Consider the following 57,671-nt stretch of genomic DNA (forward strand, 5'->3'; position numbering starts at 1 on the left):
CACCAGACAGGACCAGACCATCGTCTGGCGCTGGGACACGGCCGAAGCGTTTGGCGGCACGGCGCCGAACCAGAACCCCAGTGGGCTGGGCGCCTTCACCTTCAACCAGAGGTTCCCGGGGCAGGTGTTTGACGCGGAGACCGGGCTGTTCCAGAATTGGAATCGGGAGTACAACGCCCGATTGGGGCGGTATATTCAGTCTGATCCCATCGGACTCCAAGGGGGCATCAATACCTTTGCCTATGTGGGAGGAAGTCCACTCAGATACTCGGATCCAAAGGGCTTGTTGCTGGCACAAACGCTCCCAGTCGGGGCACTTGGTTTAGCCTTCTGCCAAGCTGATCCGAACTGCCGCCAGAAGTTGCAACAACTGGCTCAGCAGTGTGTGGATGCCGTTGATGCAATCAAAAATAGAATCAAAGACTGGATGCGTAATGAGGGGGCAACCACGCCAGTTCCTCCCGTTCCAAGTGATCTTGTTGGCGATCAAAGTAGTGATAACGCAGGTTTAACCAAGAATGGAAAGCGGCATACAAGTGGCCCTTTGACACCTGAGAATGGTGGGACGGGCGATGCCTCTAAGGATTTTGAGCATCTGACGGGGGGTAACAGTCAACCAGCAGGAGGCACTTACCCTCCTGGCACGTCGGTTGGTCCGAATGGAGTCGTACTGCGACCAGGTCAAAAAGGGAGTGGTCCAAGAATTGATATCCCGGGTAATGGGAATAAGCCTCCAGAGACCCTTCACTATTAAATCAGAGGTAAAAAATGGCGCTGCACCTTAAATTCGATCTCGAGGGTATTGACTCGGTTCAAAGCATGATTTTTCGAGGCATAGCTGGCTATGCCTTGGATTCACTTGTGCCGCATGGTATGTCAACTATTTGGTTGTTTCTTGGCGATGGCGCAATACTAAAAATCAACACAAGAATGACAGACACGGTCGGTTGGAATGAAGTTGGAACACTTGTCTTTCGACCTGTAGTTGAAGGCGATGATGTACCACGAATGATGCCACTGCCGCAAGGATGGCGAAATGTAGTGACAGTCGAAAAACTACTAGTTACCGATGATGATTTTTCGGCCGAAAGTGGTTTGCAGATTACCAATGATTTAGGTGAAGTACTCACCATTGTTTGTTCTGAAAATGTTTACCAAATTGAAATTGCGGCGCCTTTCTTTGTCGGTAGGTTCTTGCCTGAATATGAGTTGACTCATTACAAGCGTGTTCCGATATAAGGGTGGCAGTGGGTGCAGATTCCAATTTCGGGCGACCGGCAACGCCGCCGGCGCCTTGTGGCCAGGATCCTACGGTTAACCTTTGTTGGGTCAGTAAAAGTGTGGGCGTACCGCCGCATCTTAGGTCGCCTTTGGAAGCTGTCCACGAGTTATGAAGGCTGTGGCTGGGCGTTGAGGCGCACCCTTGCGATAAGTACCTGTTTTAGCAAGTGGAGAAATGGAGCCCGCAATGCCCGGCGCAGGGCAGGGGGCTGTTTAAGCCGCGGCGCAGGGCCTGGCGCCCGAAGGAGCTAGAGGATGGCAATGCCGTTATCTGCAGTTTTCGATTGTTGATCGGGCTAGTAGCGACACGGTCTTCGCACTGTCCCTTGGAGCACCATCTGCGGATGTCTGCTCTTAAAAGTGAGTGACCGCTACAGATCGACAAACCTCGGACGGCCAGACGCGTGGTGCTGCGTACCCGCTGAAGACTGACTGCGGCTCTTCAACTATCCAATCCGCTTGCTCAATACCGGTCACTCAGGGTTACAAGTAGACCGTCTGCAATGTTGTGATGAATTCACAATCCGCTTCACCCGCTGTCGGCCAGGAGCGGACGTCGGCAACAGGCTGCTTTCGGAAAGGCTACCTGCGTACGCGTCTCGTATGAGTCACGCGCGTCAGAAGCATCGGAGCGCCTGGTAGGTTCGTCGGATGTGTGGGTTAAGCCATGAGGGGTGCAAAGGTGCCGAGGTACGGCTTGATGGCGGCAACGACAGCGATGCGCGCATCAGTTCGCGCAAGGCGAACCACGAGTTCGACGAGCTCTCCTGCCTTCAGCCCCAATGCGTTTCCGATCTGATTCGGCAGAGACTTGCGGTTGTAGAGGCGCAGCAATCCTCGGTAGTCTGCCGCATTGATCACCGTCTGAAATTCCCCGTCGAACTGAGCGTACAGGGCGGGAATGTTGATGTCCTGGGTGAGTTGTTGCAAAGCGGTGGAGAGGGCGGGCACTCCACGGGCCGATGCATCGAAGCAATTGAGTTTGAACTTTACCTCCGCGATGACCCGCAAAGAGACCTGGGTGTCAAGTTCGGTTTTCAACTGCTTGAAGACCTGGGTGACGGCCTGATTGAAATCGGCTGCGGTGTCGCGAGCCAAGCGGGCGCTGACGAGTGCCAGAACCTCCTGTGTGCAGAAGAGGTTCTCGACCTCCGCAACGTCCAACGTGTAGATGTTGTCCGTCTGCAGCGCTGCGATTTCTGGCGCCGTGCGCCGGTCACGATCGATGAGGCCGTAGACCTGCAGGTGGTGGAGCTGAGTATTCGAACGCAAAGCTCGAACAGCTTGGATGACCTGGTCGCAGCTGCCGCGAGGGATGACCAAGAATCCTGTGAGTATCTCGCGGTAGAGCGAGACGTCGTGACTGCCGTTCGCACCCTCGACGAAGACAACAGGCTTCCGACTGCCGAGCACTTCAATCAAGAGGTCATCCGGGAGGTCGTCCTTGTCCTCGATGAGCTCCCAGTCCCAAGATGTTCCATCGAAAGACTTGAGCCAGACGCGCTGTGCGCCTTCTTGGGCCACGGCAAAGTCGACATCGTGAGTGAGGTACACGAACAGGCAATCGGGGCGAAGTCTCTCAATCTCGGCCCACAGAGGGGCTTGCACTGACTTGTGTAGGTGCAACTCGGGCTCGTCGATGACGACGATGCCGTCCTTGGGTGCGGCAAGACACTGTCCGATGAGATAGAAGATGACGCGTTCGCCATCGCTCATTTCAGACGAGTTGTAAATTTTGCTTGCGTCACCGCGAACTTGGGTCTGGATTCGTAACCCGCCGATCACGAGTTCGCGGTGAGGAAGAATCCGCTCCCATGCTTGCTTCACCTTGTCCATTCTAGTCAGTGGCGGCTCGAGCTTGCCGACTGATTGGCGCTGGGCGACTTTGAATTTGGCGTTTTCCTCCGTCTCGTCCGAGAACAGAAAAACCATCAGCTTCGCGAAGTCGTTTAGGGAAAACGTGGCAGGCTTGTTCTGCCACCGGTGGACCTTGTTGTTTCCCGCCTCTACATAGCCAAAGACCAAGTCCTGCTCCGCCAGATCGATAGACGTCGGTGTCGTTGTATCAGGCATAGACAGCGATTTCTGCGCGGAGATTCTGAACACGCGGGCTTGGTCAGGCGAGTTCATGTCTAGCCAGGTTCCAAGGCGAGTTTTGCCTGAGCCATTGGCGCCAACAAAAAGCAGATTCCGATCGGTTGTAATTTTCTGATCGGCTGCGCCGCGGCGCGGAAGCGTAATGGATCGCGTGATTGGAATGGTTGACATCGAATGTGCCGCGTTTAGGTTGATCGTCTAGAGCCGGCCAGCGCGAAGAGACCGCGGTGCGGTTCGCCGTTCGCGACACAATGCCTTCCTCGAGCGTAACCTATGCCCAGGGAGAATGGCCCCGAGCCTTCCGATGGCTAGGCCTCAACCGGCTCGGGTAGCGCAATTAGCGGCTACTTTCGAGCAGCATGTTTCCTGAGGCAAGGGACTGCAATGGGCCCTGAGCTGACATGTCGCTTTCCCGAAAGCAGTCGCTCTCAGACGTCCGGAAGCAATTGGCCAACGCACCAATTCCTCAGTGAATGGACGAATGCTGTACGTGTCACAGCAACCCTGGGGTTGACGGCGTTGCTTCAGCTCTCCGGCGATTGCAAGCTCGTGGTGATGCCATAAAGCGAAAGCAGGCCAAGCATATGCCCAATCGCAACGCCCGGCTCTCCGGACTCGATGCGGGCAATTGTCTGAACGTGAACGCCTAGGCGGGTCGCCGCAGCGGCTTGCCCATCGCCTGCAGCCATGCGGGCGCGTTTCGCCGCGGCACCCATGTCCTTGATGGCCTGCACTGCATCGCTACCAATGTCCGAAGATATTCGCTTGCCTTGAGTCATTCTTGGATTGTCTCCGCAAAGTGACTTGTGGAGCGCACACATTCGATAGCGCCGGGCTCATCGTTTCCATCGCGAATGGGTCGTGGTCGTAGGGACGAAAGACTGCTTTTGACCCGCAAACCGTCATTTGCTGATTATCGACAATGTTCGATTATCAATAGTTAGCACTATTGGCGGCAATTACTGCCGGTCGAGACAGTGACGAATAAAAAGGCTTGGCGGGACCTCCTCGTAACTCTGGAAGTGCTTCGTCAGTACCTCTAGCTACTGTCATCGGAGGCACCCTCTGCCGATCAAGGCACGTAGTAAATTTTCGAGAGCAAGTCCTGGATGACGGGTAGCTTGAGTTCGCTCTTGCGCTCCAGAAGGAACCGAAGGAATTCGTCGTCCTGCGGTTTGGGAAAATAGTACGAAGGCTGCAAGTCAAACTTCCACGCCTCGTGCCCTACCAGTTTCAACGCGACATAAATCCGTTGGGCAGCGTTGTTGGGCGCATGCCCCCAGCCCGTGGAAAAGAACATAGCTGATTGCGCGGCTGGCCGGGTGCACAAAAGGCGTTCAGGCGCCAGCTTCTCATCTTCAAAAAGATCATGGGCGGTGAAGCCACCGAGGCCATAGATGATGGGCGACGCAGCGGAAGTCGCGCGCGTGACCGTGGTGACTCCCTCGACACTCGTCTTAAAGGTGTGTAGAGCAAAAAACAAGGCTACATCGATGTCGTGCGTGACGTCCAAGCCTACGCTAGGAAGGCCGTAGTGCTGCGCGGTCGCAAAGCCCCGCATCCGATAGCGATAGGAATTGACAAAGTTCAGTAGCTCCCGCTGCATCCCCCGTTCTCCCGCTCGCTCGTGAACATACAGATCCAGTAATGCGGACCATGCACCGAAGCTGGCCGGGAAGTACAAGTTACTTCGCGCCGCCGAAGGCAACAATGAGGGCTCATCGACGTCCTCTTCCGCTCCATACAGCCGGAGCAGTTCATCCTTCGTGCGCCCCGCTTTCTCTGTCGTGTAGTGGCTGGACTGCCCGCGCCATACACCACTGAAGTTTGGGTCACCTGATTTCACTCTCCCCGCGATGGTCCGAACTTCCTCAATGGAACTGACCTCAATAACAGGCACTCGGCGGAACGGTACTCGTAAGAATGCTCCATTGGCCAGCTCGTCCAGGGGGCCAACAGGCAGATCGTTCGTGCGCCCGTAGACAGCAGCGCCGTGGGCTGGAGTCCAGCTCCAACAGTTTCCGTAAAGTGGATCTACGTACCCCGGTGTTCCCGCGCTCTTGTTGACTTGTCCGATATCACAGGCAGGGGAGACTCGATCTGCAATCGGATTGACGTTATGCAAGTGGGCAAAGAGCTGACTAACGGAGCGCATCGAGCATCCTCTGGCTAGCTTGAATTGCGACTTTCACTATGGCCGGGTCTACTGGAGGGAGCGTTTGAACATTGACGGCCCGGTAAGCGTTGTCGATGTTGGCCTGGCCCGGCGATGCAAATCGTGTTCCAACCTCCAAGCCCAGTGCATAGAAACACGCTGCTTCAATAAAGCTGGGCAGGAAAGCGTCGGCATAGGGTCTATGAAAAATCGTGGGGCGTCCCCCCGTTTTCTCTTCAGCAAGGGCAACCATGTCGCGCAAAGACTTGGCGTATTCGTACTTATCCAAATAGAGACCCATGAGGCAGTTCAAGGGCGCTCGTATAAGCTCAATCGCGGCGGGCTGGTCCTGGATGATGAATGCCCGCTTGTCGTGCATTTCGGGCTTCCTGCCTACCTGAACGGTGGGCCTGAAACGCAGAGACTGCAAGGCAGTTCCAGTTGCCTCAGTGATCAGTGGATCCAGGGCGCGACAAACGGCAACCTTCTGAGAAGGCACCACGTATCCATCCATCAAGTACCCAAGCAGGATTGCGAAGATCTGCTCGAATGCAGGCTCTGCATGTTCAAGAGGCATCAGCAGCAGGCTCTCGGGTTGGTCGCCCGGAACGGTTCGCCCCTCAAGGATACGCGACGCGACCATGATGTCAGATACGGACGTCCAGGCAGAGAGCTCGCCCAATATCTCGGCGCTCCTAGCTAGTGGAAAAAGCTCCTCGCTCATAGCACTCCCTACCGCTTGTTCGCAGTCACTTGGAAAACTCTGGTTCTGTGTGCAGATTTTACTTGCAGGCCCAGCCACACAACGTCGATCAGTCTTGAGCCGACGGTCGCAACCGCAAGGCGAACGTCAGCTCATGGCCGAATCAGGCAGTTCGAGCTGGCGAACTCACCGTCCGCTGTCGCTAGCGTAGCCGCCGGCCGCTGGCCGCGTGCCGCGTGCCAGCAAGGAAGGGCGTGCGCCAGGATGGCCTGTTAGTGCCAACAACTAAAAGCGTGCAGGCAATTTGCTACATTTTTAATTGCATCTTGCGCCCGATAGATAAGGGCTAGAGCCAATTCTTGTTCTTAAACGACCCCGATAGCACAACTGTGTTGCCTAACGCGCCGCGCCAAACACCTGCACCCAGTAAATGCCCGCGCTGCTTCTGTTGTTCACCGCAAAGGCGGCACCCATTTCGGTATAAGTCGGCGACATGATGTTGGCGCAGTGGCCGGGGCTGTTGAGCCAGCCCTGCACGGCCGCGTCGGCCCGCATCTGGCCTGCGGCGATGTTCTCGCCGATGGCGCGCCATGGGTAGCCGGCGCGGCTGGCGCGGCCGTCCAAGTGGCTGCCGTCGCGGCCGGTGTGGCTGAAGTAGCTGTAGCGCGCCATGTCTGCGGCGTGGGCATCGGCCACGCCGTGCAGTGTGGTGCTGAGCCGCAGTGGGCGGGCCGACGCGAAGGAATCGTTGCCGCAGCGGCGGGGCTTGGCGCGCGCCTCGTTCACCAGGGCAAGCACCCGCGCCTGCACGCCGCCGGCCCGCGCCGTGCTGGGCGGCAAGAACGGAGCGGCCAGCACGATCCAGGTTTGCGTGCCGCGCTGGTGAAAGCCGGCCTCGGCCAGTTCGCCCTGGGTGACCGTGCTGCAGGAATGGCCCACCGCGCCCTGCGTCAGCGCGGCGGCCCCGCTATAACCCTGCAGCGTGATCTGCGCCGCCCGCACGGCGCGGTAGTCGGCTGCTTGCAGCGGGTCACCGAGCTTGCTGCCGCCCGCGATGAGCGCAGCGGCGCCCGACAGGCGGGTGTTTTCGCGCAGTGGGGCGGCTGGGCCGGGGCGCCCTTCGCAGCCTTGCTGCCGCGCCGCGTTCACTGCGCGCAGTAGTGACAGGTGTGGTGGCTGGTGGTCGGGCGCGCTCGCCTGTGCCTGTGCCGGCCCGGTGGCGGCCAGCATGGCCAACGCCAGACACCCCGCGGCGCTCCGCCACGCGCCGTGAGGTTTCATCACCGTGCCGAGAAATTTCATTGGGCCATGATAACGACGCACTGTTGCCGAACTCAGATGCTCCTGTTTTGATAGCTATCTGCGCCTATAGCTATTGGGTTAGAGGTCGCTTTTTCAAAGAAAATGACCGGATGGTTGCCCTAGGGCGGCTTGGGTCTTCTAGAATGGCGCCCCTGCCATTGCCTATCTGCTTGCCACCCCATGAACATCACGGTTAACGAAGAACTGCTTGCCTATATTGATCCGCTGACGCCCGAAGAACACGGCGCCCTGGAGCGTAGCCTCTTGACCGAGGGCTGCCGCGACGCCCTGGTGCTGTGGGGCGAGGTGCTGGTGGACGGGCATAACCGCTATGGCATTTGCAGCAAGCACGGCATCCCCTTCAATACCGTGCAAAACAGCCGGTTCAAGTCCATCGACGACGTCCACCTGTGGATGATTGACCAGCACCTGGGGCGCCGCAGCGTGTCTGATTTTCAGCGCGGCGTGCTGGCCCTGCGCAAGAAGGACATTCTGGCCTCGCGCGTGCAGCCAGCGTCTGGCGAGCCGCCAGTTTCGGGGCCCCTGACGCCCGAACCCATGATCACCCGGGACGCCATCGCCAAGGCGGCGCGCATCAGCAGCAACACCATCAGTCAGATTCAAAAGATCCAGAAGTCGGCAACGCCCGAACTGGTGGCGGCCGTGAAGTCGGGCACGATTTCCATCAACGCGGCGGCCACCGTGGCCTCGCTGCCCGTTGAAGAGCAAGTGGCCGCGGTGGCCGGTGGCAAGAAAGAGCTGCAGCAGGCCGCCCGGCAGGTGCGTGAAACCAAGGGCGTGGCGCGCGCAGAGCCCGAATCGCCTGAGGCTGTGATTGCCCGGCTCAAGCAAACCATCGCGGAGCTCAGCGCGGAGAATGCGGCGCTCAAAGCGAAGTTGGCCGAGCTGACTTCCTGATTGCGCCGGGGCTGAAATCCTGGGGGCCTGAACGCTGGTGTGGCTTCACCAGTACATTTCCAGGTTAAAAGGATGGGTGGCTGAAGGTTCAGCATGAGGCTGGCCGCAATGCCCATTAAGGTCGTCATGATCGGCCACCAACACTACGGCTATCGCCAAGGTACGGCGGCTGAATCTGAAAAACGGCAATAGCACAGGTCGTGCGAATAGGCCGTGGGCAATGTGGTTTCCCCTGTGTGTCTGCAAAGGCCGACAAAGTTGCCTGTCAATGATGGACAGTGTTAGGCAACATCCGGCCAACTCCGGTCATCCGAGCGTTTGCATCAAGGGGCAGGTCAAGAATGGAAGGAGTCATTCGATGACGGCGCCTGCTTGACGGCACACGCCCCTCAGCCGTCGGTTGTGGTCGGTGCAAGCGGTCATTCGTGAGCGTGTCAGACCGACCCGCAGCGGGCCGTCCAGGGTCATGCTTGACCGCTATGCGCGGCACTCACGTGGACTGCCGCCGCTTGGCGATTTCCTGGCCACCCTAGTTGATTCGTCAGCTCGGGCACGTGCATCAAGGGCGAATGCCCGCACTTCAACCGGGCCCGTCTCGTTGTTGATCACACCAGCGGCTGTCGCACGCACATGGTCCATCACGCGCGCGAAGGTCCACACCTCACCGTCTTTTCTCCATTTCTTTTCGGTGTGCAAGGAGACCACGAGGATGCCATGTCGTCGCTTCTTCGTGCGGAGGTAGTCTCGCGCGAGCTGCCCGCTGAGCGTTCCTTCGAGTTCGTTGATGGTCCATCCCTTGTTCCCATTCTTCACCTCAATCGCCAGCTCAACGTTCGCCGATGTTGAAGAGACAACGATGTCGGGCTCATTTTTCTTCGCAACTTTCGGTTCTCTGTGCACGTGGAAACGACCCCGTGATCGCTCGTTGAGCCGCTCAGTTAGCCAGTTTTGCACCTGGTCTTCGTCCTGTGCAAGCTCAAGCACAGATCGGCTGCTTGCATCGGCTTGGTCGAACGACCCCGCGATGTCCGAGAGTACGGCCATGACCACTCGCAGCAGGTCTGCGCCAGTTTTTACCGGGCCGGTGCCAGCCTTCTCAAACGCGACGACTTCCGACTCGGCCCACGCAACCAAGTCTCCATCTGATTCGGCCTTGGCGTGGGCGAGCTCCCGCATCCGCAGGCTGCTCCCCATAAAGGTTGGATCCGCCGCAAGCTCTTGCAGTGCGTGGAACGCATAGGCTCCCGAGCGTGAGAGTAAAGCGTTCAGAACGACGCGGCGGGCGTCTTCCGCCGTGTCGCGTGCCGTCCGCGTATCGTCGTTCTCTGGGTCTCGGTCCACTTGTGGTGGGACGCTGCTGTAGAGCAGCTTCACCAGCGCCAGAAGTGCTGGAACGGACATCTCGGTTAGCGCGGTGGAACCATCGCGATGGCCATGTCCAAAGAGATCTCCCAGCCATTCCTGTGTACGGGCATGCCACGCAGCTTCATCTTCCGTGTCCCCTCGCGTCATCAACGCAAGCAGCTGCTGTACTGCATCGTCTGGCACTAGGAGCAGGCGTAAGGCAAGGTACTTCCGCGCGCGCTTTTGTTCGGCGGCGTCTAAGTGCTCCTGCAGCCTCCGTTCGACAAGATGCTGCAAGGGTTTCGACGGCAGATCGGCGCGGCTTACCGTCAAGAGTTGCAACACTCGGTCCAAGGTGGCTTCATCGGCAGGCTCAGCCTTTCGTAGAAGCTGGAAGACGCGCGCAGCCACTACGGGTCGCGCGACAGTTTGGCCGTACGCGCTGCGGCTCAATAAGTCGGTGCGCGCGCCTTCCGAGGCGTATTCGACAGCTGCCGACCGTTGAACGACTTCGATTGCCTCAGTCGGTCGGGTTTCAACCAACTGTTGGAACCAATCGGCGCTGCTGTCGCCGACGAAGCACGCGTGCTTGGTTGCCAGCCGAACTTCATCTGCCGTGAGCATCTTCGTCCAGGTGGGGTCCTCCGCGCTTTCGATGGCAAGGCCGTGAAGTGCCAGGATGCTGATGTGTTTCGTCGTGTAGCTCCCGTTCCCGTGGTAGGCAGGCCTCTCCGCCTTGATATGCCGCCACGCCAATCGCATCCCGTTGCTGTAGCGTTCCGCCACGGCTTGACCGAAAACAGGTTTCAGCGCGCGCCAGGATCTCGCGCTCTCGGACGCCTCCTCCCTACCGACCTTCGCTTTGATCCAACTGGTCAAGTGGTGCAGACGGAAGAGGCCCGCCTTCCAGCTTATGAGGTTCGCCGGGTTGTCGAGGATTTCCGGATTTGCGCTTAGTTCATCGCGGAAGTCCTTCCAGGATTGCTTCGCAACGGTCTCCTGCTCTTTGCGCTTGCGCTTGTCCTCTTCACGCTGAGCGGCATGCGGATCCTCCGGAAGTGGCGCTTCTATCTGCTTGAGATCCTCTTGGAGGATCGGCTTGGCGGCTGCCAGAGATTCGACCCGGTGTCGCTGGTCGGTGAGCATTCCGGCGCTGGCGAGGGCGCTATAGACGCCACTGAATGCCACTCGCCGCTCGTTTTCCTCAAGGCGGCCGTTCGCATCCTCAAGAAGCCAGTCGATATCGCCCGCCCCAACGTCCCAGAGCCGCCGACCTGAAAACGGCCCGATCTGCCAAACGCGGATTGGCGGGTTCTCACGCGGCCCTCCCATCCACCCGACCTGGGCGTCCGACCACATCAGGGCTCGATTCAACTTCGGGTCGATCTGAACTCGCTTGGAGATCGATGCAAGCACCGCTTCCCCGTCGTGATCGTCGGTTGCACGCTCAACTGCCATGAGCAGACGTACCAAGCCCGGCTCAACATCGCCGAGTCTCCGCGCGTCGAGCTCCAGTTGCGCGACCGCGGCAAGGCCCTTACCGAGTTCTGCATGACGCTTCGAGATCGCCTCCAGGTTGTCATCTTGCGGCGGTCGCAGGCAAAGCTCTGCCAAACCAAAAGCAAGCTGCCGCGCGGAAGCTCGGTCCGGTGCCGCTCGGAACAACGCGGCGAGGTGTGATGCAAAACCTTCTACCTGGAAACGTTGCGCCGGGTTCGATCTGTCGATGACATCGAGAAGGTCGCCGGTGGTGAGGTAGTTCGGATACAGCACAAGAGCGAATTCGGGCGCCAACCGTGCATTCAGTTTGTCTGGCGCTGAGCGAACGTCGCGTGCAAGGCGCTCCAAGCCAATTCCGTCAGCGCAGGCTTGCAGCGCCTGCGCCGCGACCATGCGGGAGTATTGATTCTCAGCTTGGTCGAGGGCGATGCTGCGAGCCAGATCGACGCAAGCTGGTACCGGTGCCTCCCCGATAAAGCGCAGCAGCTGCAAGCGAAAGTCATGCCGGTCGTTGGCATTCCACGCCTGACGAATCGCACCAGCCAGGTCGGGATCCGAAAACAGCCAGACGGCCCGATAGTCGATCATTTCGGGGTTGAGCTCGCCCTTTGCATCCAACGCGGCATATACCTGTAGTAGCTTTTCGCGAGCAGGGATCGGAAGTGATTTCGGGTCGCCGTGAGCTATGAGCGACACCGGTTCCCTGCGAGTGATCTCGTTGAGGATTACCGGATCGCTCTGCGCGAGCCACGCTGCAACCGTCCGCAACGTGGGACGAACGGTTTCAACACCATAGAGCTCAACGAACAGCAGCCGACGCACCTCCTCAAGAGGGCAGTTCGCGCTCAGCAGTCGCTTGAGCCAGGACGCAGCAAGGAACTCTTGGCTCGAGCGCTGGTGAAAGCGCACGCGACCGTATGTGGCGGGTGCGAACAAACCTCGTCGAAGTAGCGCGCTGACCTGCGCTGGTGTGAAGTCGGGCAGGATATTCAATGGCTCAATCGCGCCTCGGGAAAGGTCGGCGTCAGGTTCTTGTCCAGGAGCGCGAAGCGTGAACGTCTTACCTAAGACAAGTGCGGCTGCCAGCCGCTCGGCACCTTCACGCGCCAGCTGCGGTGTGAGTTGACCAGCGTCCGAACGATCCGCATCCTCCTCCGTTAGCTTGCGTTGAATCCCCTCTTCGGTCATCTCTTTCAGCGAGCCAAACCGAGAGTGCTCTTTCCAATAGCCGATCAGGTCGATGAGATCCCCCGGCCGTTCGGTCATTCCCACCAGACCTGAACGATCCACTGCCCGCAGGAACTCGTCGCTGTCGGGGACATTGGCCGCTTGCGCGAGCCGCTTCTTCTGCTCGAAGGTCAGCGGCACGAGCTGCACCACCAGAAGGTCAGTCGGTTGCTCAGGCTTCGCCGATGGCTCACGGCGGGTCTTTTCCGAGGGGCTGAAGATCGGAGCAAGAAGTGCTTCATCGGGATCCAGCATTGGGGCCTGACCCAAGTAGACGACGTACGGGAGTTGTTCTCTGATGAGCTCTCGGTCACCCTTGCCATGCCAGTCGCTTGCGCGACAAGTAATGATCACGTGCGCGCGCCCCAGGTTGTCGCGTCCGAGCTCTTTCGCGAAGCGCCGCAGGGCGAATCCGAAGTTCTTCTTGTTCAACCTTGCTTCATCAACCGAATCGAGAAAGAACCATGCCGGAGCTTGCGAACTTGCTTTCCATTCTTCGAAGCCCATCGACTCCGTCTGTTCCAGGCCAGTTTGGAAGCCGCTGTCTGCAAGCTCCTCGATCCGTACAAAGTAGGCGTGCTTGCCGTGCTGCCGAAGTCGCTTGGTCTGAAACAGCAGCTCACGGGTCTTCCCACTGAGCGCCTCTGCGAGGAGGACGACTCGCTGGCGCTCGAGCAGTTCGTCCCAGTTGAGCCATCCACCGTACTTCCTGCCGGCGGCGGCGCCCCACTCGAGAGATGCCTCTTTATCCTTGGACAGCGGCGCAAACAATCGGTCGAGATCAACAAAGTCCATCGGTTCTTTGTGCGAATTGCGTTCGGGGGTCGACGACCTAGGGTCGCTGATTCGGCTTCAGCACCCATCGCTCCGCCTCGCGGCGAGTCATTGGCACCAAAGTTCATCATTCTCCACTAAACGAGCGTGCCGCGCGACCACGCGGTCCCATGGGGAACACCTGGACGGGCACTACTGCGAGAATCAAGTCTTCGATCGGCAGGCTGGTTGGTACGTGCCGCACCTATTCGAGAGGATCTGATGGCTGAGGAATCGCTGGGCAAGTCGATGCAACTTATTGAGTGGCTCGCACGCCAAGTGGGCGGCGTGCGTCTCGGCGGCGACCTACGCACCCGCGTGGCGGCCATCTGCTTCGGGGTCGCACAAGAGCACCATGCCGCGATCGTCACGCTGCTCGCGCTCGCGACGCCCCTAACCTCGAGCGCCTTCTTTCACTGGGCCGCCCGCAGTTTGAGGCCTACGTGCGCGGGATATGGCTGGCCCATTGCGGAACCAATGAGCAGGTCGAGGGCTACCTGCAGGACAAGATCCCCGATATGTCCAGCCTGATTACGGCCCTCGAGAAGCTGCAGGGCGATGGTGAGGTCAGCAGCCTCCGGACGATCTACCGGCGTAGCTGGCGCGCCATGAGCGGGATGACCCACACTGGCGCAGAACACTTCGAGCGATGGAGCGACGGTGAAGTGCTCGAGCCCGCCTTCACGTCCGACGACATCGGTCGAATTCTCGACTTCGCGGCGCGCATTGGGGTGCTCAGCACCGCAGGAATAGCCCAACTTTCCCACGACCCTGATCTTTGGCAGCGTCTGCTCGCCGAGTCTCGAGCGCTGATGCCCCCGCGCTTCGACGCGTCACCGGAGTGAACGTCTGCGACAGCATGGGCACGGCGCTGGCCTGATCGGTCGGCATGACAACTACGTCAGGGGCGGGCCACCGGCGTGACCTCAGAAACTAGTCATAGCCGAACCGGTGACCTGCGGCAGACAATCGACTCGCGCCCCCGGGTCCTTGGCTTAGCGGAGCCGCAGCCGGATCCTTTCACTATTTGTGTCAGCAGTTTTTCACTTACTTGCCACAGATTTCACTCTCTCCGTCACCCGACAGGTGCGTTCCCTGCCGGCGTCGCGCCGAAGGTGGTCGAACGACCGCCTTGGGACATCAGGGCGAATGACGACTCATGGCCCGGTCCGGCAGGTCGGGCAGCCAATGTCACCGTCTGCTTACGCTGGAGGCTGTGTGAAAACGTCCTGGAAATTGTCGATTACATACGTGTCGCAAAAGTCGACCTCGTAGAACGGCCCACAAGCGACGATCGTATGGTCGGGAATGGTTTTGGTACACCCAATTTCTTGATCCTGGCGCCTGTTTTCGAGTTTTCACACAACCTCGCTGCAGTCCCGCCGTTCGAAACCCAATTCTCAGTGACCGTAAAGGGGCGGCTGTTGATCTACAGATAATTCTCTCAAAACAGTCATCATCAGCATCGCTAGTCAGTTAGAGCCAGAATGATGGCAGGCGATTTCCAGCGTCAGCATTCTTTCTCTAGCCACGGCTTTGCTGCTCATCAATGCGGTTTACAGCCGCTCGCGTAAAAAAAGTTAACTGTATCCATCGCTGATTGCAAACTGTACGGGCATAAAGTTGCGTGCCGCTATAGGCGGCAGGGTAGAGGTCATAAACAAAAGCTGTGCATAACTTTGTTAGCAACAGGCGTTGAAGTTGGCGCAACCCGCGCCTATCTTGCTCCGTTACAGTTAGCTGAAAATATAAGCACCAGTCCCCCGTCAGCGCATCTATGCTACCTTGTTCACATCAAATTTGTGGGATACAAGGCAGCGCGCAGCGCAGTCTCTTTTCTGCCGTACCACCCAAACTGCTAACGAGGCGACCACCGCAGGCCCTGGTTGTGTACCCGCACCGCTGCGGTATGAATAATCTCCTTGCGGTGTTGAATAAGATGCATCGACACGTCCGATTGGATTTGCCGCCGCAGCGATGCTAGGTGTCTGCCGCGTGCAGTAGCACCAAACTGCTGGTTAAGCCAAGCCAGAAATTGAATAGCTTTTGCGAGGGACACATCCGATGCCCGCCGGTTGTTGATGCCACTGTGTTGAGTGATCGCAAAAGTTAGTCCGTCCGGCGCTACCGCACCGCTTAATGTGGCGTCTTGGGCGCGTTCATCAACCTCAAACTCGATGAGCGTATCTTCGCCGGTTCGAAGGCATTTCAATCGAACATAAAATGCCCGCACCACCAGCGCGTTGGTGATGAACGAAGGGTCGTCGGCACAGTTGCAAAGCTCCTCAGCCGTGAGCTCGAAGCTGGCCCGCGAAACTAACGGCGAAAATAGCCATGCGTCGTCATTCCACGCGTCGAGCTCTATGGCCGTAATGAATTCGGGTGCTTGACCAGGCGCCGCAGTAAAGCCAAAGGTCTGAGCTGTGCTGGCAACCAATGTTGGCAAAACCTTGTGTAACGCTGTATACCGCTGCAACGACACCAGCAGCGCATACCGCCAATGTTCGATATACCCGATTCTTTTGCTCACGGACAGCCGGCACAGCTTGAGGTGAGTCGCGCTCCGGACCTCATAGGGCAAACCGAGCAGCCACTCCTGAAAGAAGTCATCCGCGCTCAGCCCGGCGACCTGGAATTCAAAATCATCCTGCTCATCAAGTGCGGGCCAGCCCTGGTCGCCCTGCGCATCTTCAGCACTATCCTCCAAGTCCGGGTCTTCAGCCCATGCCCGGTCGGCTTTCGGGTCGAAAATTCCCCGGGTAGATCCGTCTACCGCAGCACGATGATGCTCAATCACGTAGCGCCGCCATGTCCGCTGCGCCGCCTGGCGGTGCTGCAGCGTAGTGACCGGCCCCAGCGCCTTGCACAAACGTTCGGGAAAAAGAAACGCAAGGCCGTCACGCATGCGCCGGTGGTGTGTCATGGCCAACGCCGTAGCGCCTCTGAAGCTGCTCGGGCGAACTTCTGGCGGCAGCGACGCGATATGTCGCGTCAAGGTTTGGAAAACCTCAACACTGACCTCCCTGGCGCCAATGACGCGGTTCAGATATCGGACTTCCGCGTGGTTCAAGCCAAACACTTGTCGAATGACAATGCGAAGTGGGGCTTGCTGATCAGCCGCCCTAAGCAATTGATCGGTGCAAGCACTGCGGTGGCTTATGGCGTGGGTCAACAGGGCGGGCTCAAGCTTCAAGGCTGCATGCCTAATCGTCCTTAAAGGCTCTGCAACACACAGCCAGTTGTATACGGCCGTTGACCGGGAACGGGCAGAGCGCATTAGGCTGACGGTGCTCATATCGGCGTGGGCGCCTAGCGCGGCAAGCAGGCACGCCCTGATGAAGTGAACCCCCTGCTCTTGCCAGCAGGTCAGTAGGGCTTTAAGGCGCCGGGCGCTGCCGGCCACCTCGATGGCACGTGCCCATTGGTGGTCTAAATGTTGACGCAGCTGTTGCAGGTCGGCGCTGCACAGCGGCTTGGCGTCCTGGGTCATTTCGTGGGTTAATCGTGCCCAGTCTGGCGCCTGGTAGGCGTCAACTGTGCCAGTGCATGTGAGGCGCAAAAACTCGCCGGTTTCCTTGAGTCCGACATGGACCTCGATAATGTCGCTCACCGGAAATGACGCAATAGTTTTGAACACTCCATGACCGACAGACGACAAATGGACCAGGGGCTGATGGATAGAGCGCCACTGCTTGGCGCCGAAGTGTTTGAGTGAGCTGGTGGGCGAGAAGTGATTAACCGCGCTGGCGATGGTGAAAACAAGCGGAGCTTGGGCCGCGCCCTCAGTCACGTTGAGACATTCAGCATTCAAAACATTCGGTGCGGATTGCATGGGTTAATCCTTTCTGGCGAATCGGCGTCGCCAAGTTCGCATTTCTCAACGGTTGGAGTCACGGGTGTGCAGACGCCCATGCCCGTGGTGTTCAGGGTGGGGCGGTAGGTGTAAGCGCTTGTGGCTTACAGAACAGACTTCAATGCGTTCTGTTCGAACGGCTGGAGGTCTCTGATGTAGCGCTGGACCATGAACTCGGATCGATGACCCGTTTGGCGCTGAATGGCCCAGTTGGGCACACCGGCTTTGGCCGCACTGGTCACCAGGCCGGCCCGTAGGCTGTGCGCCGAGAAACCCTTGGCATGGAGGCCCTTGGCTTGCATACGCTGGTTCAATATCCAGCCTATGGCTGCATCACACAGCCCTCCGCCCGCGTTGCCATAACGGTCGATCCGGCGAAACAGCGGTGGATTGCTGAGCTCCCCGCAGGCGGGCAGGCGAGCAGTCGCCTTCAGCCAGTCCTTCAGCGCGCGCACAGGGCATAGAGGCGTTTCGCCAAACGGCACGGCCACATTGCGGCCTGTGCCATTCGGATCAGTCTTGCTGGCCCCCAGCCGTATCACCGCCCCGCGCCGGGTAAAGCTGACACTGCCCACCGTCAGGCCGGCCAGCTCGGAGCGCCGAAACCCGCCAGCGAAGCCAGTCAGCAGCAAAGCGCGATCACGCAGGTTTCGCATTGCGGAGAAGGCGGCAACAGGCCTGACCAGCTTGCGCAGCATCTGCACGGTGATCGGCTTGGCCTGTTTCTGTGCCGTGCCATGGACCCGGCGAATGCCACGCAGTGTGGCCTTGACGATGGGAGAGGCGACCGGGGATTCGAATCCGGCTGTCGCATGCCCATGGGCAATCGCGGCCAGATGCCGCGTCAGCGTGCTGATCTTGAGCGTGCCGGCACAAGCGGCCAGGTAATTTGCCACCGTCTGGGACGAGCAGGGAATCTTCCCACCCCACGCTTTGAAGCGCGCAAGGTCCGATGCATAGGCTCGTTGCGTGTTGGCGGAGAGGCTGCAATCGACGTAAGCTTTGACGGCGGCCGAATGCCGGGGCAGACAGCCTCGAGGGAGTGCGCGGCGGCGCATCAGTACTCACTCGGCAACAAAAACGTTGTGCAGCTGCGGTCGGCTTCGGTGATGAGCCAAATGCGCCGGCCAACAGCATCATCATCTCTATCAGCCTCAGCAGCTGAGTTATTCGGCGTCAAGGATGCCTCGCCAGTGACGGTTTTATCCTTCAAAGGCAGCCGATACACCGACATAAGGCGAAAGCCCTGTTCGAGAGAGAGCCGATTCTCTTCGGCATCTTCGGCGCAAATCTCGCCCCAGTCGCCGGTTATATGCCGCATCAGCAACACTTCTGGACTGGTGGCGGTCTGTCGCAGTAGGTGCAGTGCACCCGGTGTCGCGACAATGCGTCCCAACAAAAATAAGGGTCGACGCGGTGTTTTTGGAGAGTTTTCAAACGGTGCAGACATGGCAAGGCCTTTCTTAAAGAACTAACAAGGGAAAAGGTGGACGTGGCTTTGCCTCAGCCTTTGTGCGGAAGAAAAGCGGTGTGAATGGAGAAGCGGAACGGCGGTGCGGCTACGTGCAAAGACGAACGCGCACGCCCACTTGGCCCAAGCAAAGCGGGTCGAATTAACGGGAAAACGAAAGCTGGGGAGGAAGGTTTGGCAGGCGCGCAGCGGGTGCGGGTTGCCGGGTGTCGCAGCGAGAAAACGTTGAAACTGAGGCTATTTTAACTCAAAAGTAGATAAAAAGTACTACTTTTTGAGTGAAAAACAGCCAAAAATGACTTTAAACGCGAGTTTTTGGCGCTTATCGGCAATTGGGGGCAGCGCCAGCTGCGCCAGGCCCTGTAATGGCTCTCAAGCGCTTCTGCCTAAGGTTGACGGTACCCGAGGCGGTCTTACACGCTTTGACGTAACTTGTCCAAATAGTCTGCCCAGCGTTGCATCATTTTGCGACGTGCTGGCAAATGAGCCGTACGGTTGTATGCGCGGCCGTTTGGATCTTTCACTGCATGGGCCAGTTGGTGTTCGATGAAATCAACTCGCTCGCCCAATACTTCATCCAAGATGGTTCGCGCGGTGGCTCGAAACCCGTGTCCGGTTTGTAGGTCCCCGCTATAGCCGATGCTTCGTAAGGCGGCATTGATCGTGTTGTCGCTCATTGGCCGTTCACCGGTGCGGATGCTGGGAAGAGCATAGCGGCCATGACCAGTTATTAGCGCTAGTTCACGCAAAATTGCTACGGCTTGGCGAGGCAGCGGAACGATGTGGTCAGCATTCATCTTCATTTTTTCGCCTGGGATACGCCATTCCGCATCGTCAAGACGAAGTTCCGCCCATTCCATCGTACGCAGTTCAACAGGACGAACAAGGCACATAGGCGAAAGCTTGAGGGCGGCCACGGTGGTGAAGTGGCCGGTATAGGCGTGCATTGCACGCAATAAGGCGCCTAATGCTTCGGGCTCGGTTATCGCGGCGTTGTGCTTCACGTCCGGCTTGCTGGCTAACGCTTCGCGCAGGTCCGATGTAACGTCACGCTCGGCTAGTTCTGTGACAACGGCATAGCGAAATATTTGGCCAATATTCTGCTTTACGCGGTGGGCGGTTTCGATAGCTCCTCGCGCCTCGATCTTTCGTAAAACCTTCTCTAGAACGTCCCTAGGGCCAATTGCGGACATGGCCATATTTCCGATGAAGGGGAATACGTCCTTTTCAAGCGACCGCGAAATCTTGACTTGGGTGTTGGCAGCGCGCTTCGCCGTTGTTTTGATCAGCCAGTCGCGCGCTACGATTTCAAATGTGTTCGAGGCGGCCACAGCTTTGGCGCGCCGATCTTCCTGTTTGGCGGTATTAGGGTCAATGCCATCGGCTAGTTGTTCCTTGGCCTTTTCGCGGCGCTGCCTGGCTTTGGCCAGCGAAACGTCGGGGTAAACGCCCAGTGCGAGTGTTTTTTGCTTATCGACAAAGCGGTAGTTGAACCGCCAGTACTTGCCGCTCGGCTTAACTAGCAGATACAGCCCATGGCCGTCGCTGTGTTTTTCGCCAGCAGCCTTGCTACTGGGTTTGAGGTTTTTTACATAGGTATCGGTTAGTGCCATGGCAGTGTTTGATGGTACTTTTTTTAGGGCGTTTTCTAGGTACCATCAAAAGTACCATCAAAACGGCTGCATACCAGTGTATTCCACTGCACGATCTTGGACAAAGAAAAACCCGCAATGCCAATAGGCATGCGGGTTTCTTGGTCTTTTTTGGATTTGTTTGGATGTTGGGGTGGTACCACCAACAGGAATCGAACCTGTATCTAGCGCTTAGGAGGCACTCGTTCTATCCATTGAACTATGGCGGCACTTTTTCTGCTTTTGTACTTCTTTCGAAGAACTGGAATTGTATGCGCTGGCTCCGGGGAACCGGGATGGGTGCTTGCTTCGATGCGGCTCGGCTGCCAGGGTTCAATCGTAAGGCACGGTGAAGATCAGGTCCACGGCGCTTTGCTGGCCTGTTTGCGCGCGTACCGTGAAGCGCTGCGACAGGTCGTAAAAAATATACAGCGTGCCCAGCGCACCGGAAATGCTGCGCTCGTAGGCGGCATAAAAATTACGCGAAAAGCGCTTGCCCAGCGTGACGGCGCCCTGCGTGGTCGTGCCGTCCGCATTGCTGGAGGCGCCGCGAAACGACAGCTCGTCCAGCCCCAGCGACGAGGCCAACCCGCCCGACATGCCGCCGCTTTTGCTGCCCAGCAGGGCCAGCGCCGCCTGCTGCAGCAGCGCGGCTTCCGCGCCCCCGGATGCCGATGCCCGGCCCACCACCAGCCAGGACAGTTTTTCGGCATCGGGCAGCTCGGGCTGGGCATAGAGGCGCACGCGGGGCAGCAGGGCGGTACCGGTGATTTGCACGCCCACACGCTGCGTCAGGTTGGGGCGGATGGCCAGAATGTCCAGGGCCGGGTTGTCGAGGGGGCCGGTGAAGCGCAGCACGCCCTGTTCGACGTCCAGGCGCTGGCCATAGGCGCGGTATTGTCCGCCCGCGGTGTTGACGGTGCCGGTCAGGCGCGGTTCGCGCAGCGACTCGCCGTACAGGCTGAGGGTGCCGCGTATCCGCGTGTCGATGCCTTTGCCTTGAACGCGAAAGTCATTGCCCAGGCCCAGTTGCAGCGCCAGCTTGACGGGCCGGGCATCCCTGTCGGCGGTGGCGCCGCTGGTTTGCGCCGGCGCTTTCTGGCCGGTCGCGCTGCCGCGGGTGGTGCGGACCACGACGTCATCGCCCAGCTGTGGCGTGCCTTCGTCGGGCAGGATGATGCGGGCCTGGTCCACCACCAGTTTGCCGGTGAGCTCTGTCTGCACGCCCTTGAGGCTGGCCTGCACGTCGCCGGAGACGGTCAGCTGCCGGTCGGTTCGTATGCTGGCGCGCAGCCGCTCCAGCCGGGCCTCCAGCTGCACCTGCGGCTGGCCGTCGATCCAGCCGGCTTCGCCCCGGGCCATCAGGCTGCCGCCCGTCCCCTTGTCGCCGGCGCCCTGCAGGGTGAATTCGTTGATGCGCATGCGCGTGCCGTCGAGCCGCGCGCGCAGGCGGCCGTTGCCAAACTCGATGCCGTCCACGACGGAGCGCAAGGCCAGGTCGTTGGCCTGCAACTCGCCTGCCAGCTGGGGGGCGGCCCGCGTGCCGCTGATCCTCACATCGGTGCCCAGTGAACCGCGAAGCCGCCAGCCGGGCGGCGCCAGCACCGACCAGACACCAATGCGCGGCAGCTGCGCACGCAACTGGCCGCTCAAGGGCGCGTCTGCGGGCCACAGCCAGCCGCCGCCCGCATCGGCCGGAGCGCGTGCCAGGCGGGTCCGGAGCTGGCCGTCGGCTGTGCCCGCGCGCTCGCTGTCCCAGCGCGCAGCCAGGGTCAGCGCCTCTCCGTCATTGACCAGCGACAGACGCGCTTCTTTCACGCCTGCCGCCACCCGTGTGGGCACGCCCTGCACGGTTTCTGCCTGCACGCTGATGTCGCCACTGCTGCGGGTCAGCGTGGCTTTGAGGCGCAGCGTGTCGCTGAGCGTGGCCTCCAACTGGCCGTCGAGCAGCAGGTTGCCGCCCAGGCCGGCGCCGGCCATCTGCGGGCCTGCCAGCAATTCAATCCAGGCCAGCGGTAAGCCGGTGAGCTTGCCGGACGTGATGAGTTCACCGGGGCGCCAGCGCACCGGCTGCCAGGCCAGGACGGCCGACGTGGAGGCGCTGCTGGGTCCCCCTGCGGCGGTCTGCGCCGGCGCGCTCAGCAGGGCTTCTCCCGCACCGCTTTCGAAGGCGCCGCCCCGCGCTGGTGTCCATGCGAGCGGCACCGTGCCACGGGTGGCGAGCCGCCACGCACCGCTGCCACTGCCATTGCCGAGGGAAGGGTCTTCCACGCTGAGGCTGAGCTGGTTGAGCAGGCCTTGCCATGCGGATTCACCCAGCGGCAGCTTGCGCGTGGCAGGGGTGCGCCCGCCTTCAGCGGCCAGTTGCAGCGCATAACGCCGTTGCCCGGCCTCGAGGCGGCCCTGGGTGCTCAGTTGCATCTGGTTTAGCCGGCCCGACAAGCTGGTTTGCAGGGCGCGGATTTTGAGCGTGTCGGCTGTCTCTGCCGTGCCCGCAGCTGCGGGTGCGCGTGGGGCAGAGCCGGCAGCTGTCTTGGTGGGCGCGTACCAGTCGAGTGAAGGCACCTCCAGCCGCGCCTGCACGCTGGGGTCTTGCCAGCCGCCGTCCCAGCTGGCCTGCAGTTCCGCGCTGCCGCGGGCAGAGGCTGTCTGCAGCGCGGCGGGCAGGCCCGGCAGTTCTTGCAGCCAGCGCAAGGCCAGCGCTGCATCCCGGCCGCGCAGGCTGAGGTTTCCCTTGCCGCTGGCCTGCCGCAGCTCGCCCTGCAGTGCCGCGTCCAGTCCGGGCGCCGTCAGGGTCAGGCTGCCCTTGCCACCCCAGGCCTTGGGCTGGGCTTCCAGTTGGCCCGCCAGTTCCGCGTCATCGGTGCGAAAGCGCAGCGCCGACAGCGCCAGGGTGCCGCCGGCCTGGGCCGGGTTCCAGGTGCCCGTGGCGCTCGCATCGCGCAGGCGCAGCACGCCAGGGGAACGTTGGCCTGCCGCCTTGGCCTTGGCCCTGGCCCTGGCGCTGGCGCTGGCGCTGGCGGGCGGCTTGATGCCATTGCCTGCGGCCTGCAGGCTGGCGTCGAAGCGGGTGCTTGTTCCTTCGCTGGCCACGGTAGCCCGGCCGTCAACAGGCTGCGGCGCAAGCTGGGAGTACAGCAGCGCCGGGTTGATCTGCTGCAGGGTGGCCTGCAGCTTCCAGGCCGGGGCGACCGTAACGGGTGGAGTGGGTGGCGTGGACAGAGCGGAGTCTGGGGCGGGGGCACGCGTTGACGGCGGTTTGGGTGGAGACGCAGTGCCTGCGGCCGGCGCCCATTCGCCCGTGGCCAGCAGCTCGCCGCCGCCCAGCCGCGCCTTGAGCGAGCGAACCAGCGCCGCGCCGTCGCGCCATTCGCCCTGGCTTTCCAGTCGTTCAATGGGCAGCCGCTTCTGATCCCAAGGGCCGGGCAAGCCGTTGGCCATCTGTAGTTGAATCAGCCACGCCGCGCTGGCTGTTGCGGCCGTGTCAGCGGGTCGTACGCTGGCGTTACCGGTCAGCAGGGTTTGCGGCATGTCGGGCCACAAGCCCGCAATGTCCAGGTCGCGAAAGGTCGCATCCGCCTGCGGCAGGGGTTGTGCCGCCCAGGGCATGACACGCGCCGTCGCCGTCGCGTGGGGCTGCGCGCGGCCGGCAGGCGCGCTGCCTGTCATTTGAAGCTGGCCCTTGACCTGCATGTCGGTGATCGGTCCGCTGGCCGTGGCGGTGAATGCCAGCGGCAAAGGTTTTTGGCTGTTCGGAAGTTCGGCGGACAGCGCACCCGACAGGCTGGCTTCGAGCGCAACCGGGCTGCGCGCAGACAGACTGGCGCGGCCCTGGTAACGGCCTTGGGCCACCTCGGCATCCAGCAACTGCAGCTGATGCGCCAGCCCGTCAAATTCATAGCGCCCTGAAATGCTGGAGGCCGTGACGGCTGTCTTGCCCTGCAGGGCGAACCGGCCCACCGAGAAGTGGGCCAGTACCACCCGCAGCGGCAATCCGAGCGCGGTGGGCGGTGGCGACGGGGCTGAAGGCGGGCGCTGGTCGTGCAGCTGCACACTGCCCACCGCCAGCCGGTCCAGCCGGAGCGTGCCATGCAGCAGCGACCAGGGTTGCCAGGCCAGGCTCACATCGCGCACCTCGACGCTGAGCCCCTCCTGCTGCCAGGCCAGCCGGTCGACGTGCCCGCCTTCGCGCAGCGAACCTGTGGCTCGCCCGGCCGTCAGCGGCTGTGACTGCGCCAGCCAGCGAAGCGCGGTGGCCAGCGAGCCTTCCGTGCCCGCCCACCACCAGGCCAGCCCAACGGCCAGAACAGCCAGCAGCAACAGGCTGCCCGCTGCGACTGCCATCGCTGTCAGCCATCGCCGCGTGGACTGTGCCCGATCCGCCCCCGCTTTCGGCGGGGCTGCTTCGGCACCGGTTTGCTTCGGCGTGCTCATCAGAAGATAAACCCCACACTGACATGCAGGCGCACATGCTTGACCTTGACGCCGTAGGCCAGGTCCATTTGCAGGGGGCCAATCGGGCTGCGCCAGCGCACGCCGGTGCCCACGCCGACCGAGGGGCGCAGGTCCTGGGGCTTGTCGGCCACGGCGCCGGCATCGATGAACAGCGTGTTTTCCCACTCGGTGGTGACGCCGCTGCGAACAATGGGGCGTTGCCATTCCACGCTCCCCACGGCGAGGTAGCGGCCGGGGCCGATGGTGCCGTTGTCGAGCCTGATGCCGATGTCGCGGTAGCCGTAGCCGCGCACGGTGGCGTCGCCGCCGGTGCGAAACAGCTGCGTGCCCGGGATGCGTGCTGCGTCCTTGGCCAGCACGGCGCCGGCCTCCGCGCGCATGGCGATGCGTCCGCGCTCCAGTGACTTGATGCCCAGCCAGCGGCCCACGGCGCGGGTGAAGGGCTGGCGGTCCTGGCCCAGCGTGGTGCCTCCGCCCAGTTCAAACCCCAGGCCGTAACCCCGGCTGGGGAAGGGCACGCTGTCAAAGTAGCGGCCGGTCCAGACGTAGTTGGCGGTGAGCGCCGAGCCATCGCCCGTGTCTGCGGCGGTATTGCCGAGCTGGCCAGCACCATGCACGCGGGCCCGGTCATATTGCAGGTACATGTTGCGGTCTATGTGGTCGCCGGCCTGCGTCCGGCCAAAACGCAGCCGCTGGGCCTGCGTGATCAGTTCGTCGTCATCGAGGCGTTCCACGCGTCCCAGCGCGACCCAGCGCCAGTTGTCCTCGTTGGGTATGGCTGTCCACTCGGTTTGCGCAAAGGGGTTTTTCTTTTCGGCCTGCAGCTTGGTCACGGCACGCCAGCCAATGCCGGGAACGCGGTGATGGGTGTGCTCAACGGAAGCGCGCGGTCCGCTGTCTGTCGTGATGCCGACGCCGAGCGTGACCTTTTGCAGTTTGGCCTCGCGCACCTGCACCTGTACCGGCGCTGCGAGCGGGTCGCTCTCGGGGTCGACAAAGATATAGGCCGAATCAAAATAGCCGCTGGAGGCCAGCCGCTGCTGGGCCTCCACCAACTGGCTCTGGTTATAGATGGCCCCGGCGTTCAGGCGGGCCAGTCGCGGCACCAGTACGGGGTCATAGCGTTCCACGCCGCTGATCTGCATGGGACCCAGGCGGTACAGCGGGCCGGAATCGAGCTTGACCGACAGGCCGGCGGTTCGGGCTGGCGCATCCACATCGGCCAGGCTGTAGTCCAGTTTGCCGGCGGGGTAGCGGCGCGCGACCAGCTGCCGCAGTGCCTGTGTCTTGGCGCCGTCCCAGGCGTCCTGCGTGAAGCGCTGGCCGGTGGGCAGCCGCCAGTCGCGCTTGATTTCCGAGCGCTGGGCGATCGCGTCGGGATCGGGCGAGTCGGCAATGTCTCCCGCGAAGTCGATCGCCACCGCACCTGTGAGGGTGGCTTCGCCAGGATCGACCGCAACCACGATGGTGGGGTGCTGGTTCACGCCGCCCTCACGCGTGATGCGGATTTCCGGGCTGAAGTAGCCCAGCGTTCCCACCAGGTTGCGCACATTGCGTTCGGCGAGCACGACCAGGCGGTTCAGTTCGGCCTCGTCGAGGTCCGTCACCGCGCGGTAGCGCTGCAGCTCGATGTGCTTTTCGAGCAGTTCACGCACGGCAGGCGGAGCCCGCACTGCAATGTCAAAGGCCGTCACCTCCTGCGGTGCGCTGGTTGGTCCTACCGCGCCCTGGGGTGTGGGGCCCGGTGTTACCTTTTCCGGGGGTGGCGGGGGTGGCGGTGCGGTCTGTGCCGTCCCGGACGGTGGCGTTGTCACGGCCGTGGCGGCCGGGTCGGCAGCGGGCGCACCCGATTGCGCCCTGGCTGCGGGCGGGGAAAAAATCGCGAGGAAGGCGATGACAAGGGCGAGGCTCGCAGTGGTCAGTCCTGCCGGTGTGGCCGTCCGCGCGCAGCGGGTACTGGGGTGGGTCACACACCCAGTTTACTTGAGCCCTACTTGGAAAGCAGGCGCATCGCCTCTTCAAGTCCCTTGATGGTCAGGGGGTACATGCGCTGATTGACCAGCTGCTGGATCACGCTGATGCTCTGGCGGTATTGCCAGACGCCCTGCGGCTCGGGGTTGATCCAGGCGAACTTCGGGAAGGCATTGGTCAGCCGCTGCATCCATTCGGCGCCGGCCTCTTCGTTGTTGTATTCGACGCTGCCGCCCGGTTGCAATATTTCGTAAGGGCTCATGGTGGCATCGCCGACAAAGATGAGCTTGTAGTCCTTGTTGTACTTGCGGATGATGTCCCACGTCGGGAACTTTTCACTGAAGCGGCGGCGGTTGTTCTTCCACATGAAGTCGTAGACGCAGTTGTGAAAGTAATAAAACTCGAGGTGCTTGAACTCTGCCTTGACCGCCGAGAACATTTCCTCGACACGGTGGATGTGTTCGTCCATGGTGCCGCCGACGTCCATCAGCAGCAGCACCTTCACATTGTTGTGGCGCTCGGGCACCATCTTGATGTCCAGCCAGCCGGCGTTGGCCGCCGTGGAGCGGATGGTGTCGTCGAGGTCCAGCTCTTCCGCATTGCCCTGGCGCGCAAACTTGCGCAGGCGGCGCAGCGCCACCTTGATGTTGCGCGTGCCCAGCTCCTGGGTGTCGTCGTAGTCCTTGTAGGCGCGCTGGTCCCAGACTTTTACCGCGCTTTTATTGCGGCTTTTTTCCTGGCCGATGCGTATGCCCTGCGGGTTGTAGCCGTTCGCGCCAAAGGGCGAGGTGCCGCCCGTGCCAATCCACTTGCTGCCGCCTTCGTGGCGCTCTTTCTGTTCTTCAAAACGCTTTTTCAGCGTTTCCATGAGCTCGTCCCAGCCCATCTTTTCGATCTTTGCCTTGTCCTCGGCACTCAGTTCCAGCTCCAGGTTTTTCCGCAGCCATTCCAGCGGGATGTCCTTGGTGAAATCGGCAATCATCTCCACGCCCTTGAAGTAGGCGGCGAAGGCACGGTCGAATTTGTCGTAGTGCTTTTCGTCTTTCACCAGCACCGTGCGGCTGAGGTAGTAGAAGTCGTCGATCTTCCAGGCGCCTTCACCGCCTTCGCCTCCTTCATCGTCGCTGGTGCCGCTCTTTTCACTGTTCGGGCCCACAACACCCGCCTCCAGTGCTTCAAGCAGCATCAGGTATTCCTTGACGGAGACCGGCAATTTGGCTGAACGCAGGGTGTAGAAGAAGTCAATCAGCATGGGGAACCCTCTTGCAGAATTTTCCCGTCGGGCCGCCCCAAGGGAAAAACGGCCCCTCGGGGGCAGCGCATTACACGAAGTGAAAAGCGTGGGGGCTCTTCATCCCAGCAGGGGCCGCGGGACTGGCTTTGCCAGACCGCAGGCGCAGCGGCCCCCTCGGGGGGCAGCGCATTACACGAAGTGAAAAGCGTGGGGGCCATATCAAGAGCGAGGTTTGTCAAGCAGGTACAGCAGCTGCGCCTTGACCTCGGGCCATTCACCGGAGCGCAGGCTGTACATCACGGTGTCGCGAATGGTGCCGTCGCGCCGCAGCGCGTGACCGCGAATCACGCCGTCTTTCCGGGCTCCCAGGCGTTCAATGGCCTGCTGGCTGGCGAAGTTGAAATTGTCGGTACGCCAGCCCACCACATGGCAGCCCAGGGTTTCAAACGCATGGGTGAGCATGAGCAGCTTGCAGGTGGTGTTGACGTGGGTACGCTGGCTGCTGGCGGCATACCAGGTGTAGCCAATCTCGACGCGTTTGATGGCCGGCACGATGTCATGAAAGCTGGAAGTGCCCAGCACCTTGCTCGTGCCGGCGTCGGTGACCGCAAACGCCAGGCGGTTGCCGGTTTGCAGCGCGGTTTCAATGTAGGCCCGTGTTTCATGCGGTTCAGGTACCGACGTGATGCGCAGCTTCCAAAGTTCGCCATCGCTGGCGGCGGCCCGCAGCCCCGCTTCGTGGTCCAGACCCAGCGGCACCAGCCGCACGCCGCGCGCTTCCAGGCTCACGGGTTCAACAAAAGCCATGCTCAGCTCTCCCCATTGGCCTTCTGGCGTTTTCTCCAGCGGCGGGCCAGTTGAAGGCCCAGGCCACCGCCCAGGCCGACCAGCACAATGCCGCCGATGGCGCTGTTGTCATAGCCTTCGGCAAAAATGTCCAGCCCCAGCAGGCGCCCGATCCAGTAGCCCAGGAGCGCGCCACCGACGAAGCCGATGGCATCCGACAGGCCTTCCACCAACAATGATTTCTGGTTCATGAATGTGAACTCCGGGTTCAGCGGTTGTTGCGCTGCATGAACACCAGTTTTTCAAACAGCGTCACATCCTGCTCGTTCTTGAGCAGCGCGCCAACCAGCGGCGGCACCGCCACCTTGTCGTCCTTGCTGTGCAGCGCTTCCAGCGGAATGTCCTCGGCCACCAGCAGCTTGAGCCAGTCGAGCAGCTCGCTGGTGGATGGCTTCTTTTTGAGGCCGGGCAGGTTGCGCACGTCATAAAACGTTTTCATGGCGGCGGCCAGCAGTTCCCTCTTGAGATCGGGGAAATGCACATCGACGATCTGCTTCATCGTGTCGGCATCGGGGAACTTGATGTAGTGAAAGAAGCAGCGGCGCAGGAAGGCGTCGGGCAGTTCCTTCTCGTTGTTGGAGGTGATGAACACCAGCGGGCGGTGCTTGGCCCGGATGAGCTCGCGTGTTTCGTACACATAGAACTCCATGCGGTCGATCTCGCGCAGCAGGTCGTTGGGAAACTCGATGTCGGCCTTGTCGATCTCGTCGATCAACAGCGCGACGGGCTGGTCGGCCGTGAAGGCCTGCCAGAGCACACCCTTGACGATGTAGTTGTGGATGTCCTTGACCTTTTCGCCACCCTCGACGGTGCTCAGCTGGGAGTCGCGCAGGCGGGACACGGCATCATATTCATAGAGACCCTGCTGCGCCTTGGTGGTCGACTTGATATGCCATTGCAGCAGGGGCAGGCCCAATGCCTGGGCCACTTCCTCGGCCAGCATGGTCTTGCCCGTGCCGGGCTCGCCTTTGACCAGCAAGGGCTTTTTCAGGGCGGCGGAGGCATTGACGGCCAGCATCAGGTCTTGGGTGGCGACGTAGTTTTGTGAACCTTGGAATTTCATGTTCATGGGTCGAATGGATGGGGTGATGTGGACGGGGATGTAGACGCGAATGGAGTGTTCTTGCGCGGGCCGCCAGCGTGCAGTCACCGGCCCTGGCAGGCCCAGATATAATCCAAAGTTGTTTTATACGATGAATTCTCACCTGATTGTGCGCGCAAAATGAATAAGCTGTTGACCACGATATTCGCTGTAGCTGTCTCCTGTGTGACGGTCTCAAGCCTGGCCCAGGAAGTCAAGGGCGATGCCAAAGCCGGCGAAACCAAGAACGCCATGTGCATTGGCTGTCACGGCATCAAGGGCTACCAGGCGTCTTTTCCCGAGATTTACAAGGTTCCGATGATTTCCGGCCAAGGGGGCAAATACATCGTGGCGGCGCTTAACGGCTACAAAAAAGGTGAACGCAAGCATCCCACCATGCGCGGCATTGCCGAGTCGCTGACCGACCAGGACATCGCTGACCTGGCGGCCTTTTACAGTACCCACGGCGTGGTGCAAGGTGCCGAGCTGCCTGCCAAGCCGGCCAAAGAACCCAGCGCTGATGTGCAGGCCCTGCTGAACAAGGCCAACTGCGCTTCATGCCACGGCGCCAATTTCAGCAAGCCGATTGATCCGGCCTATCCCAAGATTGCCGGCCAGCACAGTGATTACCTGTTCGTGGCGCTCAAGGCCTACAAGACCGACAACAACCCCAAGGTGGGTCGCGGCAACGCCATCATGGCGGGTATGGCCAAGCAGTACACCAATGCCGAGCTGAAGCTGCTGGCCAACTACCTGGCTTCGGTGGACGGTGAACTCAAGGTGATTCCTCAGAGCAAGTTCCGCTGAACGCAGAACAAGTACAAAAAAGCCGCTGTCTCAGCGGCTTTTTTTTATGGCTCAGTGTTCCGCCGGGCCGCCCAAGGAAAGCGGGGAGGCTCTGCTCCAGCAGGGGCCGCGGAACCGGCTTAGCCGGGCCGCAGGCGCAGCGCTCGCTCGGGGGGGGGCAGCGCAGCACACGCAGTGACAAGCGTGGGAGCCCTAGTAGCCAGAAGTGGTAGCTCTCTAGCCCAGCAGGGGCCGCGGAACCGGCTTAGCCGGGCCGCAGGCGCAGCGGCCCCCTCGGGGGGCAGAGAGCTACACGCAGTGAGCGAACGTGGGGGCTAATCCCTCGTAGCGCGGCGCTGAACGCATGCGATGTAGGCATCGCCATCCGGCGGCCGGCCTGCGCGCTGGCTTTCCCACACCATCTGTCCCAGGCAGTCCATGGCCTCGTGATGCGCGTCATGCAGTGAGTTGCGCCGCGCGGTCAACAGCTCCACCGCCTGGCGGATACCGCGCGGCTGGTCAATCGAGCATTGTTCGCTGATCGACAGGTGCATCGAGAGGTGCAGGAAGGGATTGGTGTTGCCGGCCTCGACGTCATACATTTTTTCAAGCGCCGCATCGGCATCCGCAAAATCCGCATGGTATTCGGGGTGTTCCTCCATCCATTGGCTTGCTATGATTTCTATAGCCTCAAGCGCCTGTCCCGTGCGGGCTTTGGCATAAACTGAACAGAAGAATCGCCGGACGTCGGCTTGCGAAGGCGTGAACATGGCTAAAGCGTATCACGCAGCCTGCTTCCGGGGCCTTTGAGGTGTTTTCCGCCCTGGCGCTTTCATCGGGCTTGTGCTTGACAGGCACCCCATGTCCCCACGTCCTACAGACAGGGGGGGTGTGCAACGGTATATTCATGATTCACGGTGGCGCAGTTGCGGCGCACAGCCACCCTGCAATGAGTAAGCCCGGTAGCCCGGTGAGGAGATTCTATGAATGCAGCAAAAATGGCGGGAATTATCCTGATCGTTGCCGGACTGGCCGGACTTTTCACCGGAGGTTTCAGCTTCACCAAGGACAGGTCGACCGCGAAAATCGGCCCCATCGAGTTGACGGTCACGGAAAAGGAGTCGGTCAATATTCCCCAATGGCTGAGCATCGGTGCCGTGGCCTTGGGTGCGGTTTTGCTGGTGGTGGGTTTCCGCAAGCCCTGAAAGCCCGCGCCTCCTTCGTTCGGCGCAGGTAACTTCCTGCCTGATGGGGCCACTTTCCACTTTCCACTTTCCCCGGGGCAACCCCCTTCGGGATATTGCCGATCTCAGGCGCGCTGAACACTCAGCATGCGCGATATGGCCTGTGCCGCCGCAAGCAGTTGCGGCAGCATGGTTTCCTGCATCACCTTGGCACTGGTCCGGTTGGCCTGGCCGCTGATGTTCAGCGCCGCCACCATCTGGCCGGCCCGGTTGGTGATGGGCGCTGCCAGCGACACCAGTCCTTCCTCGAGCTCCTGATTCACCAGCGACCAACCCTGTTTGCGAACCTGCGCAATCCGGGCCGCGATCTCCTTCACATCGATCGCGGTGTACTTGGTTCGGGCCGTCCGGTCCGAGCGTTCCAGGCACTCCATCAACTCGGCTTCCGGCAATGCGGACAGCAGCATGCGACCCATCGAGGTGCAGTAGGCGGGCAGCCGGGAGCCGATGCCCAGGCTGATGCTCATGATCTTGTGTGTGGGCACGCGCAGCACGTAGACGATGTCGGTGTCGTCGAGCACCGCTGCCGAGCACGATTCCTTGACCTGCGCAACCAGCGCTTCCATCACGGGCTCGGCGAGGTCCCAGATCGGCATGGACGAGAGATAGGCGAATCCCAAATCGAGAATGCGCGGGGTCAGGCTGAACAGCTTGCCTTCGCTGCGCACATAACCGAGCGACTCCAGGGTCAGCAGGATGCGGCGGGCGCCGGCGCGGCTCAGCTCGCTGCGCTGCGCCACTTCGGTCAGTGTCTGGCGCGGGGCGCTGGCACTGAAGGAGCGGATGACCTGCAATCCGCGCGCAAAGGATTGCACATAGCCGTCGCCGGGTTTAAGGTCTGCGATGCGTGTGGAGGCGGGATTTGCCATGGTTGAAAAAATCTCCTAGAATTCATTATACGAACTCTTGTTCTAATGTCGAACAAAATCTGGTGGATCGGAAACTCTGCCTGAATTCGCGGCTTTGCGCGCCCGGTCACCCGGGCGCTACTCTGGCGTGTTGCCTGTTTCTGCCCTGTTGCCCTGTTGGAGACAATTGAATGATCAACAAGATTGCCCGCTCCATCGCCGATGCGTTGGCGGATGTGAAAGACGGATCAACCATCCTGATCGGAGGTTTTGGCACCGCCGGTATTCCCAATGAACTCATCGATGGCCTGATTGCGCAGGGCGCCAAAGACCTGACCGTGGTCAACAACAACGCGGGCAATGGCGAGACCGGGCTGGCGGCGCTGCTGAAGGCCGGGCGGGTGCGCAAAATCATTTGCAGCTTTCCACGCCAGGCCGACAGTCACGTGTTCGACGGGCTTTACCGCGGCGGCAAGCTGGAGCTGGAACTGGTACCGCAGGGCAATCTGGCCGAGCGCATTCGCGCAGCCGGTGCGGGCATAGGCGCATTTTTCTCGCCCACGGGTTACGGCACGGAGCTGGCCAAAAATCCGGATGGCTCGGCCAAAGAAACCCGCGAGATCAACGGCAAGCAGTACGTCCTGGAGATGTCGATTTACGGCGACGTGGCGTTGATCAAGGCGGAGCAGGGCGATCGTTGGGGCAACCTGACGTACCGCATGGCGGCGCGCAATTTTGGCCCGGTGATGGCCACGGCTGCGGCAAAAACCGTGGCCACGGTGCACGAGATTGTCGAGCTTGGAGCGCTCAACCCCGAGCACATCGTGACGCCCGGCATCTTCGTGCACCAGATTGTGAAGATAGACCGCGTGGCAACCCGGGCAGGCGGCTTCAAAAACGTAGCCTGAATCTGTTGCGATCATTTGCCATCATTGACCAGCCATCCGGACGGAGCAACCCATGACCTACCAGAAACGCACCAAAGACCAGCTTGCCGCCCGTGTGGCGCAAGACATTTACGAAGGCGCCACCGTCAACCTCGGCATCGGCATGCCGACGCTGGTGGCCAACCATATCCCGGCCAGCCGCGAGGTGCTGTTGCACAGCGAAAACGGCATTCTCGGCATGGGCCCTGCGCCTGCCGAGGGCGCGGAAGACTATGACCTCATCAACGCCGGGAAACAGCCGGTGACGCTGCTCAAGGGCGGCTCGTTTTTTCACCATGCCGACAGCTTTGCCATGATGCGCGGCGGCCACCTTGATATTTGCGTGCTCGGTGCGTTCCAGGTGTCGGCCACAGGCGACCTGGCCAACTGGCACACCGGGGAAAAGGAGGCGATCCCCGCCGTGGGCGGCGCGATGGACCTGGCCCTGGGCGCCAAGCAGATCTGGGTGATGATGGACCTGCTCACCAAAAAGGGCGAGAGCAAGGTGGTGGCGCAATGCAGTTATCCGCTCACCGCCATTGCCTGCGTCAAGCGCATTTATTCGGAACTCGCCACGCTGGCGTGTACGCCGCAGGGTCTCAAGCTCATCGACAAGGTCGAGGGCCTGACGCATGGCGAACTGGAAAAACTCGTCGGCTTGCCGATAGCCGTTTGATTTTTGTTTGATTTTTTAATTAACCAATCCGTTCGGGCTTGAAGGGCCCAGGTCCTGCTCAGGTCCTGTATTGAACGGAGATTCAGGAGACATTGCATGAACCAGGCTTTTATCTGCGATGCCATTCGCACCCCCTTCGGCCGCTACGGCGGCGCCTTGAGCAGCGTGCGCACCGACGACTTGGGCGCGATCCCGCTCAAGGCCCTGATGGCGCGCAACCCCAACGTCGACTGGCAACTGGTGAGCGACGTGATCTTCGGCTGCGCCAACCAGGCCGGCGAAGACAACCGCAACGTCGCACGCATGTCCAGCCTGCTGGCCGGCTTGCCGCTGGAGCTGCCCGGCGCCACCATCAACCGCCTGTGCGGATCCGGCCTGGACGCCCTGGGCACGGCCGCCCGCGCCATCAAGTCGGGCGAGGCCCACTTGATGATCGCCGGTGGCGTCGAAAGCATGAGCCGCGCGCCGTTCGTCATGCCCAAGGCCGAGAGCGCCTTCGGCCGTGCCAATGCGGTGTATGACACCACCATCGGCTGGCGCTTCGTCAACAAGCTGATGAAGGAAAAGTACGGCGTCGACGCCATGCCAGAAACCGCCGAAAACGTTGCCGTCGACTACAAGATCAGCCGCGAAGACCAGGACAAGATGGCCCTGGCGAGCCAGCTCAAGGCCGTGGCGGCGCAAAAGGCCGGCTACTTCGATGCCGAAATCACGCCCGTGACCATCGCGCAGAAAAAGGGCGATCCCATCGTGGTGGCCAAGGACGAGCATCCGCGCGAGACCTCGATGGAAACGCTGGCCAAGCTCAAGGGCGTGGTGCGCCCCGACGGCTCCGTCACCGCCGGCAATGCCAGCGGCGTCAACGACGGCGCCTGCGCACTGCTGCTCGCCGACGAGGCCAGCGCGGCCAAAAACGGCCTCACACCCAGGGCCCGCATCGTCGGCATGGCCACGGCCGGCGTGGCGCCGCGCATCATGGGCATAGGCCCGGCGCCGGCCACGCAAAAAGCGCTGGCACTCACCGGCCTGACGCTGGCGCAGATGGACGTGATCGAGCTCAACGAAGCCTTTGCCGCACAGGGCCTGGCCGTGCTGCGCCTGCTCGGTTTGCAGGATGACGACTCGCGCGTCAACCCCAATGGCGGCGCCATTGCGCTGGGCCACCCGCTCGGCGCCAGCGGTGCCCGCCTGGCCACCACGGCCGTCAACCAGCTGCACAGGGGCGGCGGGCGCTATGCGCTGTGCACCATGTGCATTGGCGTGGGGCAGGGCATTGCGGTGATCCTTGAGCGGGTCTGATCGACTTGCCCTTGGGCCGTCATTGAACGGCCAATGAGCTGCCATGTCACGGTTTGATTTGCTATTTATTTAATAGCAATCTGCGCATTTCTCTTTCTATTGGACGTCAGGCGTCCGAACCCTGTTTTATTTCCGGAATTCAGAGCTAATTCATAGTTACAAGGAGACAGTCATGCCTTTCAAATTCTCTGTAGCACGTCGCACCCTGGGCCTCGCCGCACTCGCGCTGGCTGCTGCCGGCTTGCTGCCGGCCACGGCCGGCGCCCAGCAGTTTCCGACCAAGCCGGTGCGCATCATCACGCCGTTTCCGGTGGGCGGTGGTCCCGACGGCGTGGCGCGCCTGGTGGCCGACAAGCTGTCACGCGCCTGGGGCCAGCCGGTGGTGGTCGAGAACCGGCCCGGCGGCAACGGCTTCATCGCGATCGACGCCTTCAAGCGCGGCAGCAAGGATGGGCACGACCTGATCGTGCTCGACAACGTGCACCTTGCAGCGTATCCGTCGTTGTTCAAAAAGCTGCCGTACGACGCAAGCAAGGACTTTGATGCGCTGCTGCCGCTGTTCAAGACCTATTTCTTCTTCACCGTGCCGACCACCAGCAAATACAAGTCAATCGCTGACCTGGTTGCCGATGCCAAGGCCCACCCCGGCAAGCTGGACTACGGCTCCTGGTCGGTCGGCAATCCGGTGCACCTGGGATCGGAGCTGTTTGAGTCCGCAACCGGCACGCAGATGGAGCATGTGATTTACAAGGAAACCACCCAGCTCTACACCTCGGTCTCCACCGGCGAACTCGCCTTCGCGCTGGGCAGCAGCGCCACTGCGGGGCCGCTGCAGCGCGCGGGCAAGCTGCGCTTCCTGGCGGTGGCGGCACCGAAGCGTGTGGCGGCCTTCCCGGATGTGCCTACGGTCGGTGAATCCGGTGGTCCGCAGGGCTTCGAGGTCACCGGCTGGAATGCGATGGCGGTGCCCAAGGGCCTTCCTGACGCCGTGAGCGACAAGATCAAGCGCGACATCGAGAAGGCGCTGGCCGAGCCCGACGTGCTTGAGAAATTCAAGAGCTTTGGTTATGAGCCCTTCCCGCAGACGCGCGAGCAGTTCAACCAGTTCGTGCAGAGCGAAACCCGGCGTTTCGGCGACGTGATCCGCAAGGCGAACGTCTCGCTGGACTGACAGGCCCTGCCCGGCGTCTGCTGCTTGTGTCTTCCACCGGACCTTCGGGTCGTTGATTGGGAAAGTGCCAGCATGAACCACCTTCGTACAGGACGCCGTAGCCTGCTGCTGGGCGCGCTCGCAGCGCTGGGCGCTCCAGCGTGGGCCCAAAACGCCAAAGCGATCAAAATCGTCGTGCCTTTCGCACCCGGTGGGGGCAACGACGTGTTCGCCCGCCAGATGGCAAAAAGCCTGGGCGAGTTGCGCAATCAGAGCGTGATGGTGGAAAACAAGCCCGGCGCCGGCGGCAACCTCGGCACGGAGCAGGTCGTGCGCAGTCCGGGCGATGGGACCACGCTATTGCTGGGGCACTCGGGCACGGTGTCGATCAACCCGGCGCTGTACAAGCAGCTGAAATACGACCCGCAGAAAGACCTGGCGCCGGTCGCCATGTTTGCCTCGTCGGCCCTGGTGCTGGTGGTGCCAGCCTCGTCATCGGTGAAGACGGTGGCCGACCTGCTGGCGCTGGCCAAATCACAGCCCGGCATTCTCAACTACGCGTCCAGCGGCAGCGGCACGGGCGGCCACCTGACGGGCGAGATGTTCGAGCAGAAGAGCGGGGTCAAGATCGGCCACATTCCGTACAAGGGCACCGTCCCCGGCCTGACGGACCTGATCGGCGGCCAGGTGCAGATGATGTTCAGCGTCATCCCGCCGGCGCTGGCGCTGGTCAAAAGTGGCCGCCTGCGGGCCGTGGCGGTCACCGGCAGCCAGCGGCTTCCCTCGCTGCCCGAGGTGCCCACCATCGCCGAGTCCGGTGTGCCGGGCCTGGCCGGATTCGAAAGCACCCTGACCTACGGCATCCTTGCGCCCCGCGGCACGCCGGAGGCCACCATCAGGGAGCTGTCAGGGCAGATGCTCAAGATCGCCGCCTCGGCCGATTTCCAGTCCCGGCTGGAGGTGGAGGGCGCGGTACCCCTGCTGGGCGGTCCCGCCGACTATGCCGCCCTGATCAGGAAAGAAAGCGCCAAGTGGGCCGAGATCGTGAAAGTCTCCGGCGCGACGGTCGAATGAATCGCCGTCCAGGATGAGGCGCTTGATGGTTGCCGGCCCTGTAACATCGGGCCCCATGGCGCCGCCTTCCCACAACACTGCATTAGTCTCACCGCTCTCCTCAGGGCCCCGCGCGCCATCGTGTTCGTGCGGCCGGGCCTGAAAGCCATGCCGCCGTGAGTTTCCCGCTGATCACCGATCCGTTTTTCTATGCGGTGGCCGTCCCTGCGGTGCTGATGCTGGGCATCAGCAAAAGCGGGTTTGGCGCGGGCTTTGGCTCACTGGCGGTGCCGGTGATGGCGCTGGCCGTGACGGTGCCGCAAGCTGCCGCGATCCTGATGCCGGTGCTGTTGCTGATGGACCTGCTGGGCCTGGCCGCCTTCCGCAAGGATTTCGACCTCAGGTTCCTGCGCTTCCTGATTTCCTGCGGATTGGTGGGCACGGTGGTGGGGGCGCTGCTCTTCAAGGCGCTGGATGCCAGGATGGTGGCCGGCATAGTGGGTGTGTTCACGCTGCTGTTTTTGGCGCAGCGCCTGCTGTTTCCGCCCCGACCCGACAGCGCGCCGCCACCCCAATGGCTGGGGGCCCTGTTGACGGTGACCTCGGGCTTCACGAGTTTTGTGGCGCATGCCGGCGGGCCGCCGTTGAGCGCCTATGTGATTCCGATGCGCCTGAGCCCCCTCAAGTTCACCGCCACCATGGCGGCCTTCTTTTTTGTGATCAACCTCTCCAAGTGGATTCCCTACGGGCTGCTGGGTCTGCTCGACCTGCGCAACATGGCGACCTCGCTGGTGCTGCTGCCGCTCGCTCCGGTCGGCGTGTGGATGGGCGTGCGTCTGGCCAGACGCATCAGCCCGGTGCTTTTTTACCGGCTGCTGTATGTCGGCATGCTGCTCACCGGCTGCAAGCTGGTCTGGGACGGACTGCACTAGGTGTAGTTGAGCCCGAGGTTGTTCCAGGAGGCAGCATGACCCGGCTGGATGCGTAGCGGCGCGACCGAAGCGGCTCCGACCCGCACCTGAAGCGCGTCGGCGCGAGGCGAAAATTTGGGCGGCCCCACGTCACGAGCACGCCCGACCGTGCACGTTTCGCCGATGGCACCGCACCAGGCCGTCAGCAATCAGGGAGGGATCCCTCGAAGTGCCGGTCTGCACGGAACATGGCGCTGCCATGACGCACACTTCACTGGAGCTCGGCGAGCAGCGCCTTGGCCTCCTGCAGGTCCGCGGTGTCGAAGCCTTCGGTGAACCCGCCGTAGCTCTCGCCCAACATCTGGCGGGCCTCCGCCGGCTTGCCCTGCTGCCGCCACAGCCGGCTTAAGGCCATCGCCGCGCGCAGCTCCAGCGATCGGGCGCCCTGCCGGCGAGCAATCGCGATCGCCTTCAGGAAGCAGGCTTCGGCTTCGTCCCGGCCGCCGGCGCCCGCCCCCTCGCGGCTCGGCTGCAGCAGCGTCAGCTCCCCCTTGAGCCGATACAGCTCCGCCTCGTACACGCGCTCTTGCGTTCGGTCCACCATGGCCAGCGCCTCGGCCAGCGTCTTCAGCCCTGCCTCGGCTTGCCCCGCTTTTCCGTAGGCTTCGGCCAGCAGCGCCAGGAAATGCGGCCTCCAAAGTTCCGCCCCGGTGGCCCGATAGGCGCTCAAACCCTCTTGCATCCTTTCGATGCCTTCTGCTGTGCGTCCCTGCTCGGCCAGCGCCCAGCCCGAGAGGATGATTCCGTAAGCCAACCAGAACGGGAAGCCGTGCTCGGTCGCGAGGGCGAGGATGGCCTGCGCCAACTCGCGCGTCGGCTGCGCCTCGCGGCGGTGCAGATGAAGCTCGGCGGCAAAGATCAAGGCAGTGGCCGAGACAGGAGGGTGGGACAGGGTCTGAGCCAGAGCGAGCGCCGCCTGGCTGCGCGCCAGGGCTTGGTCCGGATAGCCGAGCAGCCACAGGTCCAAGGCTGCGAAGGCCAGCCCCGCCACGCCGGGCTCCGACCCATAAAAGACGGCAGGCGAGTAGTGCTGCCCAGGGTCATAAAGGGCTAAGACCTGCTCCAGTTGCGCTTGGGCGGGGACCAGCTCGCCGAGACTGAGCAAGCTGGTGCCCAACGCCCGATGGGCTTGTACGAGCAAGGCAGGGTCTTGCGCCTTTTGGGCCATCGTAAGGAGTTGCTCCCCCAACTCGCGTGCGGTCGGCAGTTCCCCACGGACTTGATAAAACGTGCGCAGCCCCACCAGGGCAGGGAAGAGCTGGATCGTTTCCCCGAGCTGTCGACACAGCATCAACGCCCGGGTATAAGTTGCCTCCACTTCCGGGGCAGCGTGCCCCTTGGTGGCCATCCAGGCCGGACCGAGGGTGATCAGGAGTGCGAGTTCCTGCCTGGCGCGCTCCGGCGCATCGGGCAGGGTCTCAAGCAGGGCCAGGGCCGTGGTGAGGTGGGTGACCGCTTCGGCATCGGCGGAGCGCTGCACCGCCTGGCGCCCGGCGCAGTGGAGGTATTGCACCGCCTTCGGCGCGTTGCCGCTGCGGCTGAAATGATGCGCCAGCTCGCTGCAGTGCTCCTCGAGCTGGGCGCTGAACAGGGCCTCAATCGCCTGGGCCGTGCGCTCATGCAGCGCACAGCGCCGCTCGCTCAGCAGCGAGCCGTAGCTCACCTCCTGGGTCAGCCCATGCTTGAAGCTGTACTCCACCTCCGGAAACGCCGGCTGCTCGTAGATGAATTCCCCGGCCTGCAGCTGCGCCAGCAGGCTTTTCAGCGCGTCTTCGGGCTGCTGGGCGACGCGCGCGAGCAGGCTCCAGGGAAATGCTTTGCCGATCACCGCCAGGGTCTGCAGCAGCGCTTTCTCGGCCGTCCCCAGCCGATCGATGCGGGCGGCCAGCACCCCCTGCACAGTGGTCGGGATGTGCAGGGCGGTCGGGATCCGCTCGATACGGTAATGCCCGTGCTCGCCGCGCAGCACCTGCTCCTCGATCAGCGTCTGCACCACTTCCTCGATGAAGAAGGGGTTGCCTTCGGTCTGTTCCAGGATCAGGTGCTCGAGCGGGGCGAGCCCGGCGGCGTCGCCCAGCAGGGCTCGCAGCAGTTCCTGGGCCTCGTCTTTTCCCAGGGGATCCAGCCGCAGCTGGGTGTAGTAGCTCCTGTGGCCCCAGTCGTGCCGGTACTCGGGCCGGTAATTGACCAGCAGCAGGATGCGGGCGTTGGCCACGCTCTCGCCGAGAAAGCCGAGGAAAGCCTCGGTCTCGCTGTCGAGCCACTGCAGATCCTCGACGATCAGCTCGAGCGGCTGGGCCATGCTCTCGCGCACCAGGAGCCGCTTGATCGCCTCGAAGGTGCGCTGCCGGCGGATCTGGGGGCTCATCTGCGCCAGCGTCGAGCCCGGCTCGGCGAGCCCCAGCAGCTGGAACAGATAGGGCAGGCTGCCCTCCAGCGCGCGGTCCAGGGTCAGCACCTTGCCGGTGAGCTTCTCCCGCCGCCGGCGCTCGTCGTCCTGCGCGGTGATCTGGCAGTAGTTCTTCAGCAGCTCGATCAGCGGCAGATACGGATAGGCCTTGCCGTGCGAGACCGAGAAGGTTTCCAGCACCAGGCAATCGGGCGGCGCGCGCAGCTTGAACTCGTGGCACAGCCGCGACTTGCCGACCCCCGGCTCGCCGACCACGCCGACGATCTGGCCGTGCCCGGCCTGCGCCAGCGCCCGTGCTTCGCGCAGTTCCTCGAGCTCGCGGGCACGGCCGACGAAGCGCGCCAGCCCGCGGCTGGCCGCCACCTGCAAGCGGGTGCGCAGCGGGCCAAGACCGAGCACTTCGAAGACGGCGAGCGGCTCGGGCAGCCCCTTGATCGGCGTCGCGCCGAGCGCCTTGACCGCGAAATAGCCCTCGGTCAGCTTGTGGGTATGTTCGCTCGCGACGATCGAGCCGGGCACCGCGATGCTCTCCATGCGCGAAGCGATGTGGATCGTGTGTCCCACCGGGTCGTAGTCGGTGTGCAAGTCGTCGGTGCGGATTGCGCGCACTACCACTTCGCCGGAGTTGACGCCGACGCGGATCTGCAGCGCTATCCCCTGGGCCAGGCGCACGCGGTCGGCGTAGCGGCGCATGTCCTCTTGCATGCGCAGCGCCGCATAGAGGGCCCGCTGCGCATGGTCTTCGTGCGCAATCGGCGCGCCGAACAGCGCCAGGATGCCATCGCCCATCGACTTGGCCACATAGCCTGCGTAGTGATGGACGGCGTCCATCATCAGCGCCAGCACCGGGTCGATCAGGCGGCGGGCGTCTTCGGGATCGAGGTCGTGGATCAGCGCGGTCGAGCCGGCCATGTCGGCGAACAGCGCGGTGACGGTTTTGCGTTCACCGTCCGGTGCGCCGCGGGCCTCCATGGCCGCCTGTGCCGCCAGGATGCGCTCGGCCAGGTAGGGGGGCGTGTAGTCGATGGGGGCGCTGGCCGCAAGCGCCGAGCCCAGCGCCGCGTTCGGGGCCGGTCCGCCGAGCGGCGCGCCGCATTCGCTGCAGAACTTGGCGCTCGCGCTCGCCTCGTGTCCGCAGGCCGGACAGGCACGCGGCAGCCCGGCGCCGCATTCCTCGCAGAACTTGGCGCCTGTCGGATTCTCGAACCCGCAGCTTGCGCAGCGCATAAGGCTTACCCCGCCTTCGGGGTTTCAAGGTGCAACAGTTCCTGAATTTTATCAGGGCAGGCAGCTCGCCGGGCTTGTCGCCCAGGGACTGCAGGCCGTCACCAGAATTATTTCTTTCTTGCCATCAATGTGGTCAAAATTCAACCAACGCCAATACCTTTCCTGTTCGAGGAGCGCGGCATCATCGATGGGAAGGGCATGGGCGCGCTGTATAGCCGGTTCCTGGCCGGCAGGCGCAGTGCGTTGCCCGAACGATGGCCGGGCGCTGCAGCGTGATCGGACAATGTCATCGGGGACGTGGCTGGACTCAACACCGAGGAGGTTTACGATGGCTACGAAGAACACAAAACGGCCGAGCGTGCGCAAGCCTATCGCGCTCGCCCTGCAAGGCGGCGGAATGCACGGAGCGTTCGCCTGGGGCGTGCTCGACCGATTGCTGGAGGACGGCCGGCTTGAAATTGAAGGCGTCAGCGCGACCAGCGCGGGTGCGATGAACGCCGCAGTGCTGGCCTACGGGCTGCTAAAGGGTGATTCCGAAAGCGCGCGCCAGGCGCTGCACGATTTCTGGCGCGCTATTTCACAATCGGCAGAGCGCTACAGCCCCTTCCGCCAGCTGCCATGGTTAAAAGGAGGCCACAGCTTCGGGTTGGACCACTCGCCCTTGTACCTGATGGCGGACGTGATCCTTCGCATCCTGTCGCCGTACCAATTCAATCCCCACAACATGAATCCGCTGCGCGAGATACTGCAGCAACAGGTCGATTTCGACGCGTTGCGCCAACATTGCCCGATCCAACTATATCTCTGTGCCACCAATGTCGAGACCAGCAAAATACGCATCTTTTCGGGCCAGGACATGTGTATCGATGCGGTACTTGCTTCGGCCTGCCTGCCAACCCTGTTCCAGGCGGTAGAGATCAACGGCGAACATTACTGGGACGGTGGCTATGTCGGCAACCCGGCCATTTTCCCGCTGATCTACCACTGCAGCACACACGATGTGGTGGTGGTCCATATCAACCCGATTGTGCGCCCCGGCGTACCGACCAGTCCGGCCGACATTCTCAACCGCGTCAACGAAGTGAGCTTCAATTCGTCACTCATGCGTGAGATGCGTGCGATCGCCTTCGTCACCGAACTGATCCAGAAAGGCAAGCTCGATCGTGGCGAGATGAAGGAGGTGTTGATCCACTCGATCCGGTCCGACCAGACCATGGCCGCGCTCGGTGTATCGAGCAAGTACAACGCCGACTGGGACTTCCTCTGCTCCTTGCGTGACAAGGGACGGATTGAGGCCGAGGCGTGGCTCGAGGAAAACTACCACCACATCGGCCAGCGCTCAAGCATCGACATCGGTAGGGAATTTCTTTAACTAGAAAACGGTGATTGGATGGGTCCGAATGTGCCGTTTGCCGGTCGTGCAGTCGGATGCAGCGCTTTTTTAAAATTCAAATACCTGGCCATGTTCAAGCATTCCTGGCTGATAGGCCTTCAAGGCTGCGGCGACTTCCAATGCGGTTAGCGCCCTATCGCCTGGCTTCATATGGGTGATGAAGATTTCCACAGGAACGCGCAGCTTGCTGATCTCCTCGGCCAGCAAGGCGGGGCACAGGTGCTTGGAGGCCATGGCGATCGCGTAGTCGCGGTTGCAAAATGCGGTCTCGATGATCAGATAACGCAGGTTGCTGATGCCGTTGACAGTTTTCCACAGGGCATCGTTGGGACCGGTATCACCGGTAAACACCAGGCTCGCGGCACCACTGTCCAGACAGTAGCCGACGGCCGGCACCAGGTGATTGGCGGAGAGTGCGGTGATTTTGCGTCCGGCCAGCGACACGGTCTCGCCTCGGCTGATCTCGCGATACTGCAGATAGGGCGCCTCAGGCCGCGGCAGCATGGTGAAGTCAGGCCAGATGCAATTGTTGAAAACGTGGACACGCAAGGCATCGAGCGTCTCCCTGGTGGCGTACACCGTCAATGGTGTGTTACGCCTATAGCCGACCGTATCGACCAGAAAAGGAATGCTGCAAATATGGTCCAGGTGCGAGTGGGTGACGAAGACGTGGTCAATGCGCACCATTTCGTCCAAGGCAAGATCACCGACGCCAGTACCGGCATCGATCAGCACGTCGTCGTCGAGCAGCATGGCGGTTGTGCGCAGGTTCGCGCCGATTCCGCCGCTACACCCCAGAATTCTCAGCTTCATACGGATAAACAGATAAACGTATACGCCCGGATAGGAAATCCAGCTGCCTGAGTGCAAGTATCGTAGCCGTTGGCCCAGCCGGCAAGCGCCGATTCCCGTTTGCGAAACCTGGTTTGTGCGAGAGACAGTGGCCTGAATAGGGTGTCTCAGGCTCCAGGTGTTGAGTTGCAATAGATTGTTCCGATTGAGTCGGGAGGCTGGGAGGTCCGCATGATCAGGCCAACCTCGCCACGCCCAACGGGTGCGAGCGGCAACAGCAGGGCGCCCCAACTCCGGGCCGGCTCTGCGTTGCAGGCTAGAATCGTTTTCGTTTCCAGACGTATCCCTGCGGCACGTTTGCTCCCTCCTCACTGCGGCCCTTTTTAATTCCCTCATGAGTCTCAAGAAGCTAGGTCGATACGATCTCATCCGCGTGCTCGGCAAGGGTGCCATGGGGCTGGTATACGAGGGGCGTGATCCCAATCTGGACCGCCGGGTGGCGATCAAGACCATCAAGGTTGAAGACCTGTCGGAAGAGGAAGCCGCTGAATATGAGGTGCGCTTTCGCACGGAAGCGCGCTCGGCCGCGCGCCTGCAGCACCCCAACATTGTCAGCGTGTACGACTCCGATCGCGATGGCGACATGGCCTATCTGGTCATGGAATTCATCCACGGCGATGACCTCAAGCACCACCTGGACAAAGGCAAGCTCTATACGCTGGCGCAGACCCTGGGCATCATGGGCGACCTGCTGTCGGCGCTCGACTATGCGCACCGGCAGGGCGTCGTTCACCGCGACATCAAGCCCGCCAACCTGCTGATCCAGGGCAATGGGCGCGTCAAGCTCACCGATTTTGGTGTGGCCCGCATCCAGGATTCGAGCGAAGCCACGCGCACGCAGGGCACCATGGTGGGCACGCTCAAGTACATGTCGCCAGAGCAGGTCCAGGGCCGGCCGGTTGACGCCCGGGCTGACCTGTTCGCCGCCGGCATCGTGCTGTACCAGCTGCTCACGGGCAAGCGGCCATTTGACGCCGATACCGACTTCGCCATCATTCAGCAGATCGTGGGTCACACCGCTGCGGCGCCGACCTCCTTCAACCCGAGATTGCCCGCCGCCATCGACGCGGTGGTGGCCCGGGCTTTGGCCAAATTACCGAGCCAGCGTTTTGCGACGGCGCGGGAATTCAATGCCGCCCTGCAGGCGGCCACCCGCGAAGCGGCTGACCCGGCGGTGGTTCCGCCTGCCAGCCCGGCCAGCTCCGCAAGCAGTTCCACCTGGACGGGCACCCTGCATCCGGGTGAAGCCCTGGTCGGCCTGCAGTCGGGCACCAGTACCGATATCCCCATCGTGACGCAGGAGCTGGAGTTGATCTACTGGAAAGAGATCAAGGACTCCACCGATGCCGAAGATATCCGGGGCTTTCTCGCCAAGTTTCCCGAAGGCATCTACGCCAGCCTGGCACGTCGCCGCCTGAGAAAACTCGGCGAGCTGGCCGGTGAGGATTCGGATATCGGTTTGGATGCCGGTCTGCGGTCGGATGTGGGCACGCCGGTCATGCCGCTTTCTCCTTCTGCCACCCAGATGGACAAGACCGTGCCCGAGTTCAGAGACCGGTCTTCTGGCACGGCTGATACCGCCCCGAGCCCTGCCGACATGCACGCCAGGGAGCCTGGACAGGCTGCCGTGCAAACTGCGCGGCCGCCACCCGTGCAAGGTGACGACACGGTGCCTGCACGGGCCGCAAAAGTTGCGCCCGCCGCGCCGGCATCCCGGCGCCTGACCTGGGCCATTGTTGGCATGACGGGCATCGTGGTGCTTGCGGCCGGCATCGGCTTCAAATTGGCGTCGGGCCCGGCTGCGCGGCCTGCAGTGCAGTCTGCCGCACCGGCCAATACCGGTGTTCCGGTTGCGGCAACGCCGGCAGCACCAGCACCCATGGTGCAAGCCGTAGCCGCCCAGCCCGATGCGCCCGCTGCGGTAGAAGCAGCCCCGGCGGTGGTTAAAACACGGTCGAATGACAAAGGCAGGCCGGCCCAACAGGCTCAGGCCAAAACCGAAGGGGCGGCGACCGCCCCCCCGCTGACGCGCGATGCAGCCACCGCTCCCGACCCGGCGGCACCTGCCCACCCACGGCAATTCTGTGAAGGCCGCAACCTGGTGACTTTTGAGATCTGCATCGCGGTGCAGTGCGCCAGGCCGCTATTTGCCAGCCATCCGGTCTGTGTGGAGCGGCGGGCCCTCGAGCAGCGAAAGCGGGAGTCCGAGCAATCGCTCCGGTAGTCCGTCCCCAGCTCCCGCATGCTACAAAAACAGTAGCTGCATGTGTTCATTGATAAAGTTGGGTTGAAGCGATTTTTCCTTCAAAGTCAGCCGTGCCAGTCCTGAGGCCGGGGCTGCGCCGCTTGCGCGCGCTCCTGCGCCATCTGTTCTTCCAGCTGCAGCCGCCCCTGCGTGGCCACGGCGATGAGCTTGGTGCGGTCCTTGCGGTGCGGGTACATCTGCTCAAACAATTCGAGGTTGTGCTGGCGAAAGCGCATGGCGGTTTGGCGGGCTTCGTGCGGCGGCTGGCCCAGCAGCTCGAGTACGGTGCGGGCGCTGCGCAGGCTGGACTCAAACACCTCGCGCTCGATGCGCATCACGCCGCGGTCGCGCAGGGCATTCCAGTGCGTCACGTCGCGCGCGCGGGCCACGATCTCCAGATGCGGAAAGTGCTCTTTCACCAGGTCCACGATCTTCAGCGACTGCTCCATGCTGTCCACCGATAGCACCAGGATTTTGGCGCTGGCGGCACCGGCCGTGCGCAGCAGGTCCAGCCGTGTGGCATCGCCGTAAAACACCCGGAGGCCGAAGGCGCGCACGGTTTCCACCATGTCGGCGTCGTGCTCCAGCACCGTGGCTGGAATGCCTTGCGCCAGCAGCATGCGGCCGACGATCTGACCGTAGCGGCCAAAACCGGCAATGATGATGGGCGCGGCCTGCTGCTCGGAGATTTCTTCGAGCTGGGGCGTGTTGCAATTGGCATAACGCGGCAGCAGCAGCTTGTCGATGGCCACCAGCAGGAGCGGGCTGACCAGCATCGACAGCGCCACCGCACCGATCAGCAGCGAAGCGGTTTCGGGTGCAAACACCCGCGCACCGGCAGCGGCCTGAAACACCACAAAGGCAAATTCGCCGCCTTGCGCCAGCAGCAGGGCAAACACCGGGCGCTCCTGGTAGGGCAGCTTCATAAGGGTGGCCAGGCCGTAGATCAGCATCAGCTTCAGGCCCAGGAAACCCAGCAAGATGACGGCCATCAGGCCCGGCGACTTCATCAGCACGCCAAAGTCAATGCTCATGCCCACGGCGATGAAAAACAGGCCCAGCAGCAGGCCCTTAAAGGGCTGAATATCGGTTTCCAGCTCGCGCCGGTACTCGCTTTCGGCCAGCAGCACGCCCGCCAAAAAAGCGCCCAGCGCCATCGACAGGCCCACCAGCTGCATCAACGCGGCAATGCCGACGACCAGCAGCAGCGATGCGGCGGTGAAGATTTCTGGCGTGCCGCTGTTGGCAATCCAGCGCAGCAGCGGGCGCAGCAGCAAGCGGCCGCCGAGAATGATGCCGCCGATGACTGCTATGATTTTAAGAGCTTCAATCGCTTTGTGGGATTGGGCTACGGCTTCGTTTTCGCCGGCCACCGCACCCAGCAACGGCAGCAGCGCCAGAATCGGAATGGCCGCCACGTCCTGAAACAGCAGAATAGAAAACCCGGCCTGTCCGCTGGACGTGGGCATCAGGTTGCGCTCGCCCATGGTTTGCAAGGCGATGGCGGTGGACGACAGCGCCAGGCCCAGGCCGGCCACCAGCGCGATCTGCCAGCTCACGCCAAACGCCATGGCCGCGCCGGTCAGCAGGGCGGCGCAGCCCAGCACCTGGGCGCTGCCCCAGCCAAAGATGGGCCGGCGCAAATTCCACAGCCGCTTGGGCTCCAGCTCCAGGCCGACGAGGAACAGCATCAACACCACGCCGAATTCGGCAAAGTGAAGAATGTCCTGCACATTGGTGACCAGGCCCATGCCCCAAGGGCCGATGGCAATGCCCGCGGCCAGGTAGCCAATGATGGAGCCCAGGCCGAATTTCTTGGCGAGCGGTACGGCGACAACGGCAGCTGCCAGGTAGATGAAGCTGTTGGTGAGCCAGGCGGGGGCGTGTTCCATTAGCGGGTGATTCCTGCGTTTGTCGTTGTACCTGCGTCCTTGCTTTCCGGGTCCGCTTCGATGCTGGCCTCGTCCCTGGGCAAGCGGTCTTTCGTGGGCACTGCGCAGGCGGGGTATTGTTCGAGGTCCTCGAGCTCGGGCCAGTCGGGGTAGCTTTGCAAACGCTGGCTGAAGATGGCCAGGTGCTGGTCGACGGCCTCCGCGCTGACCCGGTGCGCACCGTGCAGCACCATGGGCGGCAAAAACCGCATGCCGCACAAAATGGCGCTTTGCTCATAGGGCGGCAGGAAAGCATCGAAAAAATAGCGGTTGTAGCCTTGGGGATGGTAGGAAGTCTCAGGCCCGCCGGTGGTCGCCACCAGCCATAAATCCTTGCCTTCAAGGGCGTGTCCGCCTTGGCCATAGGCCCAGCCATACGTCAATACGTCGTCCAGCCAGAGCTTTTGCAGGGCGGGCATCGAGTACCACTGGATGGGGTGCAGCAGCACCACCAGCCGGGCCTGCGCCAGCGCGGCCTGCTCCCTGGCGACGTCAATGGCGTAGTCGGGGTAACTTGAATACAGGTCTTGCACCTGCACGCGCGGCAGCGCCTTGGCGGCCTCCATCAGGGGGCGATTCACCCGGGATTCACGCCACGCCGGATGAGCCGCGATGACGTAGATGTCGGTATTCGCAGCCTGATGGCCGGCGCTGTCCGCCATGTGAGGGTTTGTGAGAACGGTGTCCATGCCGTTACCATAGCGGAAAAGCAAGCATGGAACTTGCACCCGTATAAGTTCTTCAGCACCAGAGGAGAGTTGTATGCCCGTGGTCGTGATTGCCAATCCAAAGGGGGGCGTCGGCAAGTCGACGTTGGCCACCAACATTGCCGGCTACCATGCGTCGCAGGGCCATGCGGTGATGCTCGGGGACGCCGACCGGCAACAGTCCTCGCGGCTGTGGCTGGGTTTGCGCCCGCCCGCTGCGCGCCCCGTCGCGACCTGGGACCTGAATGCAGACCTGATCGCCAGACCGCCGCGGGGAACCACCCATGTGGTGCTGGACACACCGGCCGGCCTTAACGGCTGGCGTTTCAACGACATCGTCAAGCTGGCCGACAAGGTCATCGTGCCGCTGCAGCCCAGCGTGTTTGATATTTTCGCCACGCGCGCCTTTCTGGACGAGCTGGCCGAGCACCGCCATGCCGGCAAGATGCAGGTGGGCGTCATCGGCATGCGGGTGGACGCCCGCACGATTGCCGCCGACAAGCTGCGCGACTTTGTGGAAGGCCTGGGGCTGCCGGTGCTGGGTTATCTGCGGGACACGCAAAACTACATCCATCTGGCCGCCCGGGGGCTGAGCCTGTTTGACGTGGCGCCCAGCCGCGTCGACAAGGACCTGGAGCAGTGGCAGGGCGTCTGCCGCTGGCTGGACGAGTAGGCGGGCAGGCGGGGAGGGGGCTTGTCGCTGATCCGACAAGCACGGTCCCCTGCAGCCGCTAAAGTCGGGCCATGAAGACCTTTCAAACCCTGTCCGAACTGGCGGCCTGTACCGGCCAGGAAGTCGCTGTCAGCGAGTGGCTCACCATCACGCAGCAGCAGGTCAACCTGTTTGCCGAGGCCACGGGCGACCACCAGTGGATCCACGTTGACCCCGAAAAGGCTGCGGCCGGCCCCTTCGGCGGACCCATCGCGCATGGGTTCCTGACGCTATCGCTGCTGCCGCGGTTTTTTGAGTCATCGTTCGAGGTCATTGGCTCGCGCATGGGCGTGAATTACGGCCTGAACAAGGTTCGTTTCACGGCTCCGGTGCCCGTGGGCAGCCGCCTGCGTGCCCGCATGAAGCTGCTGGCGGCCGAGCCGATCGACAACGCCGGCATGCAGATGACCTGGGAGGTGACGGTGGAACGGGAAGGCTCGGACAAGCCGGTGTGCGTGGCCGAATCGCTGGTGCGGCGCTACCCCTGAAGGGTGGCGGCTGGGGGTGCGCCTCAAAAGCGTCTCAATTCACAAGCAAAAGCCGCTCAATTCAAAGCCGGTCAGTTGCGGGCCAACTCGCCTTGTCCGCCGGAAGCAGGACTCTGTGCCCCGGCAAACCCGTTTTGCCGCCACGCCTCAAACACCGTGACCGCCACGGTGTTGGACAGGTTGAGGCTGCGCTGGCCGGGCCGCATGGGAACCTTCAGGCGCTGTGCCAGCGGAAAGGATTCCCGTACTTCGGGCGCCAGGCCCCGGGTTTCAGCGCCAAACACCAGCCAGTCGCCCGGCAGGAAACGCATGTCGTACACGCTGCCGGCGCCTTGCGTCGTCAGGGCGAAGAGCCGTGAGGCGGGTGGTTGCTCGCTATCCAGCAGCGCCTGCCAGCTCGCATGGCGCAGCACCTGGGCGTACTCGTGGTAGTCCAGCCCGGCGCGCCGCATGTGCTTGTCGTCCATCGAAAAGCCGAGCGGCTCCACCAGGTGAAGACGGCAGCCGGTATTGGCCACCAGGCGAATCACATTGCCGGTATTGGGCGGGATTTCGGGCTCGACGAGAACAATATTGAACATGGCTCGATTGTCGTTGCTAGCCGGGTACGACATGCAGTGAGCCAACGTGGGGGCCGAGGTTTTTCCGCAGGGCCGCCCCCAGGAAAAATGCGCCCCTCGGGGGCAGAGAGCTACACGCAGCGAGTGAACGTGGGGGCTCTTAATCCCAGCAGGGGCCGCGGGACTGGCTTTGCCAGACCGCAGGCGCAGCGGCCCCCTCGGGGGGCAGAGAGCTACACGCAGTGAGCGAACGTGGGGGCCATTACTCCGTGCGTGCCAACACCACCGCGGTGATGTGGGCGGCGCCAGCTTTGCGCAAGGCGCGGGCCGCGGTGAAGAGCGAGGCGCCGCTGGTCATCACGTCATCCACCAGCACCACGCGCCGGCCTTCCAGCTCGCCCACGCGCAGCGGATCGACCAGAAAGGCGCCCTCGACATTCGCCAGCCGCGCCTCGCGCTTCAATTCGCTTTGCGGACGCGTGTGTTTGACGCGCAGCAGCAAGCGCGCGTCGGCCCGGCCGATGGTCCGCGATTGCCGGGCCAGAGCGCTGGCCAGCTCCCAGGCCTGGTTGAACCCGCGCGTCTGCAGCCGCGTTGTCGACAGCGGAACCGGAACAATCCAGTCGCTGGCCTGCAGGTCGCCCAATGCCTGCAGCACGCCGGGCGTCTGGAGCAGCATGTGCGCAAAGAAGGCAGCCCAGCCGGGCTGCTCGCCAAATTTGTAGCCGGCAATCAGTGTCGACCAGGGGTAGGCGTAAGGCACCGCGGCCAGCGCCCGATCGAGCGGGGGGCGCTGGCGCACGCAGCTGCCACACAGGCCGGGACCACTTCTCAGGCCCATGGACAGGTCGGCTGGCAGTGCCAGCGCGCAACTGGCACAGCGATGCTGCAACGGCGCAAAACGCGCCAGGCAGGGCTGGCACACCTGGCGTGCCGGCCAGCTGCGGCAGACCGCGCACCGGCTGACCAGGCCGGGCAACGGTGGCAGCGATAAACGGGGAAATAAACGGGAGGCAGGCGGGCGTGTGTACACCGTGTCAATATACTCGCGTACCTTTCTGCGCACTGCATCATCTCACCAATGACCACCACCCAGCGACCGCCCACACTCGATCCGCTTGCCGTCAGCCGCTGGCAGCGCACGGCGCCGCTGGCCTCGCCGTGGCTGCATGAGGAGGTGGCCCGCCGCATGCAGGACAGGCTGCAGTGGATCAAGCTGCAGCCCGAGGCCTGGGCGCATTGGGGCGCTTTGCGCGGCGGCCTGCAGGCCCACGCCCAGCTGGCAAAAACCTATCCGGGTTCAATCTGTTATGTGGCGGAAGCCAGCATGGATCGGTCGCAAGTAGCTATGAAAAAGATAGCGTCACCATGGTGGAACCCGAAGCAATGGGGCGCCGCCCGCCCGCGCTTTGAAACGCCACCACCGGCCAGCGTGGATATGTTGTGGGCCAATATGGCGCTGCATGAGGCGGCCGACCCGCAAGCCCTGTTGGCCCAGTGGCACCAGGCTTTGAAAGTCAGCGGTTTTTTGATGTTTTCCTGCCTCGGGCCCGACACCGCACGGGAGTTGCGCGAGGTCTACACACAGCTGGGCTGGCCGCCCGCAGGACATGACTTGACCGACATGCACGATTGGGGCGACATGCTGGTGCAAACCGGTTTTGCCGAACCGGTGATGGATATGGAGCGCATTACCCTGACCTATGAGACCCCGGCGCGTCTCTTGCAGGAGTTGGCCGAACTGGGTCGCAACTTCCATCCTGCCCGCTTTCCGGCCTTGCGCGGGCGGGCCTGGAAAGCGCGCCTGGAGCAGGCGCTGGCGCGGCACCTGGTCCGCAGCGAAGATGGCCGGCTGTCGCTCACGTTCGAAGTCATTTATGGTCACGCGCTGAAGGCGCCACCCAAAATCAAGGTCAGCGCGCTCAGTGCGGTGTCGGTGGAAGACATGCGCAACATCCTGCACGGGCAGCGGCTGCATTCCTGAGCTGCGGCGTGACGCCTTGCGGTCGGCGGTAGTCCGGCGGCGGGATTTTTCATTGATTTCCATGGAAGTTGGCGGTGACGCCCGATACCGTTCAGCCCTTGTCAGACGCCGTTCCGGCCGGGCCCGTCAAAGTCCCGTCTTCCCCGTGGGCCGGCCCTTCAACAAGCGTGGGGCGAGCGGTTTTGCCGGAGTAACAGGGGGTTAAACCCGGCTACAATCCAAACTGAATTTTGGGTATGTTCCCGAGCCTCATGCGGCCAATGCGGCGTATTGGTTGCAGTTTTTTGGGGGTTGCCACGTGCTGCAGCCAACACCAGCGTTTCGTTTCGCCACCTTGCCCGCGCAGGGCAGTCACGGCCAGGAGGCCGTGCAGTGGCTTCTCAAGCGTCACTGTTCCGTCACGCCGGCTCAACTCGGATGGCTTTATGTGTCGCTGTGCGTGGTATCGCTGGGTATCGCAGCATTTTTCTGGGCACAGGGCGCCACGCTGGTCATGCCCTTCGCGTGGCTGGAGTTGTTGGCGGTGGGGGCGGCCTTTCTGGCGTATGCGCGCCATGCGACCGACGGTGAAAAAATCGTCCTGCAGGGTGAGCGCTTGGTGGTTGAACTGGAAACGGCAGGGCGTACGCAACGGGCCGAGTTCAATCGTGAGTGGGTTCGGGTCGAGCCCAAGGATGGAGATGGTTCGCTGATCGAGGTATCCGGGCAGGGGCGGTCGGTGCGGGTGGGGCGGCATGTGCGGCCTGAGTTGCGCCCAGCGCTGGCTCGCGAGATACGCTGCGCGCTGCGAACCTGTTGAGCATGTGCATGTGCATGTGCATGTGTGTGTGCTGAAAGTCTGGGTCAGTTCAGTTGCGGCAGGGTGACCTGCCGCTAACTTTATAATCAGCCGGTTAATTTGGTCGGATAGTTCGGTGAGTAATGGAAGCAATAAAAGTGATCACGATGAACGTAAGCAACACCATGAGCAAAATGACACGGCTTGGCATGCAGCATGCGGGCGCAATTCTGGCCTCTGCGGCTGCATGGGTCGGCACCGCCGCCCACGCCGTCAATGACCTGCCCGGTGGTCCGGCTGTCAACCAGCTCAACTTGCATCCTGCAGTCACCAAAATCGCCGAAGAGCAGAACTGGCTGCACTGGTTCATGATGATCATCTGTCTCGTGATTTTTGTCGCGGTGTTCGGTGTGATGTTCTATTCCATCTGGAAGCACCGCAAATCGGTGGGCCACAAGGCGTCCAATTTCCATGAGTCCACCGCGGTTGAAATCGCCTGGACCATCGTGCCTTTCGTCATCGTGATCGCCATGGCCTTGCCAGCCACCAAAGTGCTGGTCGCCCAGAAAGACACGACCAGCGCCGACGTCACCATCAAGGCCACGGGCATCCAGTGGAAATGGGGTTACGACTACATCAAGGGTGAGGGCGAGGGCATCGGTTTTGTTTCCACGCTCGACAACACGCACCGCGAAATGTCGGACCGGGGTGGCCCGAAAGCCGGTGAAGCGCCCGACAACTACCTGCTCAAGGTGGACAACCCGCTGGTCGTGCCGGTCAACAAGAAAATCCGCATTATCACCACGGCCAGTGACGTGATCCATGCCTTCATGGTGCCGGCATTCGGCATCAAGCAGGATGCGATTCCCGGCTTTGTGCGCGACACCTGGTTTCGTGCTGAAAAAATCGGTGACTACTATGGCCAGTGCGCCGAGTTGTGCGGCAAAGAGCACGCCTATATGCCCATCCACGTGAAAGTGGTGTCCGCCCAGGACTACACCGCCTGGGTGGCGGTCAAGGCAAAGGAAGCGGCAGCCAAGGCGGATGATCCGACCAGGGTCTGGACGCTGGTGGACCTCAAGGCCCGCGGCGAAAAGGTGTATGCGGCCAACTGCGCAGCCTGCCACCAGGCCAACGGCAAGGGCGCAGGCCCGATCAAGCCGCTGGACGGCTCTGCCATTGTGCTGGATGCGGACCACAACAAGCAGATCCAGGTCGTGCTGAACGGCGCCGCCAGCGGTGCGATGCCGTCGTGGAAGGCGCTCAGCGATACCGACCTGGCTGCGGTGATCACTTACACCAAGAACAACTGGTCCAACCAGACCGGCCGTTTGGTACAGCCTGCGCAGCTTCAAGCCGCACGCAAGTAAGGCGGGCAATTCGCCCCGCCCGATATCCCGATACCGCAAGACCATTTCGTCAGCCGTAAAGACAAAAGCTACAGGCACAAGCCACCAAAGGAAGCCAAGATGAGTGCAGTTCTAGACCATCACGACCACGCGCATGATGACCACGACCACCATGCCCCGACGGGCTGGCGTCGCTGGGTATTCGCGACCAACCACAAGGACATTGGCACGCTGTACCTGCTGTTCAGCTTTTTCATGCTGATGTTCGGTGGCGTGCTGGCCCTGTTGATTCGCGCTGAACTGTTCCAGCCCGGCCTGCAGCTGGTGAACCCTGAGCTGTTCAACCAGCTCACCACCATGCACGGCCTGATCATGGTGTTCGGCGCCATCATGCCGGCCTTCGTGGGCTTCGCGAACTGGATGATTCCGCTGCAAATCGGTGCGGCCGACATGGCATTTGCCCGCATGAACAATTTCAGCTTCTGGCTGATGATTCCTGCCGGCCTGATGCTGGCCACCTCGTTCTTCATGCCGGGCGGTGCTCCCGCTGCTGGCTGGACGCTCTACGCGCCGCTGACGCTGCAGATGGGCCCGTCCATGGACGCCGGTATTTTTGCGATGCACATTCTGGGCGCTTCGTCCATCATGGGCTCGATCAACATCATCGTGACCATTTTGAACATGCGCGCACCCGGCATGACCTTGATGAAGATGCCGATGTTCTGCTGGACCTGGCTGATCACCGCCTACCTGCTGATCGCCGTGATGCCTGTGCTGGCCGGCGCCATCACCATGACGCTGACGGATCGCCACTTTGGCACCAGCTTCTTCAACCCCGCCGGCGGCGGTGACCCGGTGATGTACCAGCATATCTTCTGGTTCTTCGGCCACCCCGAGGTCTACATCATGATCCTGCCGGCGTTCGGCATCATCAGCCAGATCATTCCCGCGTTCTCGCGCAAGCGCCTGTTCGGCTACGCGTCGATGGTGTATGCCACCGGCTCCATCGCGATCCTGAGTTTTGTCGTGTGGGCTCACCACATGTTTACCACTGGCATGCCCGTCACCGGCCAGCTGTTCTTCATGTATTCGACCATGCTGATCGCGGTGCCCACCGGCGTGAAGGTGTTTAACTGGATCGCCACCATGTGGAAGGGTTCGATGACGTTCGAGACGCCCATGCTGTTTGCCGTGGGTTTCATCTTCGTGTTCACCATCGGTGGCCTGACAGGTGTGATTTTGTCGGTCGCACCGATTGACACCCAGTTGCAGGACACGTATTACGTGGTGGCCCACTTCCACTACGTGCTGGTGGCAGGCTCGCTGTATGCCCTGTTTGCCGGTTACTACTACTGGTCACCCAAGTGGACTGGTGTGATGTACAACGAAACCCGTGGCAAGATTCACTTCTGGTGGTCGCTGATTTCCTTCAACGTGACGTTCTTCCCGATGCACTTCCTGGGTCTGGCTGGCATGCCGCGCCGCTATGCCGACTACCCGATGCAGTTTGCCGACTTCAACGCGATTGCCTCTGTCGGTGCCTTCTTCTTCGGTGTGGCACAGGTGTACTTCTTCCTGTTCATTGTGGTGCCCACGATGCGCGGCCAGGGTGCCCCCGCCAGGCAGAACCCCTGGGTTGACGAAGGTGGCAAGGGCGCTGAAGGTCTGGAGTGGGAAGTCCCGTCGCCAGCACCTTTTCACACCTTTGAAACCCCTCCCAAGCTGGATGCCACGGCAACCCGCGTGATTGGTTGAACCACCCGATAACCCGATAGCGCACGATGACACCTGACCAAAAGAAAAGCAATTTGCGGCTGGCACTGATCCTGGCTTCGGTTGCGCTCGTCTTTTTTGCGGGTTTCATGGCCAAAATGATTTTTCTCGGCCACTGAGCCAGTCAACGCTAGTCAACAGGCACAACTTTGATGCGGCTCAAGAGCGAGAATTTCAAGATGGTGGGCAAGCTGGGCGTTATCGTGCTCGGCATGTTCGCTTTCGGCTATGCGCTGGTGCCCATCTACAAGGCCATTTGCGAGATGACCGGCATCAATGTGCTGGCCCTGTCTGACCGGCAAATTCCCGGTGCCACATCGCAGCTGCCGGCCAACACGCAGGTGGACCGCACCCGGACCATCACGGTGGAGTTTGATGCCAACTCGCGTGGCCCCTGGCATTTCAAGCCGGCCCAGAACACGCTGCA

At 62.0% G+C, this 57,671-nt stretch carries 46 protein-coding genes and 1 tRNA gene (1 of these 47 running past the window's edge); 22 read left to right on the forward strand and 25 right to left on the reverse strand.

Annotation, left to right across the window (positions count from 1 at the left end):
* Together AC1DS5_RS16925 and AC1DS5_RS16930 are read left to right on the forward strand one after the other, a co-directional pair.
* A partial coding sequence (locus tag AC1DS5_RS16925) for an RHS repeat-associated core domain-containing protein (RefSeq protein ID WP_477719416.1) occupies positions 1-754 on the forward strand: 754 nt, incomplete at its 5' end.
* Between the two features lie 14 nt (positions 755-768).
* Complete coding sequence (locus AC1DS5_RS16930; RefSeq protein WP_477719417.1) at positions 769-1,239, forward strand: hypothetical protein; 471 nt, start codon at positions 769-771, stop codon at positions 1,237-1,239.
* Positions 1,240-1,941: 702 nt separating this feature from the next.
* On the opposite strand, the gene AC1DS5_RS16935 is transcribed toward AC1DS5_RS16930, so the two are convergent.
* From AC1DS5_RS16935 to AC1DS5_RS16955, 5 genes are all read right to left on the reverse strand, one after another.
* Positions 1,942-3,549 carry a DUF4435 domain-containing protein gene (locus AC1DS5_RS16935; RefSeq protein ID WP_477719418.1) on the reverse strand — a complete coding sequence of 536 codons (1,608 nt, stop codon included), beginning with the start codon at positions 3,547-3,549 and terminating at the stop codon, positions 1,942-1,944.
* Positions 3,550-3,902: 353 nt separating this feature from the next.
* Complete coding sequence (locus tag AC1DS5_RS16940) at positions 3,903-4,157, reverse strand: helix-turn-helix domain-containing protein (RefSeq protein ID WP_477719419.1); 255 nt, start codon at positions 4,155-4,157, stop codon at positions 3,903-3,905.
* 293 nt (positions 4,158-4,450) lie between these two features.
* The gene (locus AC1DS5_RS16945; protein WP_477719420.1) at positions 4,451-5,533 is read right to left on the reverse strand and encodes an FRG domain-containing protein; all 1,083 of its coding nucleotides are present in this window, start codon (positions 5,531-5,533) and stop codon (positions 4,451-4,453) included.
* Positions 5,520-6,257 (reverse strand): hypothetical protein, encoded by a 738-nt coding sequence (locus tag AC1DS5_RS16950; protein WP_477719421.1) that lies wholly within the window; start codon positions 6,255-6,257, stop codon positions 5,520-5,522. Before AC1DS5_RS16950 ends, AC1DS5_RS16945 begins: the two co-directional genes overlap by 14 nt.
* 375 nt (positions 6,258-6,632) lie before the next feature.
* Entirely contained in the window at positions 6,633-7,538 is a 906-nt protein-coding gene (locus AC1DS5_RS16955; protein ID WP_477719422.1) for a CAP domain-containing protein, read from the reverse strand.
* 180 nt (positions 7,539-7,718) lie between these two features.
* Between AC1DS5_RS16955 and AC1DS5_RS16960 the strand changes: the two genes are divergently transcribed.
* Positions 7,719-8,456, forward strand: a complete 738-nt coding sequence (locus AC1DS5_RS16960; protein ID WP_477719423.1) for a ParB N-terminal domain-containing protein — start codon at positions 7,719-7,721, stop codon at positions 8,454-8,456.
* A gap of 477 nt (positions 8,457-8,933) precedes the next feature.
* On the opposite strand, the gene AC1DS5_RS16965 is transcribed toward AC1DS5_RS16960, so the two are convergent.
* Positions 8,934-13,322, reverse strand: coding sequence for a hypothetical protein (locus AC1DS5_RS16965; protein ID WP_477719424.1), 4,389 nt, complete (start codon positions 13,320-13,322; stop codon positions 8,934-8,936).
* A 281-nt stretch (positions 13,323-13,603) separates the two neighbouring features.
* Between AC1DS5_RS16965 and AC1DS5_RS16970 the strand changes: the two genes are divergently transcribed.
* Positions 13,604-14,185 (forward strand): DUF6988 family protein, encoded by a 582-nt coding sequence (locus tag AC1DS5_RS16970; RefSeq protein WP_477719425.1) that lies wholly within the window; start codon positions 13,604-13,606, stop codon positions 14,183-14,185.
* Between the two features lie 1,013 nt (positions 14,186-15,198).
* Here AC1DS5_RS16970 and AC1DS5_RS16975 read toward each other — a convergent pair.
* The 11 genes from AC1DS5_RS16975 to AC1DS5_RS17025 all read right to left on the reverse strand — a co-directional run bounded on the left by AC1DS5_RS16975 (position 15,199) and on the right by AC1DS5_RS17025 (position 29,864).
* On the reverse strand, positions 15,199-17,172 hold the full coding sequence (locus AC1DS5_RS16975) for a hypothetical protein (protein ID WP_477719426.1): 1,974 nt from the start codon (positions 17,170-17,172) through the stop codon (positions 15,199-15,201).
* Between the two features lie 125 nt (positions 17,173-17,297).
* Positions 17,298-18,089, reverse strand: coding sequence for a site-specific integrase (locus AC1DS5_RS16980; RefSeq protein ID WP_477719427.1), 792 nt, complete (start codon positions 18,087-18,089; stop codon positions 17,298-17,300).
* Positions 18,090-18,250: 161 nt separating this feature from the next.
* Positions 18,251-18,643, reverse strand: a complete 393-nt coding sequence (locus AC1DS5_RS16985; RefSeq protein ID WP_477719428.1) for a type I restriction endonuclease subunit M — start codon at positions 18,641-18,643, stop codon at positions 18,251-18,253.
* A gap of 434 nt (positions 18,644-19,077) precedes the next feature.
* Complete coding sequence (locus AC1DS5_RS16990) at positions 19,078-20,277, reverse strand: tyrosine-type recombinase/integrase (protein ID WP_477719429.1); 1,200 nt, start codon at positions 20,275-20,277, stop codon at positions 19,078-19,080.
* Positions 20,278-20,450: 173 nt separating this feature from the next.
* A tRNA-Arg gene (locus AC1DS5_RS16995) sits at positions 20,451-20,525 on the reverse strand.
* Positions 20,526-20,628: 103 nt separating this feature from the next.
* Positions 20,629-24,729 carry a translocation/assembly module TamB domain-containing protein gene (locus AC1DS5_RS17000; protein WP_477719430.1) on the reverse strand — a complete coding sequence of 1,367 codons (4,101 nt, stop codon included), beginning with the start codon at positions 24,727-24,729 and terminating at the stop codon, positions 20,629-20,631.
* Positions 24,729-26,720, reverse strand: coding sequence for an autotransporter assembly complex protein TamA (locus AC1DS5_RS17005; protein ID WP_477719431.1), 1,992 nt, complete (start codon positions 26,718-26,720; stop codon positions 24,729-24,731). Before AC1DS5_RS17005 ends, AC1DS5_RS17000 begins: the two co-directional genes overlap by 1 nt.
* A 20-nt stretch (positions 26,721-26,740) precedes the next feature.
* Positions 26,741-27,973 carry a vWA domain-containing protein gene (locus AC1DS5_RS17010; RefSeq protein WP_477719432.1) on the reverse strand — a complete coding sequence of 411 codons (1,233 nt, stop codon included), beginning with the start codon at positions 27,971-27,973 and terminating at the stop codon, positions 26,741-26,743.
* 201 nt (positions 27,974-28,174) lie between these two features.
* On the reverse strand, positions 28,175-28,762 hold the full coding sequence (locus AC1DS5_RS17015; RefSeq protein ID WP_477719433.1) for a GNAT family N-acetyltransferase: 588 nt from the start codon (positions 28,760-28,762) through the stop codon (positions 28,175-28,177).
* Between the two features lie 2 nt (positions 28,763-28,764).
* Positions 28,765-28,992 carry a hypothetical protein gene (locus tag AC1DS5_RS17020; RefSeq protein WP_477719434.1) on the reverse strand — a complete coding sequence of 76 codons (228 nt, stop codon included), beginning with the start codon at positions 28,990-28,992 and terminating at the stop codon, positions 28,765-28,767.
* A gap of 17 nt (positions 28,993-29,009) precedes the next feature.
* Positions 29,010-29,864: an AAA family ATPase gene (locus AC1DS5_RS17025; RefSeq protein WP_477719543.1), complete on the reverse strand. Its 855-nt coding sequence runs from the start codon at positions 29,862-29,864 to the stop codon at positions 29,010-29,012.
* 159 nt (positions 29,865-30,023) lie between these two features.
* Between AC1DS5_RS17025 and AC1DS5_RS17030 the strand changes: the two genes are divergently transcribed.
* Entirely contained in the window at positions 30,024-30,689 is a 666-nt protein-coding gene (locus AC1DS5_RS17030; RefSeq protein WP_477719435.1) for a c-type cytochrome, read from the forward strand.
* 314 nt (positions 30,690-31,003) lie between these two features.
* On the opposite strand, the gene AC1DS5_RS17035 is transcribed toward AC1DS5_RS17030, so the two are convergent.
* Positions 31,004-31,438, reverse strand: a complete 435-nt coding sequence (locus tag AC1DS5_RS17035) for a DUF1841 family protein (protein ID WP_477719436.1) — start codon at positions 31,436-31,438, stop codon at positions 31,004-31,006.
* A gap of 213 nt (positions 31,439-31,651) precedes the next feature.
* On the opposite strand from AC1DS5_RS17035, the gene AC1DS5_RS17040 reads away from it, so the two are divergent.
* A complete protein-coding gene (locus AC1DS5_RS17040; RefSeq protein ID WP_477719437.1) occupies positions 31,652-31,873 on the forward strand; it encodes a hypothetical protein in 222 nt (73 codons plus the stop codon).
* Between the two features lie 104 nt (positions 31,874-31,977).
* Here the strand turns inward: AC1DS5_RS17040 and AC1DS5_RS17045 are convergent, their stop codons facing one another.
* The gene (locus AC1DS5_RS17045; RefSeq protein WP_477719438.1) at positions 31,978-32,781 is read right to left on the reverse strand and encodes an IclR family transcriptional regulator domain-containing protein; all 804 of its coding nucleotides are present in this window, start codon (positions 32,779-32,781) and stop codon (positions 31,978-31,980) included.
* A 170-nt stretch (positions 32,782-32,951) separates the two neighbouring features.
* Here AC1DS5_RS17045 and AC1DS5_RS17050 point away from each other — a divergent pair, with 170 nt between their 5' ends.
* The 6 genes from AC1DS5_RS17050 (at position 32,952) to AC1DS5_RS17075 (ending at position 38,796) form a co-directional block, all read left to right on the forward strand.
* Complete coding sequence (locus AC1DS5_RS17050; RefSeq protein WP_477719439.1) at positions 32,952-33,668, forward strand: 3-oxoacid CoA-transferase subunit A; 717 nt, start codon at positions 32,952-32,954, stop codon at positions 33,666-33,668.
* 52 nt (positions 33,669-33,720) lie between these two features.
* The gene (locus AC1DS5_RS17055) at positions 33,721-34,362 is read left to right on the forward strand and encodes a 3-oxoacid CoA-transferase subunit B (RefSeq protein ID WP_477719440.1); all 642 of its coding nucleotides are present in this window, start codon (positions 33,721-33,723) and stop codon (positions 34,360-34,362) included.
* A gap of 96 nt (positions 34,363-34,458) precedes the next feature.
* Positions 34,459-35,661 carry a 3-oxoadipyl-CoA thiolase gene (gene pcaF, locus AC1DS5_RS17060; RefSeq protein WP_477719441.1) on the forward strand — a complete coding sequence of 401 codons (1,203 nt, stop codon included), beginning with the start codon at positions 34,459-34,461 and terminating at the stop codon, positions 35,659-35,661.
* Between the two features lie 172 nt (positions 35,662-35,833).
* Positions 35,834-36,832: a Bug family tripartite tricarboxylate transporter substrate binding protein gene (locus AC1DS5_RS17065; RefSeq protein ID WP_477719442.1), complete on the forward strand. Its 999-nt coding sequence runs from the start codon at positions 35,834-35,836 to the stop codon at positions 36,830-36,832.
* 72 nt (positions 36,833-36,904) lie between these two features.
* A complete protein-coding gene (locus AC1DS5_RS17070; RefSeq protein WP_477719443.1) occupies positions 36,905-37,885 on the forward strand; it encodes a Bug family tripartite tricarboxylate transporter substrate binding protein in 981 nt (326 codons plus the stop codon).
* Between the two features lie 155 nt (positions 37,886-38,040).
* Positions 38,041-38,796 carry a sulfite exporter TauE/SafE family protein gene (locus AC1DS5_RS17075; RefSeq protein WP_477719444.1) on the forward strand — a complete coding sequence of 252 codons (756 nt, stop codon included), beginning with the start codon at positions 38,041-38,043 and terminating at the stop codon, positions 38,794-38,796.
* 250 nt (positions 38,797-39,046) lie between these two features.
* Here the strand turns inward: AC1DS5_RS17075 and AC1DS5_RS17080 are convergent, their stop codons facing one another.
* Positions 39,047-42,472 carry an adenylate/guanylate cyclase domain-containing protein gene (locus AC1DS5_RS17080; RefSeq protein ID WP_477719445.1) on the reverse strand — a complete coding sequence of 1,142 codons (3,426 nt, stop codon included), beginning with the start codon at positions 42,470-42,472 and terminating at the stop codon, positions 39,047-39,049.
* Positions 42,473-42,800: 328 nt separating this feature from the next.
* Here AC1DS5_RS17080 and AC1DS5_RS17085 point away from each other — a divergent pair, with 328 nt between their 5' ends.
* The gene (locus AC1DS5_RS17085) at positions 42,801-43,844 is read left to right on the forward strand and encodes a patatin-like phospholipase family protein (protein ID WP_477719446.1); all 1,044 of its coding nucleotides are present in this window, start codon (positions 42,801-42,803) and stop codon (positions 43,842-43,844) included.
* Between the two features lie 69 nt (positions 43,845-43,913).
* Here the strand turns inward: AC1DS5_RS17085 and AC1DS5_RS17090 are convergent, their stop codons facing one another.
* Complete coding sequence (locus AC1DS5_RS17090; RefSeq protein WP_477719447.1) at positions 43,914-44,678, reverse strand: 3',5'-cyclic-nucleotide phosphodiesterase; 765 nt, start codon at positions 44,676-44,678, stop codon at positions 43,914-43,916.
* 373 nt (positions 44,679-45,051) lie between these two features.
* Between AC1DS5_RS17090 and AC1DS5_RS17095 the strand changes: the two genes are divergently transcribed.
* Positions 45,052-46,941, forward strand: a complete 1,890-nt coding sequence (locus AC1DS5_RS17095) for a serine/threonine-protein kinase (RefSeq protein WP_477719448.1) — start codon at positions 45,052-45,054, stop codon at positions 46,939-46,941.
* An 86-nt stretch (positions 46,942-47,027) separates the two neighbouring features.
* Here the strand turns inward: AC1DS5_RS17095 and kefC are convergent, their stop codons facing one another.
* On the reverse strand, positions 47,028-48,854 hold the full coding sequence (gene kefC, locus AC1DS5_RS17100; RefSeq protein WP_477719449.1) for a glutathione-regulated potassium-efflux system protein KefC: 1,827 nt from the start codon (positions 48,852-48,854) through the stop codon (positions 47,028-47,030).
* Positions 48,854-49,582 carry a glutathione-regulated potassium-efflux system oxidoreductase KefF gene (kefF, locus tag AC1DS5_RS17105; RefSeq protein ID WP_477719450.1) on the reverse strand — a complete coding sequence of 243 codons (729 nt, stop codon included), beginning with the start codon at positions 49,580-49,582 and terminating at the stop codon, positions 48,854-48,856. The genes kefC and kefF overlap by 1 nt, the downstream gene beginning before the upstream one ends.
* 73 nt (positions 49,583-49,655) lie before the next feature.
* On the opposite strand from kefF, the gene AC1DS5_RS17110 reads away from it, so the two are divergent.
* Positions 49,656-50,273 carry a nucleotide-binding protein gene (locus tag AC1DS5_RS17110; RefSeq protein ID WP_477719451.1) on the forward strand — a complete coding sequence of 206 codons (618 nt, stop codon included), beginning with the start codon at positions 49,656-49,658 and terminating at the stop codon, positions 50,271-50,273.
* Between the two features lie 71 nt (positions 50,274-50,344).
* Positions 50,345-50,800, forward strand: coding sequence for a MaoC family dehydratase (locus tag AC1DS5_RS17115; protein ID WP_477719452.1), 456 nt, complete (start codon positions 50,345-50,347; stop codon positions 50,798-50,800).
* Between the two features lie 71 nt (positions 50,801-50,871).
* Here the strand turns inward: AC1DS5_RS17115 and trmL are convergent, their stop codons facing one another.
* Together trmL and AC1DS5_RS17125 are read right to left on the reverse strand one after the other, a co-directional pair.
* Positions 50,872-51,381, reverse strand: coding sequence for a tRNA (uridine(34)/cytosine(34)/5-carboxymethylaminomethyluridine(34)-2'-O)-methyltransferase TrmL (gene trmL, locus AC1DS5_RS17120; RefSeq protein WP_477719453.1), 510 nt, complete (start codon positions 51,379-51,381; stop codon positions 50,872-50,874).
* Positions 51,382-51,622: 241 nt separating this feature from the next.
* Positions 51,623-52,426 carry a ComF family protein gene (locus AC1DS5_RS17125; RefSeq protein ID WP_477719454.1) on the reverse strand — a complete coding sequence of 268 codons (804 nt, stop codon included), beginning with the start codon at positions 52,424-52,426 and terminating at the stop codon, positions 51,623-51,625.
* Positions 52,427-52,441: 15 nt separating this feature from the next.
* Here AC1DS5_RS17125 and AC1DS5_RS17130 point away from each other — a divergent pair, with 15 nt between their 5' ends.
* The 6 genes from AC1DS5_RS17130 to AC1DS5_RS17155 all read left to right on the forward strand — a co-directional run.
* Positions 52,442-53,344, forward strand: a complete 903-nt coding sequence (locus AC1DS5_RS17130) for a methyltransferase domain-containing protein (protein ID WP_477719455.1) — start codon at positions 52,442-52,444, stop codon at positions 53,342-53,344.
* A 298-nt stretch (positions 53,345-53,642) separates the two neighbouring features.
* Positions 53,643-54,143, forward strand: coding sequence for a DUF2244 domain-containing protein (locus tag AC1DS5_RS17135; RefSeq protein ID WP_477719456.1), 501 nt, complete (start codon positions 53,643-53,645; stop codon positions 54,141-54,143).
* Positions 54,144-54,307: 164 nt separating this feature from the next.
* The gene (coxB, locus tag AC1DS5_RS17140) at positions 54,308-55,492 is read left to right on the forward strand and encodes a cytochrome c oxidase subunit II (protein ID WP_477719457.1); all 1,185 of its coding nucleotides are present in this window, start codon (positions 54,308-54,310) and stop codon (positions 55,490-55,492) included.
* A gap of 99 nt (positions 55,493-55,591) precedes the next feature.
* Positions 55,592-57,226, forward strand: coding sequence for a cytochrome c oxidase subunit I (gene ctaD, locus AC1DS5_RS17145; RefSeq protein ID WP_477719458.1), 1,635 nt, complete (start codon positions 55,592-55,594; stop codon positions 57,224-57,226).
* 26 nt (positions 57,227-57,252) lie between these two features.
* Positions 57,253-57,363 carry a cytochrome oxidase small assembly protein gene (locus AC1DS5_RS17150; protein WP_232291500.1) on the forward strand — a complete coding sequence of 37 codons (111 nt, stop codon included), beginning with the start codon at positions 57,253-57,255 and terminating at the stop codon, positions 57,361-57,363.
* A gap of 33 nt (positions 57,364-57,396) precedes the next feature.
* Positions 57,397-57,671 carry the 5' end (the start) of a cytochrome c oxidase assembly protein gene (locus AC1DS5_RS17155; protein ID WP_477719459.1) on the forward strand. Its footprint extends 337 nt past the window's final position, so 275 of the gene's 612 nt are visible here — the first part of the coding sequence; the start codon lies at positions 57,397-57,399; the stop codon falls past the right edge of the window.

This window comes from Polaromonas sp. P4_H1, from assembly GCF_056400945.1.

What these genes read in the sequence shown, in the direction of transcription:
- AC1DS5_RS16945 (WP_477719420.1), bottom strand. Translation starts at nt 5,533, where the DNA reads ATGCGCTCCGTTAGTCAGCTCTTTGCCCACTTGCATAACGTCAATCCG.
- trmL (WP_477719453.1), bottom strand. Translation starts at nt 51,381, where the DNA reads ATGTTCAATATTGTTCTCGTCGAGCCCGAAATCCCGCCCAATACCGGC.
- AC1DS5_RS17130 (WP_477719455.1), top strand. Translation starts at nt 52,442, where the DNA reads ATGACCACCACCCAGCGACCGCCCACACTCGATCCGCTTGCCGTCAGC.
- AC1DS5_RS17090 (WP_477719447.1), bottom strand. Translation starts at nt 44,678, where the DNA reads ATGAAGCTGAGAATTCTGGGGTGTAGCGGCGGAATCGGCGCGAACCTG.
- AC1DS5_RS16965 (WP_477719424.1), bottom strand. Translation starts at nt 13,322, where the DNA reads ATGGACTTTGTTGATCTCGACCGATTGTTTGCGCCGCTGTCCAAGGAT.
- AC1DS5_RS17150 (WP_232291500.1), top strand. Translation starts at nt 57,253, where the DNA reads ATGACACCTGACCAAAAGAAAAGCAATTTGCGGCTGGCACTGATCCTG.
- AC1DS5_RS17010 (WP_477719432.1), bottom strand. Translation starts at nt 27,973, where the DNA reads ATGCTGATTGACTTCTTCTACACCCTGCGTTCAGCCAAATTGCCGGTC.
- AC1DS5_RS17110 (WP_477719451.1), top strand. Translation starts at nt 49,656, where the DNA reads ATGCCCGTGGTCGTGATTGCCAATCCAAAGGGGGGCGTCGGCAAGTCG.
- AC1DS5_RS16940 (WP_477719419.1), bottom strand. Translation starts at nt 4,157, where the DNA reads ATGACTCAAGGCAAGCGAATATCTTCGGACATTGGTAGCGATGCAGTG.
- AC1DS5_RS16960 (WP_477719423.1), top strand. Translation starts at nt 7,719, where the DNA reads ATGAACATCACGGTTAACGAAGAACTGCTTGCCTATATTGATCCGCTG.
- AC1DS5_RS17035 (WP_477719436.1), bottom strand. Translation starts at nt 31,438, where the DNA reads ATGTTCACGCCTTCGCAAGCCGACGTCCGGCGATTCTTCTGTTCAGTT.
- AC1DS5_RS16975 (WP_477719426.1), bottom strand. Translation starts at nt 17,172, where the DNA reads ATGCAATCCGCACCGAATGTTTTGAATGCTGAATGTCTCAACGTGACT.
- kefF (WP_477719450.1), bottom strand. Translation starts at nt 49,582, where the DNA reads ATGGACACCGTTCTCACAAACCCTCACATGGCGGACAGCGCCGGCCAT.
- AC1DS5_RS16930 (WP_477719417.1), top strand. Translation starts at nt 769, where the DNA reads ATGGCGCTGCACCTTAAATTCGATCTCGAGGGTATTGACTCGGTTCAA.
- pcaF (WP_477719441.1), top strand. Translation starts at nt 34,459, where the DNA reads ATGAACCAGGCTTTTATCTGCGATGCCATTCGCACCCCCTTCGGCCGC.
- ctaD (WP_477719458.1), top strand. Translation starts at nt 55,592, where the DNA reads ATGAGTGCAGTTCTAGACCATCACGACCACGCGCATGATGACCACGAC.
- AC1DS5_RS17085 (WP_477719446.1), top strand. Translation starts at nt 42,801, where the DNA reads ATGGCTACGAAGAACACAAAACGGCCGAGCGTGCGCAAGCCTATCGCG.
- coxB (WP_477719457.1), top strand. Translation starts at nt 54,308, where the DNA reads ATGAGCAAAATGACACGGCTTGGCATGCAGCATGCGGGCGCAATTCTG.
- kefC (WP_477719449.1), bottom strand. Translation starts at nt 48,854, where the DNA reads ATGGAACACGCCCCCGCCTGGCTCACCAACAGCTTCATCTACCTGGCA.
- AC1DS5_RS16955 (WP_477719422.1), bottom strand. Translation starts at nt 7,538, where the DNA reads ATGAAATTTCTCGGCACGGTGATGAAACCTCACGGCGCGTGGCGGAGC.
- AC1DS5_RS17080 (WP_477719445.1), bottom strand. Translation starts at nt 42,472, where the DNA reads ATGCGCTGCGCAAGCTGCGGGTTCGAGAATCCGACAGGCGCCAAGTTC.
- AC1DS5_RS17095 (WP_477719448.1), top strand. Translation starts at nt 45,052, where the DNA reads ATGAGTCTCAAGAAGCTAGGTCGATACGATCTCATCCGCGTGCTCGGC.
- AC1DS5_RS17000 (WP_477719430.1), bottom strand. Translation starts at nt 24,729, where the DNA reads ATGAGCACGCCGAAGCAAACCGGTGCCGAAGCAGCCCCGCCGAAAGCG.
- AC1DS5_RS16950 (WP_477719421.1), bottom strand. Translation starts at nt 6,257, where the DNA reads ATGAGCGAGGAGCTTTTTCCACTAGCTAGGAGCGCCGAGATATTGGGC.
- AC1DS5_RS17055 (WP_477719440.1), top strand. Translation starts at nt 33,721, where the DNA reads ATGACCTACCAGAAACGCACCAAAGACCAGCTTGCCGCCCGTGTGGCG.
- AC1DS5_RS17020 (WP_477719434.1), bottom strand. Translation starts at nt 28,992, where the DNA reads ATGAACCAGAAATCATTGTTGGTGGAAGGCCTGTCGGATGCCATCGGC.
- AC1DS5_RS17040 (WP_477719437.1), top strand. Translation starts at nt 31,652, where the DNA reads ATGAATGCAGCAAAAATGGCGGGAATTATCCTGATCGTTGCCGGACTG.
- AC1DS5_RS17025 (WP_477719543.1), bottom strand. Translation starts at nt 29,864, where the DNA reads ATGAAATTCCAAGGTTCACAAAACTACGTCGCCACCCAAGACCTGATG.
- AC1DS5_RS17030 (WP_477719435.1), top strand. Translation starts at nt 30,024, where the DNA reads ATGAATAAGCTGTTGACCACGATATTCGCTGTAGCTGTCTCCTGTGTG.
- AC1DS5_RS17115 (WP_477719452.1), top strand. Translation starts at nt 50,345, where the DNA reads ATGAAGACCTTTCAAACCCTGTCCGAACTGGCGGCCTGTACCGGCCAG.
- AC1DS5_RS16985 (WP_477719428.1), bottom strand. Translation starts at nt 18,643, where the DNA reads ATGTCTGCACCGTTTGAAAACTCTCCAAAAACACCGCGTCGACCCTTA.
- AC1DS5_RS16935 (WP_477719418.1), bottom strand. Translation starts at nt 3,549, where the DNA reads ATGTCAACCATTCCAATCACGCGATCCATTACGCTTCCGCGCCGCGGC.
- AC1DS5_RS17015 (WP_477719433.1), bottom strand. Translation starts at nt 28,762, where the DNA reads ATGGCTTTTGTTGAACCCGTGAGCCTGGAAGCGCGCGGCGTGCGGCTG.
- AC1DS5_RS17070 (WP_477719443.1), top strand. Translation starts at nt 36,905, where the DNA reads ATGAACCACCTTCGTACAGGACGCCGTAGCCTGCTGCTGGGCGCGCTC.
- AC1DS5_RS17065 (WP_477719442.1), top strand. Translation starts at nt 35,834, where the DNA reads ATGCCTTTCAAATTCTCTGTAGCACGTCGCACCCTGGGCCTCGCCGCA.
- AC1DS5_RS17045 (WP_477719438.1), bottom strand. Translation starts at nt 32,781, where the DNA reads ATGGCAAATCCCGCCTCCACACGCATCGCAGACCTTAAACCCGGCGAC.
- AC1DS5_RS17050 (WP_477719439.1), top strand. Translation starts at nt 32,952, where the DNA reads ATGATCAACAAGATTGCCCGCTCCATCGCCGATGCGTTGGCGGATGTG.
- AC1DS5_RS16990 (WP_477719429.1), bottom strand. Translation starts at nt 20,277, where the DNA reads ATGGCACTAACCGATACCTATGTAAAAAACCTCAAACCCAGTAGCAAG.